Source organism: Mesorhizobium australicum WSM2073 (assembly GCF_000230995.2).
Taxonomy (GTDB): domain Bacteria; phylum Pseudomonadota; class Alphaproteobacteria; order Rhizobiales; family Rhizobiaceae; genus Mesorhizobium; species Mesorhizobium australicum.
On sequence record NC_019973.1, the window covers coordinates 4,843,840 to 4,898,942 of the forward strand.

General features: G+C 63.4%; 58 protein-coding genes and 1 pseudogene (2 of these 59 only partly in view). 34 read left to right on the top strand and 25 right to left on the bottom strand.

The genetic code is table 11. The features are described from left to right. Window positions 1–104 (bottom strand): annotated as a pseudogene (locus MESAU_RS31975) (type II toxin-antitoxin system RelE family toxin) (its annotated part extends 19 nt beyond the left edge of the window); the annotation flags it as partial. Window positions 105–126: 22 nt separating this feature from the next. Beyond that, the gene (gene fabD, locus MESAU_RS23440) at window positions 127–1,077 is read right to left on the bottom strand and encodes an ACP S-malonyltransferase (protein WP_015318506.1); all 951 of its coding nucleotides are present in this window, start codon (window positions 1,075–1,077) and stop codon (window positions 127–129) included. A 243-nt stretch (window positions 1,078–1,320) separates the two neighbouring features. Here fabD and MESAU_RS23445 point away from each other — a divergent pair, with 243 nt between their 5' ends. After that, complete coding sequence (locus MESAU_RS23445; protein ID WP_015318507.1) at window positions 1,321–3,282, top strand: LTA synthase family protein; 1,962 nt, start codon at window positions 1,321–1,323, stop codon at window positions 3,280–3,282. 52 nt (window positions 3,283–3,334) lie between these two features. Here the strand turns inward: MESAU_RS23445 and MESAU_RS31560 are convergent, their stop codons facing one another. After that, entirely contained in the window at window positions 3,335–3,580 is a 246-nt protein-coding gene (locus MESAU_RS31560) for a hypothetical protein (RefSeq protein ID WP_041163484.1), read from the bottom strand. Window positions 3,581–3,855: 275 nt separating this feature from the next. Between MESAU_RS31560 and rpsF the strand changes: the two genes are divergently transcribed. The 13 genes from rpsF to MESAU_RS23515 all read left to right on the top strand — a co-directional run bounded on the left by rpsF (window position 3,856) and on the right by MESAU_RS23515 (window position 15,699). Continuing rightward, window positions 3,856–4,344, top strand: a complete 489-nt coding sequence (rpsF, locus tag MESAU_RS23455; RefSeq protein ID WP_015318508.1) for a 30S ribosomal protein S6 — start codon at window positions 3,856–3,858, stop codon at window positions 4,342–4,344. Further along, window positions 4,344–4,592 (top strand): 30S ribosomal protein S18, encoded by a 249-nt coding sequence (gene rpsR, locus MESAU_RS23460; RefSeq protein WP_006203718.1) that lies wholly within the window; start codon window positions 4,344–4,346, stop codon window positions 4,590–4,592. Before rpsF ends, rpsR begins: the two co-directional genes overlap by 1 nt. Before the next feature lie 213 nt (window positions 4,593–4,805). Next, the gene (rplI, locus tag MESAU_RS23465; protein WP_015318509.1) at window positions 4,806–5,390 is read left to right on the top strand and encodes a 50S ribosomal protein L9; all 585 of its coding nucleotides are present in this window, start codon (window positions 4,806–4,808) and stop codon (window positions 5,388–5,390) included. Window positions 5,391–5,567: 177 nt separating this feature from the next. Then, window positions 5,568–6,860, top strand: a complete 1,293-nt coding sequence (locus MESAU_RS23470) for a cyclopropane fatty acid synthase (RefSeq protein WP_015318510.1) — start codon at window positions 5,568–5,570, stop codon at window positions 6,858–6,860. 90 nt (window positions 6,861–6,950) lie between these two features. Next, window positions 6,951–7,274 (top strand): YnfA family protein, encoded by a 324-nt coding sequence (locus MESAU_RS23475; protein WP_015318511.1) that lies wholly within the window; start codon window positions 6,951–6,953, stop codon window positions 7,272–7,274. Between the two features lie 3 nt (window positions 7,275–7,277). Then, the gene (locus MESAU_RS23480) at window positions 7,278–8,243 is read left to right on the top strand and encodes a small ribosomal subunit Rsm22 family protein (RefSeq protein WP_015318512.1); all 966 of its coding nucleotides are present in this window, start codon (window positions 7,278–7,280) and stop codon (window positions 8,241–8,243) included. A 245-nt stretch (window positions 8,244–8,488) separates the two neighbouring features. Further along, window positions 8,489–9,979, top strand: a complete 1,491-nt coding sequence (locus tag MESAU_RS23485) for a replicative DNA helicase (protein WP_015318513.1) — start codon at window positions 8,489–8,491, stop codon at window positions 9,977–9,979. A 139-nt stretch (window positions 9,980–10,118) separates the two neighbouring features. Then, window positions 10,119–11,522, top strand: a complete 1,404-nt coding sequence (gene radA, locus MESAU_RS23490) for a DNA repair protein RadA (protein WP_015318514.1) — start codon at window positions 10,119–10,121, stop codon at window positions 11,520–11,522. Window positions 11,523–11,569: 47 nt separating this feature from the next. Next, a complete protein-coding gene (locus MESAU_RS23495) occupies window positions 11,570–12,229 on the top strand; it encodes a CvpA family protein (protein WP_015318515.1) in 660 nt (219 codons plus the stop codon). A gap of 104 nt (window positions 12,230–12,333) precedes the next feature. Continuing rightward, window positions 12,334–13,803: an amidophosphoribosyltransferase gene (gene purF, locus MESAU_RS23500; protein ID WP_015318516.1), complete on the top strand. Its 1,470-nt coding sequence runs from the start codon at window positions 12,334–12,336 to the stop codon at window positions 13,801–13,803. A 48-nt stretch (window positions 13,804–13,851) separates the two neighbouring features. Continuing rightward, the gene (locus MESAU_RS23505; RefSeq protein ID WP_015318517.1) at window positions 13,852–14,592 is read left to right on the top strand and encodes an SDR family NAD(P)-dependent oxidoreductase; all 741 of its coding nucleotides are present in this window, start codon (window positions 13,852–13,854) and stop codon (window positions 14,590–14,592) included. 77 nt (window positions 14,593–14,669) lie between these two features. Further along, on the top strand, window positions 14,670–15,311 hold the full coding sequence (locus tag MESAU_RS23510) for a hypothetical protein (RefSeq protein ID WP_015318518.1): 642 nt from the start codon (window positions 14,670–14,672) through the stop codon (window positions 15,309–15,311). A gap of 169 nt (window positions 15,312–15,480) precedes the next feature. Continuing rightward, complete coding sequence (locus MESAU_RS23515) at window positions 15,481–15,699, top strand: hypothetical protein (RefSeq protein ID WP_015318519.1); 219 nt, start codon at window positions 15,481–15,483, stop codon at window positions 15,697–15,699. Window positions 15,700–15,749: 50 nt separating this feature from the next. Here MESAU_RS23515 and MESAU_RS23520 read toward each other — a convergent pair whose 3' ends face one another. Next, a complete protein-coding gene (locus tag MESAU_RS23520; RefSeq protein WP_015318520.1) occupies window positions 15,750–16,253 on the bottom strand; it encodes an OsmC family protein in 504 nt (167 codons plus the stop codon). Window positions 16,254–16,448: 195 nt separating this feature from the next. On the opposite strand from MESAU_RS23520, the gene MESAU_RS23525 reads away from it, so the two are divergent. The 3 genes from MESAU_RS23525 to MESAU_RS23535 all read left to right on the top strand — a co-directional run bounded on the left by MESAU_RS23525 (window position 16,449) and on the right by MESAU_RS23535 (window position 20,408). Continuing rightward, window positions 16,449–17,966, top strand: a complete 1,518-nt coding sequence (locus MESAU_RS23525; RefSeq protein ID WP_015318521.1) for a S10 family peptidase — start codon at window positions 16,449–16,451, stop codon at window positions 17,964–17,966. A gap of 162 nt (window positions 17,967–18,128) precedes the next feature. Continuing rightward, window positions 18,129–19,235, top strand: coding sequence for an agmatine deiminase (aguA, locus tag MESAU_RS23530; protein WP_015318522.1), 1,107 nt, complete (start codon window positions 18,129–18,131; stop codon window positions 19,233–19,235). 69 nt (window positions 19,236–19,304) lie between these two features. Next, window positions 19,305–20,408 carry a polyamine ABC transporter substrate-binding protein gene (locus tag MESAU_RS23535; RefSeq protein ID WP_015318523.1) on the top strand — a complete coding sequence of 368 codons (1,104 nt, stop codon included), beginning with the start codon at window positions 19,305–19,307 and terminating at the stop codon, window positions 20,406–20,408. 13 nt (window positions 20,409–20,421) lie between these two features. On the opposite strand, the gene MESAU_RS23540 is transcribed toward MESAU_RS23535, so the two are convergent. The 3 genes from MESAU_RS23540 to MESAU_RS23550 all read right to left on the bottom strand — a co-directional run bounded on the left by MESAU_RS23540 (window position 20,422) and on the right by MESAU_RS23550 (window position 22,737). Next, complete coding sequence (locus MESAU_RS23540) at window positions 20,422–21,129, bottom strand: response regulator transcription factor (protein WP_015318524.1); 708 nt, start codon at window positions 21,127–21,129, stop codon at window positions 20,422–20,424. Between the two features lie 166 nt (window positions 21,130–21,295). Next, complete coding sequence (locus MESAU_RS23545) at window positions 21,296–22,129, bottom strand: glutathione S-transferase family protein (protein WP_015318525.1); 834 nt, start codon at window positions 22,127–22,129, stop codon at window positions 21,296–21,298. A gap of 26 nt (window positions 22,130–22,155) precedes the next feature. Then, entirely contained in the window at window positions 22,156–22,737 is a 582-nt protein-coding gene (locus MESAU_RS23550) for a VOC family protein (protein WP_015318526.1), read from the bottom strand. Window positions 22,738–23,075: 338 nt separating this feature from the next. Between MESAU_RS23550 and MESAU_RS23555 the strand changes: the two genes are divergently transcribed. After that, window positions 23,076–23,963, top strand: coding sequence for a DMT family transporter (locus MESAU_RS23555; RefSeq protein ID WP_015318527.1), 888 nt, complete (start codon window positions 23,076–23,078; stop codon window positions 23,961–23,963). 60 nt (window positions 23,964–24,023) lie between these two features. Further along, a complete protein-coding gene (locus MESAU_RS23560; protein ID WP_015318528.1) occupies window positions 24,024–24,929 on the top strand; it encodes a DMT family transporter in 906 nt (301 codons plus the stop codon). Window positions 24,930–25,145: 216 nt separating this feature from the next. On the opposite strand, the gene MESAU_RS23565 is transcribed toward MESAU_RS23560, so the two are convergent. Beyond that, entirely contained in the window at window positions 25,146–26,009 is an 864-nt protein-coding gene (locus MESAU_RS23565; protein WP_015318529.1) for a LysR substrate-binding domain-containing protein, read from the bottom strand. Window positions 26,010–26,118: 109 nt separating this feature from the next. Here MESAU_RS23565 and MESAU_RS23570 point away from each other — a divergent pair, with 109 nt between their 5' ends. Beyond that, entirely contained in the window at window positions 26,119–26,526 is a 408-nt protein-coding gene (locus MESAU_RS23570) for a tautomerase family protein (protein ID WP_015318530.1), read from the top strand. Window positions 26,527–26,629: 103 nt separating this feature from the next. Further along, window positions 26,630–28,852, top strand: a complete 2,223-nt coding sequence (locus MESAU_RS23575; protein ID WP_015318531.1) for an AMP-binding protein — start codon at window positions 26,630–26,632, stop codon at window positions 28,850–28,852. A gap of 27 nt (window positions 28,853–28,879) precedes the next feature. On the opposite strand, the gene MESAU_RS23580 is transcribed toward MESAU_RS23575, so the two are convergent. Beyond that, window positions 28,880–29,698 carry a CDP-alcohol phosphatidyltransferase family protein gene (locus tag MESAU_RS23580; RefSeq protein ID WP_015318532.1) on the bottom strand — a complete coding sequence of 273 codons (819 nt, stop codon included), beginning with the start codon at window positions 29,696–29,698 and terminating at the stop codon, window positions 28,880–28,882. A gap of 2 nt (window positions 29,699–29,700) precedes the next feature. Further along, a complete protein-coding gene (locus MESAU_RS23585; protein WP_015318533.1) occupies window positions 29,701–30,399 on the bottom strand; it encodes a phosphatidylserine decarboxylase in 699 nt (232 codons plus the stop codon). Between the two features lie 405 nt (window positions 30,400–30,804). Between MESAU_RS23585 and MESAU_RS23590 the strand changes: the two genes are divergently transcribed. Further along, complete coding sequence (locus MESAU_RS23590; protein WP_015318534.1) at window positions 30,805–31,671, top strand: SMP-30/gluconolactonase/LRE family protein; 867 nt, start codon at window positions 30,805–30,807, stop codon at window positions 31,669–31,671. Here MESAU_RS23590 and MESAU_RS23595 read toward each other — a convergent pair. The 4 genes from MESAU_RS23595 to MESAU_RS23610 all read right to left on the bottom strand — a co-directional run bounded on the left by MESAU_RS23595 (window position 31,668) and on the right by MESAU_RS23610 (window position 35,927). After that, the gene (locus tag MESAU_RS23595) at window positions 31,668–32,015 is read right to left on the bottom strand and encodes an antibiotic biosynthesis monooxygenase (protein WP_041163878.1); all 348 of its coding nucleotides are present in this window, start codon (window positions 32,013–32,015) and stop codon (window positions 31,668–31,670) included. The two genes, MESAU_RS23590 and MESAU_RS23595, sit on opposite strands and share 4 nt — an antisense overlap. 94 nt (window positions 32,016–32,109) lie before the next feature. After that, on the bottom strand, window positions 32,110–33,993 hold the full coding sequence (locus MESAU_RS23600) for an ABCB family ABC transporter ATP-binding protein/permease (protein WP_015318536.1): 1,884 nt from the start codon (window positions 33,991–33,993) through the stop codon (window positions 32,110–32,112). Window positions 33,994–34,018: 25 nt separating this feature from the next. After that, window positions 34,019–34,366: an ArsR/SmtB family transcription factor gene (locus MESAU_RS23605; RefSeq protein ID WP_015318537.1), complete on the bottom strand. Its 348-nt coding sequence runs from the start codon at window positions 34,364–34,366 to the stop codon at window positions 34,019–34,021. A gap of 79 nt (window positions 34,367–34,445) precedes the next feature. Beyond that, window positions 34,446–35,927, bottom strand: coding sequence for a LysM peptidoglycan-binding domain-containing protein (locus MESAU_RS23610; protein WP_015318538.1), 1,482 nt, complete (start codon window positions 35,925–35,927; stop codon window positions 34,446–34,448). A gap of 127 nt (window positions 35,928–36,054) precedes the next feature. Here MESAU_RS23610 and MESAU_RS23615 point away from each other — a divergent pair, with 127 nt between their 5' ends. The 4 genes from MESAU_RS23615 (at window position 36,055) to MESAU_RS23630 (ending at window position 38,966) form a co-directional block, all read left to right on the top strand. After that, complete coding sequence (locus tag MESAU_RS23615) at window positions 36,055–36,666, top strand: LOG family protein (RefSeq protein ID WP_015318539.1); 612 nt, start codon at window positions 36,055–36,057, stop codon at window positions 36,664–36,666. 83 nt (window positions 36,667–36,749) lie between these two features. Further along, window positions 36,750–36,917: a hypothetical protein gene (locus MESAU_RS23620; RefSeq protein WP_167331104.1), complete on the top strand. Its 168-nt coding sequence runs from the start codon at window positions 36,750–36,752 to the stop codon at window positions 36,915–36,917. 159 nt (window positions 36,918–37,076) lie between these two features. Then, entirely contained in the window at window positions 37,077–37,859 is a 783-nt protein-coding gene (locus MESAU_RS23625) for a glucose 1-dehydrogenase (RefSeq protein WP_015318541.1), read from the top strand. A 108-nt stretch (window positions 37,860–37,967) separates the two neighbouring features. Next, complete coding sequence (locus tag MESAU_RS23630) at window positions 37,968–38,966, top strand: transporter (protein WP_015318542.1); 999 nt, start codon at window positions 37,968–37,970, stop codon at window positions 38,964–38,966. On the opposite strand, the gene rarD is transcribed toward MESAU_RS23630, so the two are convergent. The 8 genes from rarD to cysS form a co-directional block, all read right to left on the bottom strand. Continuing rightward, window positions 38,944–39,870 carry an EamA family transporter RarD gene (rarD, locus tag MESAU_RS23635; RefSeq protein WP_015318543.1) on the bottom strand — a complete coding sequence of 309 codons (927 nt, stop codon included), beginning with the start codon at window positions 39,868–39,870 and terminating at the stop codon, window positions 38,944–38,946. The two genes, MESAU_RS23630 and rarD, sit on opposite strands and share 23 nt — an antisense overlap. Before the next feature lie 83 nt (window positions 39,871–39,953). Next, complete coding sequence (gene cimA / locus MESAU_RS23640) at window positions 39,954–41,576, bottom strand: citramalate synthase (protein ID WP_015318544.1); 1,623 nt, start codon at window positions 41,574–41,576, stop codon at window positions 39,954–39,956. Next, on the bottom strand, window positions 41,573–42,523 hold the full coding sequence (gene pip / locus MESAU_RS23645; protein ID WP_015318545.1) for a prolyl aminopeptidase: 951 nt from the start codon (window positions 42,521–42,523) through the stop codon (window positions 41,573–41,575). Before pip ends, cimA begins: the two co-directional genes overlap by 4 nt. Further along, complete coding sequence (locus MESAU_RS23650; protein ID WP_015318546.1) at window positions 42,520–42,996, bottom strand: GFA family protein; 477 nt, start codon at window positions 42,994–42,996, stop codon at window positions 42,520–42,522. The genes pip and MESAU_RS23650 overlap by 4 nt, the downstream gene beginning before the upstream one ends. Continuing rightward, complete coding sequence (locus MESAU_RS23655) at window positions 42,993–43,484, bottom strand: GFA family protein (RefSeq protein WP_015318547.1); 492 nt, start codon at window positions 43,482–43,484, stop codon at window positions 42,993–42,995. Before MESAU_RS23655 ends, MESAU_RS23650 begins: the two co-directional genes overlap by 4 nt. A gap of 6 nt (window positions 43,485–43,490) precedes the next feature. Next, on the bottom strand, window positions 43,491–43,877 hold the full coding sequence (locus MESAU_RS23660; RefSeq protein ID WP_015318548.1) for a VOC family protein: 387 nt from the start codon (window positions 43,875–43,877) through the stop codon (window positions 43,491–43,493). Beyond that, window positions 43,874–44,278 carry an endonuclease domain-containing protein gene (locus tag MESAU_RS23665; protein WP_015318549.1) on the bottom strand — a complete coding sequence of 135 codons (405 nt, stop codon included), beginning with the start codon at window positions 44,276–44,278 and terminating at the stop codon, window positions 43,874–43,876. Before MESAU_RS23665 ends, MESAU_RS23660 begins: the two co-directional genes overlap by 4 nt. Window positions 44,279–44,558: 280 nt before the next feature. Then, a complete protein-coding gene (gene cysS, locus MESAU_RS23670; RefSeq protein WP_015318550.1) occupies window positions 44,559–46,010 on the bottom strand; it encodes a cysteine--tRNA ligase in 1,452 nt (483 codons plus the stop codon). A 414-nt stretch (window positions 46,011–46,424) separates the two neighbouring features. Between cysS and MESAU_RS30460 the strand changes: the two genes are divergently transcribed. Beyond that, window positions 46,425–46,580 (top strand): hypothetical protein, encoded by a 156-nt coding sequence (locus tag MESAU_RS30460; RefSeq protein WP_015318552.1) that lies wholly within the window; start codon window positions 46,425–46,427, stop codon window positions 46,578–46,580. A 75-nt stretch (window positions 46,581–46,655) separates the two neighbouring features. On the opposite strand, the gene MESAU_RS23675 is transcribed toward MESAU_RS30460, so the two are convergent. After that, window positions 46,656–47,417 (bottom strand): SOS response-associated peptidase, encoded by a 762-nt coding sequence (locus MESAU_RS23675; protein ID WP_015318553.1) that lies wholly within the window; start codon window positions 47,415–47,417, stop codon window positions 46,656–46,658. Between the two features lie 128 nt (window positions 47,418–47,545). On the opposite strand from MESAU_RS23675, the gene MESAU_RS23680 reads away from it, so the two are divergent. The 4 genes from MESAU_RS23680 (at window position 47,546) to MESAU_RS23695 (ending at window position 49,937) form a co-directional block, all read left to right on the top strand. Further along, the gene (locus MESAU_RS23680; protein ID WP_015318554.1) at window positions 47,546–47,968 is read left to right on the top strand and encodes an NUDIX hydrolase; all 423 of its coding nucleotides are present in this window, start codon (window positions 47,546–47,548) and stop codon (window positions 47,966–47,968) included. A gap of 129 nt (window positions 47,969–48,097) precedes the next feature. After that, window positions 48,098–48,472, top strand: a complete 375-nt coding sequence (locus MESAU_RS23685) for a TIGR02301 family protein (protein ID WP_015318555.1) — start codon at window positions 48,098–48,100, stop codon at window positions 48,470–48,472. A gap of 351 nt (window positions 48,473–48,823) precedes the next feature. After that, window positions 48,824–49,081, top strand: a complete 258-nt coding sequence (locus MESAU_RS23690) for a hypothetical protein (protein WP_015318556.1) — start codon at window positions 48,824–48,826, stop codon at window positions 49,079–49,081. Between the two features lie 70 nt (window positions 49,082–49,151). Beyond that, window positions 49,152–49,937, top strand: coding sequence for a hypothetical protein (locus MESAU_RS23695; protein ID WP_015318557.1), 786 nt, complete (start codon window positions 49,152–49,154; stop codon window positions 49,935–49,937). A 214-nt stretch (window positions 49,938–50,151) separates the two neighbouring features. On the opposite strand, the gene MESAU_RS23700 is transcribed toward MESAU_RS23695, so the two are convergent. Together MESAU_RS23700 and MESAU_RS23705 are read right to left on the bottom strand one after the other, a co-directional pair. Continuing rightward, window positions 50,152–50,346: a hypothetical protein gene (locus tag MESAU_RS23700; RefSeq protein WP_015318558.1), complete on the bottom strand. Its 195-nt coding sequence runs from the start codon at window positions 50,344–50,346 to the stop codon at window positions 50,152–50,154. 83 nt (window positions 50,347–50,429) lie between these two features. Then, window positions 50,430–51,755 carry a dihydroorotase gene (locus MESAU_RS23705; RefSeq protein WP_015318559.1) on the bottom strand — a complete coding sequence of 442 codons (1,326 nt, stop codon included), beginning with the start codon at window positions 51,753–51,755 and terminating at the stop codon, window positions 50,430–50,432. 82 nt (window positions 51,756–51,837) lie between these two features. Here MESAU_RS23705 and ygfZ point away from each other — a divergent pair, with 82 nt between their 5' ends. The 3 genes from ygfZ to MESAU_RS23720 form a co-directional block, all read left to right on the top strand. Next, complete coding sequence (gene ygfZ / locus MESAU_RS23710; RefSeq protein ID WP_015318560.1) at window positions 51,838–52,698, top strand: CAF17-like 4Fe-4S cluster assembly/insertion protein YgfZ; 861 nt, start codon at window positions 51,838–51,840, stop codon at window positions 52,696–52,698. Beyond that, entirely contained in the window at window positions 52,698–53,333 is a 636-nt protein-coding gene (locus tag MESAU_RS23715) for an HD domain-containing protein (protein WP_015318561.1), read from the top strand. The genes ygfZ and MESAU_RS23715 overlap by 1 nt, the downstream gene beginning before the upstream one ends. 65 nt (window positions 53,334–53,398) lie before the next feature. Continuing rightward, window positions 53,399–55,103, top strand: partial view of a putative bifunctional diguanylate cyclase/phosphodiesterase gene (locus MESAU_RS23720; RefSeq protein WP_015318562.1) — the 5' portion only. 437 nt of this gene lie beyond the right edge of the window; only the first 1,705 of its 2,142 coding nucleotides appear in the window; the start codon lies at window positions 53,399–53,401; its stop codon lies beyond the right edge, outside the window.

Here is a 55,103-nt window from a genome sequence, read left to right on the forward strand (position 1 = left end):
CGATGGCCAATCGTTACCACCAGAATGACCAGACGCTTGTCCTTTACATCGCAGATTACGCGGCAATCCCCAATCCGATATCTCCAAAAACTCGTCAAAGAAGATGTCGGCGGCGAAGAATTCAAGTCACAGCGCAGCCATAGCCGCCTCGACCTCGGCTGCGGAACCCACGGAGGCGGTGGCGATGTCGCGGTTGATGCGACGAGCCAGTCCTGAGAGCACCTTGCCGGCACCGATCTCGTAAAGCGTGGTGACGCCGTTGGCGCCGAACCACTCCACCGTTTCGCGCCAGCGGACGCGACCGGTCACCTGCTCGACCAGCCGCCCGGCGATCCCGTCGGGATCGGTCGACGGCTGCACCGATACGTTGGACACCACGGGAACGATTGGCGCGGTCTTTGTCACGCCGGCAAGTGCCTCGCGCATGACATTGGCGGCCGGCGTCATCAGCGCGGAATGGAAGGGCGCCGAAACCTGCAGCATCAGCGCCCGTTTGGCGCCTTTTTCGGTGCACAGTTTCGCTGCCAGTTCAACCGCCGCCTTCGCCCCTGATATGACCAGTTGGCCGCCGCCATTGTCGTTCGCCACCTGGCAGACGGCCCCCTTGCCGGCCCCAAGGGCGGCCTCAGCACAGGCGGCTTCGACATCGGCCTGCTCCAACCCGATGATCGCCGCCATGGCGCCCTCGCCGGCCGGCACCGCTGCCTGCATGGCGTTGCCGCGGATGCGCAGCAGGCGGGCGGCATCGGCAACGGAAACGAAGCCGGCGGCGGCGAGTGCCGAATATTCGCCCAGCGAATGGCCGGCGACATAAGCGACCTTGTCCTTCAGCGAGAAGCCGCGCGATTCCAGCGCCTTGACGGCGGCAAGCGACACCGCCATCAGCGCCGGCTGCGCGTTGGCCGTCAGCGTCAGCGTCTCTTCGGGACCTTCCCAGATCAGCTTCGACAGGTTTTCGCCGAGCGCGTCATCGACTTCCTGGAAAATCCTGCGTGCCTCGGGAAAGGCATCCGCAAGATCCTTGCCCATGCCGACAGCCTGGCTACCCTGTCCCGGAAAGGTGAATGCAACGGCCATGCGAGGGCTCCCCTGACTGGTTTTGCTTGCCTGATACTACGAATTTTCCCTGCCTGTGACGCAAGGCAGGCCGCCAAGTCAAGCCACTTCAGCCCACGCCAATGGGCCCATCCCCGCGCGAGTGCCTGTTCCGAAAGGCTTTTTGGCGATCACACCTGATGAAAACCGCTCACGAATCGTTCGCTGGCTCTTCTTATTTCCGCCACAGGCGCTAGCTTTGCGTGACAATTATATGACAATCGAATGACGTGGGTTGTCTTTGGGCGGGAAGTTGAAGTGGCAAAGAGTTTCAAACGTGCCGGCAACGCGGCGCCGCAGTTCCTGGAAGACGATCCGTCCACCGGCTATCTGCCGGACCGTAGATGGCCTGTCGTCCGCTACGGGCTGATCAGCCTGGCGATCTCGGCCGTCCTGGTGTTCGCCATCGAACTGATCGTGCGCGGTGATGTCGCCGGCACCGTTTTCTTCTTCCTGCAGCCGTTCAAGCCGGGCTGGACAACTATCGTCGTCTTCGCGCTGGTCCTGATCGGTCTCGACGCGGTGCTCGGCCGCAGCCATCAGAGCCTGATGATCGTCGCGCCGCTGACCTTGTCGCTGGCCTTTGTCGGCCACCAGAAGTCGCATTATCTCGGCGATCCGCTCTACCCGACGGATTTCCTCTACGCCCGCCAGATCTTCGCCCTGCTGCCGCTCTTGGTGCGCGAGCGGCCAATGACAGCGCTGGCCATGGTCGCGGGCATCGTCGCCGGCCTGTCCCTGCTCGTCTACGGCTGGCGGCTATGGCGCTGCAAGGTTCCGGCCCTCAGCCGCAAGGGCCGCCTTGCCCGGCTGACGCTGGCGGTGCCGCTGCTCGCCTTCTTCGTCTCGATCATGGATTACGCCACCTTCTCGTGGACCAGGGACCGGCTGCAGATCATCCCGATCATGTGGGACCAGAAGGAAAACTACGCCTCCAACGGCTTCGCGCTCGCCTTCGCGCTCAACGTGCCGATGGCGCATGTCTCGGCACCGCCGGGCTATTCCGACAAGGCGATCGCGGCGATCGAGCGGCCCGAGGTGACCGCCTCGGTGCCGGCCCAGAAGCCGGACATCATCATCGTCATGAGCGAATCCTTCTGGGATCCAACCAAGCTACCCGGAGTCACCATCACTCCCGATCCGATGCCCAATGTGCGGGCGCTCCGCTCGGGCTCGATGTTCTCGCCCGAATTCGGCGGCATGACCGCCAACATCGAATTCGAAGCGCTGACCGGCTTTTCCAATGCTTTCCTGCCGGCCGGCAGCATCCCCTACCAGCAATATGTCCGCACCCCGACGCCGTCGATGGCGACCTTCCTGAAGAGCCAAGGCTATAGGGCACGCGCCATCCATCCAGGCACGAACTGGTTCTGGAACCGCGGCGCGGTCTATGCCGATTTCGGTTTCAACGACTTCAAATCGGAAGAGACGCTGCCGCCCATGGAAAAGCGCGGACCGCTGGCATCCGACGCGGCGATGACCGACGAGATCATACGCGAAGCGGACGCCAGCGAGGACCCGGTGTTCTTCTTCGCCGTCAGTCTGCAGAACCACGGCCCCTATGAACCGAACCGTTATTCGAATCCGACCCATTCGGTGCAAGCGCCGATCAGCCAGTGGGCGCGCGATTCGCTGCTCTCCTACGCCGAAGGTTCAGCCGACGCGGACCGCGGCCTTGAACGGCTGATCGAATGGGCCAAGAGGCGCGAGCGGCCCACGATTGTCGCCTTTTTCGGTGACCACCTGCCGCCGCTCGGACCGGTCTATGTCGAGACCGGCTTCCTGAAGGACAACGTCGCGCCGCGCAAGGAACCGACGCCGGAAGCCGCCCTCGAACATCACGCGACACCGCTGATCATCTGGTCGAACCGCTCCGGCCCGGTCGAGAATCTGGGCACGGTCAGCCCCGCGTTCCTGCCCTATCACATCCTCACCGCCGCCGGCATCACCCACCCTTACTACACCGGCTTCCTGGGCGAGATGCGGGAGCGCTATCGTGTCGTCGACCGCAACCTGCTGCTCACGCCGGCCGGGGCGGCCACGCCAGACTGGTCGCGTCAGAAAGAGATTGACCCGGCGATCCGCGACTTCCGGCTGATCCAGTACGACATGATGTTCGGCAAGCGCCATGCAGCGCCCGACTTCTTCCCCGAAACGGTCGACAAGATCGTCGCCCATACGAGTTGAGCCGATCGGCGGGCGCTTAATTTCCCCTGCCGCCCGCCTTCGGAGCAGCCGCTCAGTTCGTCAATTGCAGCTTCGAAAATTTGTTGGCGATCTGCAGAAACACGTTCGGCAGCTTGGCCGGATCGTTGATGGCATAACGCTGGGATTCGAGGCGGAGGCGCTGTAATGGGTGCGGTTGGCGACCGTTGACGGCATGGCTCAACCCTGTGCGACCTGACATTGCGGTTAAGGGCCGGTTGCCGGGAAAATCGCCGGCCTTGCCGGGCGCTGCCACGTGGGTTCCTGCGGCCTGCGACATCAGGGATGCCGCTTGGCCTTGCTTTATCAGCGGATTGCTTTATAGACGCCGCCAATCTGCCGGTCCCAGCTGGGGGCTGAACGGAGGGCCGGAGGTTTTTTCGAGAACCTTCGTGTGAAGCCAGAAGCGTTTCCGCCTCCCGTGTCTCCGCTCTCGACCGTCTCGTCATGCTCCTTTCTTCCCCGCGCCTTTCGAGGCACATGCGGGTCAGAGAAGTTGCAGAGGCTTTTGCCGCCGGGAACCGGGAGAGAAACGAAGAAAGGCACCAAGACATAATGGCTCTTTACGAACATGTGTTTCTTGCCCGGCAGGACCTCTCGCAGCAGCAGGTCGATGCGCTTGTCGAACAGTACAAGGGCGTCATCTCAGCGAATGGCGGGTCTGTCGGCCGGGTCGAGAACTGGGGACTGAAGTCCCTCACCTACCGGGTCAACAAGAACCGGAAGGCATACTACACGCTGATGGACCTCACCTGCCCGCCGGCAGCGCTCAACGAGATGGAGCGCCAGATGGGTCTGTCCGAGGACGTGCTGCGCTTCCTGACCATCAAGGTCGAGGCGCATGAGGAAGGCCCTTCGGCCATGATGCAGAAGCGCGAAGAGCGCTCCGAGCGCGGTGGCTTCGGCGATCGCGACCGTGGCGATCGGCCGGCCCGCAGCTTCGGCGACCGCGGCGATCGTGGCCCGCGTTCGTTCGGCGATCGCGAAGGCGGCGACCGTGGTCCGCGCCGTCCGCGCGAAGGTTTTGAAGGGGGTGCAGAATAATGGTCGACATCAACCAGATCCCGACCCGGCGCCCTTTCCATCGCCGCCGCAAGACCTGCCCGTTCTCCGGCGCCAACGCCCCGAAGATCGACTACAAGGACGTGCGTCTTTTGCAGCGCTACATTTCCGAGCGCGGCAAGATCGTGCCGTCGCGCATCACCGCGGTCAGCCAGAAGAAGCAGCGCGAGCTCGCCAAGGCAATCAAGCGCGCCCGTTTCCTCGGCCTGCTGCCCTACGTGGTTCGCTAATTCTTCCGAACGGGCGGTTCGCCGCCCGTTCCTGTCACCGGCCATGACGGGCATGACCGGTTAGCGTCAAATCCCGAGTTGAGGTCAAAACCTCTAACTGCCGCGACAGGCAGGACAGCGACACCGGCGGCAACGCCCTTTTGCTTCCTGACCTGTTCCAAAGAATTCGGCGTCGGCCTTGTGGACGGACGCCCAACCAAAAGGAACATAATCATGGACGTCATCCTTCTCGAACGCGTCTCCCGCCTCGGCCAGATGGGCGATACCGTCAAGGTCAAGGACGGTTTCGCCCGCAACTTCCTGCTGCCGCAGGGCAAGGCGTTGCGCGCCAACGAAGCCAACAAGAAGAAGTTCGAAGGCCAGCGCGCCCAGCTCGAAGCCCGCAACCTTGAGCGCAAGTCGGAAGCCGCAGAGGTTGCCGAAAAGCTGGACGGCAAGAGCTTCATCGCCGTTCGCTCGGCCGGTGAGACCGGTCAGCTCTACGGTTCGGTGTCGACGCGCGACATCGCCGACCTGCTGACCGCGGAAGGCTTCACGGTCAACCGCAACCAGATCCAGCTCAACCAGCCAATCAAGACCATCGGCGTCACCAATGTGGCGATCGCGCTGCATCCGGAAGTCGAAGTCACCATAACGCTCAACATCGCCCGCACGGCTGACGAAGCCGAGCGCCAGGCCAAGGGCGAGACGCTGACCACCGCCGAAGCCATTTATGGCGACGACATCAACGACAATGCGCGGCCGGAAAACTTCTTCGATCCGAATGCCGAGTTCGAAGGCGGCGAAGAAAACGCCTGATCACATACGCTCCGAGCGCCGGACCGGCGCTCCGATCGTGCTGTCGATTTCCAGTCATTTCTGGACCAATGCCCGGGCCTCTCGCCCGGGCATTTTTGTGCCAAAAGGAACTTTTCGAAACCCTATATATTGATGCAGAGTAGGACAGCCTGTCTGACCGTGAGGGGACACCGGACCATGAATATTCTGTTGAAGCGCGTTCTCGACCGCCTGGTGCGCACGGGCAGCCTCAAGGTAACCGGGCCGAAGGGCACGACGTTCATCTTCGGCGACGGCAGCGGCGAGCCGGTGCACATGCACATCAAGACCAGGCATGCCGAGCGCGCCATCACCTTCGATCCGATGCTGGCGGTGCCTGAATCCTATATGGACGGCGAGCTGGACATTCTCGAAGGCGGCGTGCTCGGACTGATGCGCATTGCCTTCCAGAACATGGGCAGCGGCGGCATCGACGCGACATGGTCGAAAGCCATTGAGGGCCTGCGCCACGCCTTCCGCCGCCTGCAGCAGATCAACACCGCCGCTCGCTCGCGCCGCAACGTGCAGCGCCACTACGATCTGTCGGGCGAGCTTTACCGGCTCTTCCTCGATGAGGACATGCAGTATTCCTGTGCCTATTTCGAGCAGCCGGACATGACGCTCGACGAGGCGCAGGCCGCCAAGAAACGTCATATCGCCGCCAAGCTCAGGCTGAAGGCTGGCCAGACGGTGCTCGACATCGGCTCCGGCTGGGGCGGGCTCGGCCTCTATCTGGCCAAGGCCTTCGATGTCGACGTGCAGGGCGTGACGCTGTCGACGGAACAGCATGGCGTCGCCACCGACCGGGCCCATGCGCAAGGGCTGGAAAACCACGTCCATTTCGAACTGAAGGATTATCGCGAGCTCAACGAACGCTTCGACCGCATTGTCTCGGTCGGCATGTTCGAGCATGTCGGGGTCAACCATTACCGCACTTTCTTCGACAAGGCGGCAACATTGCTGAAGCCTGATGGCGTCATGCTTTTGCACACGATCGGCCGCTCCGGCGTGCCGTGGGCGACCAGCGCCTTCATCCGCAAGTATATTTTCCCGGGCGGCTACATCCCGGCGATGTCCGAGGTGCTGCCGGCGATCGAGAAGTCCGGCCTCGTGGTCACCGACGTCGAGATCCTGCGGCTCCATTATGCCGACACGCTGAAGCATTGGGGCCAGCGCTTCGCCGCCAACCGCGACAAGGCAAAGGCGATCTATGACGAACGCTTCTGCCGCATGTGGGAGTTCTATCTGGCCGCCTCGGAAGCTGCCTTCCGTTGGCAGGACTTGGTGATTTTCCAGTTCCAGATCACCAAGAAGAACGACACGCTGCCGATGACGCGCGACTATATGGCCAAATGCGAGAAGGCGCTGGAGTTGCGCGACATGGGCCGCCGCGAGGCGGCTCCTGTCGAGAAGTCCGCCAAGCCCGCCCGCCGACGCAAGGTGGCGGAATAGGGACAGCGCTGACGGGACGCATTATTGGCGCTTGCCATTGCAGGCTCCTGCCCCGAAAAAGGCCTCGTGATCGTCGCGAGGCCTTTTTTCATGACCTATCTCCTCTACACAGCCGCGGCGCTTGCCGAGATCGCCGGCTGCTTTTCGGTGTGGGCGTGGTGGCGGCTGGAGAAATCGCCGCTCTGGCTGCTGCCTGGCTTTGCCTCTCTGATTGTGTTCGCCTGGCTTCTGGCGTTGGTCGACACCAATGCAGCCGGCCGCGCCTATGCCGCGTATGGCGGTATCTACATCGCTGCCTCGCTCGCCTGGTTGTGGCTGGCCGATGGCGTGCGGCCCGATCGCTGGGACCTTGCCGGCGCGGCGCTCTGCATGGCCGGCGCCTCGATTATCCTGCTTGCACCCAGGGGGGCATAGGCCATGGAGCTGCCGGGCGCTCTTCGACAGGGTGTCGATCGCCTTTTGGAAAAGGTGGCGCTGCCGGACCTGAAGCAGGCGGCGAAAACCCTGTCCGACCGCTACCGCGCCGAATTGCGCGACGGTCGCCTGCATATGGCGCAGGACATGGCGGTCAAGGCCTATCTGGCGACGCGCATGCCGGCGACCTACGCCGCGGTCCGCGCCAGCCTCGATGCGCTCGCCGAAGCCCGGCCGGATTTCACACCCGCGACCTTGCTCGACGTCGGCGCCGGCCCCGGCACCGTGCTTTGGGCCACCAGCGATCTCTGGCCTGACCTGGAACTGGCCACGCTGCTTGAGGCGAGTGCCGCGGTGCGCAAGGTCGGTGAGACGCTTGCCGCCAATGCGATCACGGCCCAGACCGTCTGGCGGGCCGGCGATGTCACGACCGACATTGCCGACCTCCAGTCCGCCGACCTCGTCACATGTGCCTATGTGCTGGACGAGATCGCGCCGACGTCCCTGCCCAAAATGGTCGACCGGCTATGGCAACTCACCAAGGACACGCTGTTGATCGTCGAGCCGGGCACGCCGGCGGGCTGGCTGCGCATTCTAGCTGTACGCGCACAATTGATCGCGGCCGGCGCGCATGTGCTGGCGCCCTGTCCGCACGAGGCGCCCTGCCCGCTCAACCCGCCGGACTGGTGCCACTTTTCCCGCCGCGTCGCCCGCTCGCGCCTGCACCGCCTGGCCAAAGAGGCGGAAGTACCGTGGGAAGATGAGAAATTCATCTATGTAGCCGCTTCGCGCCAGCCGGCTGCCTTCCGCGCCGCGCGGGTCGTCGCGCCGCCGAAATCCGGTTCCGGCAAGGTCGTGCTCAAGCTTTGCGAGGCAAATGGCAGCGCCGGCGAAAGGCTCTTCACCAAGCGCGACGGTGACGCGTTCAAGGTGGCGCGGCGGGCGGATTGGGGCGATGCACTGGCATGAGGATGAAAGAGACACGACAGCCCCGCAATCCGGTGTCGCCAGCGCTCACTTTCCTGTTTTGTTCTCCTGCGAAAAACGCTAAGTTGCCAACTCTCGATTCGAGTCAATTGCGATTCTTTCCACGGAAAAATTTTGGCTGTGAATCGCGAGTACCAAAGCCGCTTCTTCACGGGCTGTTGCAGATAAGTCAGCACTGACTTGTCCAGTTCTGATATCGACAGACGGGGATCGAAATCGGGGACATCATGGCAGAGGCAGCACGAAAATTCGGCGTGGCGGAGCAACCGCTCTATCGCGAATCGCCCAACAACATCGAGGCCGAGCAGGCGCTGCTTGGCGCTATACTTGTCAATAACGATGCCTTCTACCGGGTGTCCGACTTCCTGAAGTCCGGCCATTTCTACGAACCCCTGCACCGCAAGATCTTCGATGTCGCGGCCGAGCTGATCCGCATGGGTAAGGCGGCGACGCCGATCACGCTGAAGACCTTCCTGCCCGCCGACGAAAAGGTCGGCGACATGACGGTGGCGCAGTATGTGGTGCGGCTGGCGGTGGAAGCCGTCACCGTCGTAAACGCCACCGACTACGGCCGCGCCATTTATGATCTGGCGACGCGCCGGGCGTTGATCACCGTCGGCGAGGACATGGTCAACATCGCTTATGACGCCCCTGTCGACATGTCGCCTTCCGAACAGATCGAGGACGCGGAGCGCCGCCTGTTCGAGCTGGCCGAGACCGGGCGCTATGACGGCGGCTTCGAGAGCTTCACCGACGCGGTCAAGACCGCGGTCGACATGGCCAACGCCGCCTATATGCGTGACGGCGGTCTGTCGGGCCTCGCCACCGGCATGCGCGATCTCGACCGCCGCATGGGCGGCCTGCAGTCGTCCGATCTGATCATCATCGCCGGCCGTCCAGGCATGGGCAAGACATCACTCGCCACCAACATCGCCTTCAACATTGCCGAGATGTATGAGCCGGCGCAGCAGGCCGATGGCTCATTCAAGGCGGCCAATGGCGGCGTGGTCGGTTTTTTCTCGCTCGAAATGTCGTCCGAACAGCTCGCAACCCGCATCATTTCCGAACAGACGGAAATTTCGTCCTCCAAGATCCGCCGTGGCGAAATCAGCGAAATGGACTTCGAAAAGCTGGTCGCCTGTTCGCAGACCATGCAGAAAATCCCGCTGTTCATCGACCAGACAGGCGGTATTTCCATTGCCCAGTTGTCTGCCCGCGCGCGTCGTCTGAAGCGCCAGCGCGGCCTGGACCTGATCGTCATCGACTATATTCAGCTGATGCAGGGCTCATCCGCCAAGTCTTCGCAGAACCGCGTGCAGGAAATCACCGAGATCACCACGGGCCTGAAGGCGCTGGCCAAGGAGCTGGCCGTGCCGATCATCGCGCTGTCGCAGCTGTCGCGTCAGGTCGAAAGCCGCGACGACAAGCGTCCGCAGCTCTCCGACCTGCGCGAATCCGGTTCGATCGAGCAGGACGCCGACGTCGTCATCTTCGTCTATCGCGAGGAATATTACCTCAAGAACCGCGAGCCGAAGCTCGGCACCGAGGAATACGTCAAGTGGGAAAACGAGATGAACGAGATGCGCGGCAAGGCCGAGGTGATCGTGGCCAAGCAGCGCCATGGGCCTACGGGCTCTGTCACGCTCGCCTTCCACGGCGAATTCACCCGCTTCTCCGATCTCGCGGAAGAGCACCACATCGCGGAAAGGTTTGAGTAGCCTCTTGCCAGCGATCTCACCAATAGCAACGGGTCTCGGCGCCCTACGGCGCCCCCCTCTGTCCTGCCGGACATCTCCCCCGCACGGGGGGAGATTGGCTGTCGCGTGCGGCGCCCGCCAGAGGGCGGGAAGGTAAAGCGTGGTCAAATCCCGCGTCCAGTTCATCTGCCAGAATTGCGGCTCGGTGCATCAGCGCTGGGCCGGCAAATGCGATGCCTGCGGCGAGTGGAACACGCTGGTCGAGGAAGGCACATCTGGCGGCATCGGCTCGGGTCCTGCCAACACGCGCAACGCCCGCAAGGGCCGCGCGGTGGTGCTGACCACACTTTCAGGCGATATCGAGGACGCGCCGCGCATCATCTCAGGTATCGGCGAACTCGACCGCGCCACTGGTGGCGGTTTTGTTCGGGGCTCTGCACTTCTGGTCGGCGGCGATCCCGGTATCGGCAAATCGACGCTGCTCACCCAGGCCGCGGCCGCACTTGCCTCCAAGGGCCATCGCATCGTCTATGTCTCGGGCGAAGAGGCAGTTGCCCAGATAAGGCTGCGTGCGCAGAGGCTCGGCGTCGCCTCGGCGCCGGTGGAACTCGCGGCCGAAACCAATGTCGAGGATATCCTTGCCACGATCGCCGACGGCAAGCGGCCCGATCTGGTCATCCTCGATTCGATCCAGACGCTGTGGACCGACCTTGCCGATTCGGCGCCGGGCACCGTCACACAAGTGCGCGCCGCCGCGCAGGCGATGATCCGCTACGCGAAATCCACGGGTGCCGCGATCGTGCTGGTCGGCCATGTCACCAAAGAAGGCCAGATCGCGGGTCCGCGCGTGGTCGAGCACATGGTCGATGGCGTGCTCTATTTCGAGGGCGAAGGCGGCCACCACTTCCGTATCCTGCGCACGGTGAAGAACCGCTTCGGACCGACCGACGAGATCGGGGTCTTCGAAATGTCGGACAAAGGTCTGCGCGAGGTCTCCAATCCATCCGAGCTTTTCCTTGGCGAACGGCACGCGAAATCACCGGGAGCAGCGGTTTTCGCCGGCATGGAAGGCACCAGGCCGGTTCTGGTCGAAATCCAGGCGCTGGTCGCGGCCTCCTCGCTCGGCACGCCGCGCCGGGCGGTGGTCGGCTGGGACGGCGCGCGGCTGTCGATGATCCTGGCAGTGCTGGAGGCACATTGCGGTGTGCGTTTCGGACAGCATGACGTCTACCTCAACGTCGCGGGCGGCTACCGCATCAGCGAGCCGGCGGCCGATCTCGCGGTCGCCGCCGCACTGGTTTCCTCGCTCACTGGTCTTGCCCTCTCCGCCGATTGCGTCTATTTCGGCGAAATCAGCCTTTCGGGCGCGGTGAGGCCGGTTGCGCATGCGCAGCAGCGTCTCAAGGAAGCCGAAAAGCTGGGTTTTGGTAGCGCGGTTCTGCCCGTGGGCAGCGAGGAACTTGCTGGGGGGATTGGGGCCGGCGCTTTCCAGCCCACCGAGCTTGCCGACCTCGTGGCGCGCATAGCCGGCTCACGGCGCGGCCGTGCCGACGATGAAGAATGACGCGGCTCGTCGAGTCGTGAACAAGAGATCGGAGTGGGGCCAAAAACATGCCGATTACGCTGCTTGACGGAATTCTCGTCGGCTTCACCCTGGTCTCGGCGATGCTCGCCATGGTTCGCGGCTTTTCGCGCGAGGTGCTTTCGGTCGTCTCCTGGGCGGCAGCGGCGGCGGCGGCCTTCTTCTTCTACAAACCGGTCCTGCCCTACCTGAAGCCCTATATCGACAATGAGAAGATCGCCATGGCGGCGGCCGCAGGCGTGGTCTTCATCATCGCGCTGATCGTCGTCTCGGTCATCACCATGAAGCTTGCCGACTGGATCATCGATTCGCGCATCGGCGCCCTCGACCGCACGCTCGGCTTCCTTTACGGCGCCGCGCGCGGCGTCCTGGTCGTCGCTGTCGCGCTGCTGTTCTTCAACTGGCTGGCCGGCGCCAAGGCCCCGGCCTGGGTCACGGAAGCCAAGTCGCGGCCGCTGCTGGAACAGATCGGCGCCAAGCTCGAGAGCCTGCTGCCAGAGGACCCGGAAAACGCCATCCTCAAGAAGCTCAATCCGAATCAGCCGGCCGCCGAGACCCCCGTCGCGCCCGACGCACCGGCGGCGGATGCACCAGCCGGCGGCGACGACGCCAATGCGCCGGCGCCCGACGACAACGACGCCGGTCCTGCCGACAACACCGCCAAGCCGGCGCCAGCGCCGGCGAATTGAGGTCCGAACGAGGCGTCTGGCGATCGATCCATGTAGACGACCGCACGCGGTGCGTTGCTTTCGACGCGCGACCGCCTTATATGGCGATTTTAGCGGAGCTTAAGATGGCAGACGCAGACGACGTGCTTTCCGCCGAGGCTGACGATCATTTTCATGACGAGTGCGGTGTGTTCGGCATCTTTGGCCGGCAGGACGCGGCGGCCATCGTCACACTCGGTCTGCATGCGCTGCAGCATCGAGGTCAGGAAGCGGCCGGCATCGTCTCCTATGACGGCACCCAGTTCCATGTCGAACGCCATGTCGGCCTGATCGGCGACACCTTCACCAAGCAGCGCGTCATCGACAGCCTGCAAGGCAACCGCGCCATCGGCCACACGCGCTACGCGACCACCGGCGGCGCCGGCATGCGCAACATCCAGCCCTTCTTCGCCGAATTGGCCGATGGCGGCTTTGCCGTCGCCCATAACGGCAACCTCACCAACGCCATGACGGTGCAGCGCGCGCTGCAGAAGCAAGGCGCGATCTTCTCCTCCACCTCCGACACAGAGACGCTTTTGCATCTGGTCGCGACCAGCAAGGAGCGCGACCTCAATTCGCGCTTCATCGACGCGGTGCGCCAGGTCGAGGGCGCCTTCTCGCTGGTGGCGATGACGGCCAAGAAGATGATCGGCTGCCGCGATCCGCTCGGCATCCGCCCGCTGGTGCTGGGCGATCTCGACGGCGCCTGGATCCTGGCCTCCGAAACCTGTGCGCTCGACATCATCGGCGCGCGTTTCGTGCGCGACCTGAAGCCCGGCGAGATGGTCGTCGTCACCTCCAAGGGCATTGAGAGCCTGTTCCCGTTCGAACCGCAGAAGACCCGCTTCTGCATCTTCGAATATGTCTATTTCGCCCGACCCGACTCCTCGGTCGAGGGCCGCAATGTCTATGAGGTGCGCAAGCGCATCGGCGCGGAACTGGCTCAGGAAAATCCAGTCGACGCCGATATCGTCGTACCGGTGCCGGATTCCGGCACGCCGGCGGCAATCGGCTTCAGCCAGGCGGCGGGCATTCCCTTCGAACTCGGCATCATCCGCAACCACTATGTCGGCCGCACCTTCATCCAGCCCGGCGATTCGATCCGCCATATGGGCGTCAAGCTCAAGCACAACGCCAATCGCCGCATGATCGAGGGCAAGCGCGTGGTGCTGGTCGACGACAGCATCGTGCGCGGCACCACCAGCCAGAAGATCGTGCAGATGGTGCGCGACGCCGGCGCCAAGGAAGTGCACATGCGCATCGCCTCGCCGCCGACCAGCGCATCGTGCTTCTATGGGGTCGACACGCCGGAGAAGTCGAAGCTGCTGGCTTCGCGCATGTCGGTGGAAGAGATGGCCGAGTTCATCCGGGTCGATTCGCTCGGTTTCCTCAGTATCAACGGTCTCTACCGCGCCGTCGGCGAGGCCAGCCGCGACGACGAGCAGCCGCAGTTCTGCGATGCATGCTTCACCGGCCAGTACCCGACCCGCCTGCTCGACTTCGAAGGCCACGACAATGTGCGCACGCTGTCGCTGCTGGCGACAAGCGGCTCGTAGAATTGCCGGACCGTCATCAGCCTTAGCCAGAGTTCCGGAAGCCATCGCATGACCCTCGACCTTACGGGCCGCGTCGCGGTCGTCACCGGCGCCTCGCGCGGCATCGGCTATTTCATCGCCAGGGAATTGGCTGCGGCCGGCGCGCATGTCATCGCGGTTGCCCGCACCGTCGGCGGGCTGGAAGAACTCGACGACCAGATCAAGGCGGCCGGCGGCCAGGCGACATTGGTGCCGCTCGATCTCGCCGACATGGCCGGTATCGACCGGCTGGGCGGCGCCATCCACGAGCGCTGGGGCAAGCTCGACATCCTCGTCGCCAATGCCGGCGTGCTTGGCGTCATCTCGCCGATCGGCCATGTCGAGGCCAAGACCTTCGAAAAGGTGATGACCATCAACGTCACCTCGACCTGGCGGCTGATCCGCTCGGTCGACCCGCTGCTGCGGCTTTCGGATGCCGGCCGGGCGATTATCCTGTCGTCCAACGCGGCGCATTCGGCGCGCGCCTTCTGGGCGCCTTACGCGGCATCAAAGGCGGCGGTGGAGACCATGATGCGCTCCTGGGCGCATGAGACGCAAAGTCTGCCGCTGCGCGTCAATGCAGCCGACCCCGGCGCCACCCGCACCGCGATGCGCGCACAAGCCGTGCCCGGTGAGGATCCCGAGACATTGCCGCACCCCTCCGAGATCGCCAAACGCATCGTGCCGCTGGCCAGCCCGGATCTCAAAGAGACCGGCCTGATCTTCCAGGCCAAGCACAACCGCTTCGTCGCCTACCGACAACCGGAATAAAAGCCGGTTCGAAATGGATTAAAACAGCCTTCGGCTACGTTCTTCTGACGTAGGACATTCGAAACCGGAGGACCGACATGCCAAGACTAGCCATCGTTGCCGCCACCGCCCTTGCCGCCGCTCTTGGAGCTACGGTGGGCGTGGCCGTTTCCCAAGATACCAAGATGAGTTTCTTCGTCACCAGCGTCGGCTCCGGCAAGGGCGGCGATCTCAGCGGCCTGAAGGGCGCGGACACCCATTGCGCGTCGCTGGCGGAAGCCGCCGGCGTCACCGGCAAGACCTGGCACGCCTATCTCTCGACCAGCACGGAGGATGCGCGCGATCGCATCGGCAAGGGGCCCTGGTTCAACGCCAAGGGCGCCAAGATCGCCGATGATGTCGCCTCGCTGCACAGCGACGCCAACGGCATCACCAAGCAGACCGCGCTGAACGAGAAGGGTGAGACGGTCAACGGCCGCGGCGATACGCCCAACCGGCACGACATGCTGACCGGCTCCAAGCCCGACGGCACCAGGATCGCCGACCAGACCTGCGGCGACTGGACGATGAGCGGCTCCGAAGGGGCGGCGATGATGGGCCATCACGACCGCACCGGTCTCGACGATTCGGCGGCGGCGAAGTCGTGGAATTCTTCGCATGCCTCGCGTGGCGGCTGCAGCCAGGAGGCGCTGAAAGGCACAGGCGGCGACGGCCTGTTCTATTGCTTTGCGACCGACTGAACCACGGCGGAGGGCAATACCGCAGCTAGGAACCCGACGGATCATCACGCGGCTGTGATCTGAGGGGAGAAGCCGCTGGGCGGTCATGCTTTCGTCATTTCCGAGGAGTTGTTAGGATCGAGCGAATCCCGCAACGAGAGCCCGATCTGGGCAGAACAAGGAAAACTCCATGGCTACGACCGCAGCATTGGTCTGGTATCTGGTAATCGCCGGCCCGCAGGGCGGCATGGTCGTGCTGCCCAGCACCTTCGACAAGCGCGAACAGTGCACCGCCGCCATCACCGAGTATCAGAAGCAGCCGACACCCGCCGGCTGGTCCGTGCAGTGCGTGCCGAGCGCCTCGCCCTTCACCGACGAAGGCGACGCCGAAGAGCCGGCAGCTCAGTAAGCATCAGATATCACAAGGCCCGCGACCGCTGCCGCGGTCCTTGTGATTCATCACCGCGCGCTCACCGTCAGTTCCGGCTTCTGGTTGATGGTCTGGAACACCACGCAATAGCGCTCGGTCAGCTTCAGCAGCGAATCAATGCGCTCCGGAGGCTCCGCCGTGTCGAGATTGAAATTGAGCCGAATGGCGCGAAAGCCGACCGGCGCATCCTTGGCGACACCAAGCGTGCCGCGAAAATCAAGGTCGCCTTCGGCTTCAACGGTAGCGGCGCCGAGCTTGAATTCGAGCGCCGTCGCGACCGCCTTCAGCGTCACCCCGGCGCACGCCACCAGCGCCTCGAGCAGCATGTCGCCGGAGCACAGTTCGAGCCCCGAGCCGCCTGTTGCCGGATGAAGGCCGGCGATTGCCAACGCCCTGCCCGTCTCCACCTTGCAGGCCACCGACTGTTCGTCGATCGAGCCCTTTGCCCTTAGCGTGATCAGTGCTTGCGTGGCGTCGTCGCGGTAGGCCTGCTTCAGCGGCGCCTGCATGGCCTTCAGCTCGGTTGCGTCCATTTTCGTTCCTCCGACAGGCTTTCTGCCTTGATAGCATGGTCCTGCGAGACGTGTGAGGCAATCCAAACATGACGACCCAAGCTGTCAGGAACTGGTTTCGGCGGAAACAACAGCAGTGGGCGCGCCATCGTCTGATCCCTTTGACTTCATCCGCCTCGGCCATAGCTATGCGGGAGTCTTTTCCGCGGAGGTCTCATGCGTTCCAAGCTGAAACTCGTCTCCCTTGTCCTCTTCATGCTTGCCGGTTTCGCGCAGCCTCTCCTGGCCGAAACGGCGGAGCGGCCGGCACCCGCGGGCGGCGTGCTTTCACTGCTGCCGTCACCTGAGATCACCGACCATTCGATCACCATTGGCGGACGCAGCCTGCGGTATCAGGCAAAGGCCGGCACGCTTCCGCTGCTCTCCGGCAAGGGCGAGATCACGGCGGAGATCTTCTATGTTGCCTATACGCTGAAGCCGCGGGAGAGCGTGGCGACGGAAGCACTGCGGCCAATCACCTTCGTGTTCAACGGCGGCCCGGGCGCCGCTTCAGCCTATCTGCATCTCGGCGCGCTCGGACCGCGCGTCGTGGCGACCGGAGCCGGCGGGGAATTCCTCCCCTCGCCGCAAAAGCTCATCGACAATCCCGACAGTTGGCTCGACATGACCGACCTCGTCTTCGTCGACCCGGTGGGAACCGGCTACAGCCGCGAGGCGCCCGGCCAGGATACGCACGACTTCTGGGGCGTCAGCCAGGATGCCAGTTCGATCGGCGCCTTCATTAGGCTCTATCTCGCCCAAAACAGCCGCATGGGATCTCCGCTGTTCCTCGCCGGTGAGAGCTATGGCGGGTTCCGCGCGGCACTGCTTGCCAGGACGCTGCAGGAAGATATCGGCATCAGCCCGAGCGGCATCGTGCTGATCTCGCCGGCGCTGGAATTCACCCTGGTGCAGCCCGACGAATTCGAGCCGCTGCATTGGGCTCTCGAACTACCCTCCCTCGCCGCGGTTCGCCTGCGCAGTGAAGGTGTCAGCGGCGACACTTTGCGGAAAAAGCTCGCCGAGGTCGAGCATTATGCACTTGGCGAGTACCTCAGTGCGCTCACCAGTGGGCTGGAGCAAGGCGGACGGCTGGCGGGTGATCGCGTGGCCGAGATCACCGGCCTGCCTCTCGACCTCGTTCACCGCAACTTCGCCCGCGTCCCGACCTCGCTCTTCGCAAGGGAGTTTGGCCGTGCCGCGGGCAAGGTGCTCAGCCCCTATGACGGCATGATCGCGACGGCGGACATCGCTCCCCAGAGTGCCCGTATCGCTGGCCCCGATCCGGTGCTGGACCGTAGTGTGCCGGCGCTGACCTCGGCCTTTGTCGCTTACGCGCGCGACGAGCTGAACTTTCGCACCGATGTCAGCTACCGCTTGCTGAACGGCGATATCAGCCACAACTGGAACTACGGGACGAGCGCCTCGCGCCAGGGCTATGCCGGTGTGATGGATGATCTGCAACGGGCGCGGTCCTTGAATCCCGCGCTGGGCGTCGTCATCGTCAATGGCTACACCGATCTCGTCACTCCCTATCTGGCGTCGCGTTATCTGGTCAGCCAGATCCCGTCGCTCGCCGGCGCCAGGCCGATCCGCCTCGACGTCGTTGAAGGTGGGCACATGATGTATCTCGAACCGGACGGACGGCGCGCGCTGAAGCAGGCCGCTTCGGAGCTTTACCAGGCAACCCAGTAGCCAACGGGACATCGAGTCTCCGGGCAACCAAGGCCCGGCGCCGATGCAGGACCGGTGGCCGGTGCAGTGATCAAGCTGTCCCAAATGGGACATTGACGGACAAGGTCCCAAAACCGTCTGATCGGGCGAGGTTTCGTCATTCCATTTCCCGGTGGTCCCACAATGTCACATACGCTCTCGACCACACCGAGGCAGGATGGGTTTCGCGCCCCTGGCGAATTCGAGCCCAAATCGGGCTGTTGGCTGATCTGGCCAGAACGGCCGGACACCTGGCGGCTGGGCGCCAAGCCCGCGCAGAGGCTGTTCGCCAATGTCGCTGCGGCGATCGCACAAAGCGAGCCGATGACGGTGGCGGCGTCCAGCCGCCAGTGGCAGAACGCAAGAGCGCGATTGCCCAGCCATGTGCGCGTCGTGGAAATGTCGACCAATGATTCCTGGCTCCGCGACAGTGGCCCCAATTTCGTCGTCAATGATCGAGGCGAAGTGCGCGGCGTCGATTGGATCTTCAACGCTTATGGCGGTTTCGACGGCGGCCTCTACTCGCCTTGGGATCTCGACGACCTCGTGGCGCAAAAGGTCCTCGATATCGAGAGGATGGACCGTTATCGCGCACCGCTGATCGCCGAGGGCGGCGGACTGCAATGCGACGGCCAAGGCACGCTCATCACGACCGAGCAGTGCCTGCTCAATCGCAACCGTAATGCCCATCTCGGAAAGGCGAAGGTGGAACAACAGCTTGGCGACTATCTCGGCGTCGACAAAATCATCTGGCTGCCGCGCGGTTTTGCTTTCGACGAGACGGATGGCCATGTCGACGACCTCTGCTGCTTCGTTCGTCCGGGCGTTGTGGCGCTGAGCTGGACCGACGAGCGGGACGATCCGCAATATGAGATCGTACGCGAAGCCGAAGAGGTGCTGCGCTCGGCCCGCGACGCGCGTGGCCGTCGCCTGGAGGTTCATCGGCTGCACCATCCCCTGCCGATCGAGATGACGATGGAAGAAAGCGAGAGCGTGGACCGGGTCGATTCGACCTGGGCACGGCCGACCGGCAACCGGATCGCGGCGAGTTACATCAACTATTATCCGGGCAACAGCGTCGTGGTCGTGCCGGAATTCGGCTGCAATCTCGACGGGAAGGCAAAGCAACAGCTGGCCACGCTGTTTCCCGATCACAAGCTCGTCGGCATCGAGAACTCCCGCGAAATTCTGCTCGGAGGCGGCAATGTCGCCTGTATCACGTTACCCGTTTATGCGCCCCACCGGCGTTGAGCGGCAAGCGTGCCGAAGTGAAATCAGAACGGTGCGCCGCGTCGGCCCGCCAGGCAAAAGGAGATACCCATGCGCGCTCTGCTCTTCCCAATCCTGACCGCCGCGCTTGCCTGCGGCATCAGTTTCGGCGTCGCCCGGGCGGACGATGAGAAGGTGGTCAACGTCTACAACTGGTCCGACTACATCGCCCCGGACACGGCTGAGAAATTCGAGAAGGAGACGGGCATCAAGGTCCGCTACGATGTCTATGACGGCAACGAGGTCCTTGAGACGAAACTGCTCACCGGCGGCTCGGGATATGACGTGGTCTATCCCTCGGCCTTTCCGTTCCTGAAGAACCAGTTGAAGGCAGGCGCTTTCCTGCGGCTCGACAGATCGAAGCTTTCAAACCACTCGAAAATCGATCCGCAAGCCTTGTCGCTGATCGCGGGCGCGGATCCGCAGAACCTGTACGCCGTGCCTTACATGGCCGTCACAGACGGGATCGGCTACAATGTCGCTGCCGTCAAGCAACGGATGCCGGATGCGCCGACAGGTTCCTTCGCCATGGTCTTCGACGCCGACGTCGTCAAGAAATTCTCCGATTGCGGCGTCGCCATGATCGATGCTCCGGCGGAGATCATTCCTATGGCTATGAACTATCTCCACATCGATCCCAGGTCGACCAATCCGGACGACCTCGCCAAGGTCGAAGAGCTGATGGGCAAGGTGCGGCCCTATATCCGTTACTTCCACTCGTCGAAATACATCAACGACCTGGCGAATGGCGACATCTGTGTCGTGCTGGGCTGGTCGGGCGACATATTGCAGGCCAAGACCCGTGCGGCGGAATCCGCGAAGAAGCTGGAGATTGCATATTCCATTCCAAGGGAAGGCACGCTGATAAACTTCGATACGATGGCCGTGCCGAAGGATGCGCCGCATCCGGAGAATGCCCAGGCCTGGATCGATTTCAACTTGCGGCCCGATATCGCAGCGGCCAATTCCAGTTATGTTTCCTATGCCAATGCGATCCCGGAATCCCTGCCGCTGATGGATCAGGCCGTCGCAAAGGATCCCGGCGTTTTCCCATCCGACGATGTAAAGGCCAAGCTGTTCGTGGTCGAAAACAACGACGCAAAGCTGCTGCGACTGCAAAACCGCATGTGGACACGCGTCGTGACGGGACAGTGAAGCTGGCGAACCATCAGTTGGGCGAGGCCTTCCAGCCTATGGCCAACAACTCGATCTGGGAGTGCACACCGAGCTTGCGGTAGACCTGCTTGATGTGGTTGCGCACGGTGCCGGGTGAAATTGACAGGTTTCGCGAAATCGTCTTGGCGCTGCCACCCTCGACCAGGAGCCGCGCGATCTGCCTTTCCCGGGCGCTGAGTTGCGACCCCGCGGCTTCGATTGCGGAACCCTTGTCGCGAAGACGGCACAAATGAAGCAGCCTTTGCAGAATGAGCTTTGTCGCGCTGCTCGCCGCGCCGGCCACAGCCAGATCACGCTCGCCAAAACGCGGTGCGCCTTCCCGGCGAAGAAAGGTTACATAGCCGGCGGTCAGTCCGTCGAGGTTGAACACGCCGGTTATTTCATCGAAGCTGCCGGAGGGCCCGTAGAATTCGCGGTAATACGGCGTGCGCTGGAAATCGCCTTGGCTGAGAGCCGACAACGGCAGCAGGAAATCCTGTCTGGTGCTGGCGAACCTCTGGAAGAACGGATCCTGGCGATAGACGCGCGCATCATAGTCGCGGTTCCAGCGATCGGGTCCGGCATCGTCGATGGTCAGGGATGTTATGTCGCGACGATAGAAGCCAACATAGACACGATCCGAGCCAAGCAGCACCCTTGCCGCCGCGCTGAAGCGGGCCGACAAGTCTTCGGGCGTTGCCGCCAAGGCCGCGGCGGCCACGCCACCACTCCAGCGTTCAAGCCGGTCGAGAGAAAAAATCGACTGCATCCGCGCCCAGACTAAAGCAAGCCCCGCCAACTTCAAGCTGGCGGGGAACCGCGAGGGAGCCGGTAAGATCAGTCCCGCGGCCGCTTCCGCAGCTCATCGCCCCATCGACTGGTTGGACTCACGCCTTGGCCTGCGACCTCACATGGGCAATGTAGCCGCGAACGTCGCTGGCCGGACCAGCATAGGCCTTGCCGAGCTTCTTCTCCATCGCAGCCATGTATTCCTTCGCCCATTTGGGCAGGGCGTAGTCGATGACGGCGAGGAATTCGAGCGTCGCCGCAAGACGGATGTCGGCGATCGACGGGTTCTTGCCGCCGATGAACGGCTTGCCGTCGCGGAAGAAGGAGTGGAAGACCTCGAGAGGCTCGGCAATGGCGGCGACCGCGGCCTTCTGCGCCTCCGATTTCCTATCCGGGTGGGCGTCGCTGTGACCGACTTCGCCGGCATATTGCGGGAAGCCGAGCGCCGGATAAGTGGCGCGCGCGACATAGGGATAAAGCGTGCCGATCAGATAGAACATGGCGCTGTCTATCATCGCCCGCTTGGCTGGCGCCTTGGGGTAGAATTTCTCCAGCCCATGCTTGTTGGAAAGATATTGCATGATGGCGCAGCTCTCCCACAGCACGCCGCGCGGCAGGCCCTTGTCCTCGATCATCGGCGTCAGGTGGGCCGGATTACGCGCCATGTATTCGGGCGAGCGCGTCTGCCCCCACGCATCGGTCTCCGCATGGTCGAGCCCGGCGGCGCGGGCAAAGACGCGAACGGTCATGTTGTTGACGCTCGGCTTCAGCATGCTGATGGTCAGCGCCGATTTCCTTGCCGGTTTCGCCTTGGCCTTGGCCGCCGTCTTGCCGGCGGCCTTTGGCGCCGTCTTGGTCGCAGCTTTTGCTGCCGCTTTTGCCGCTGGTTTGGCGGCCGGTTTCCCTGCGCTTTTCGCCACTGCTTTTGCCACGTGTTCCTCCCTTGCCTGTTCAGCCTTCAGTATGGATTTTTGGGCGCCCGGTCCGCCGACAATGTCGCGCGCGCGCGTTCCACCAGCGCCTGGATCGCATCAGCCAGATGCACCTCGGCGATGTTGTAGTCGCCACGCGTGACGCGAAGCTTATGCGCCTCCATCAGCACATCGGCATGGGTGAAGCCTGCAGGCGGCTCGAAACGATAAGAGGCAAGCTCGATCAGAAGGCCGAGCGGATCCTCGAAATAGATTGAATCCATGAAGCCGCGATCCTTGACGCCACTGTGTTTGATGGCGCGCTCGTCGAGCCGGGCGACCGCCTGCAGGAAAGTGACGCGGGACACCGAAAAGGCGATGTGATGCACGCAGCCCGGGTCGGTCGGGGTGCGGCGCTGCACGGCCGTGCGGGTCTCGTCGGTGAAGATGGTGATCAGCCGGCCGTCGCCCGGATCGAAATAAAGATGGCTTTCGCTCGGCTTGTCGAGGTTGGGCTGTTCGAAGATGAAAGGCATGCCCAGCACACCTTCCCAGAAATCGATCGAGGTCTGGCGACCGGCACCGACCAGCGTGATGTGATGGACGCCTTGCGACTGCAGTTTCTGCATCGGCCTTCTCCCCGCAATATCCGCTCTGGCAGAGGCGGCCCGTCACGCCGCGCCCGCACATGCTACATCTGGCATGAGCTGAGCGCCAATTCGATGTCCGTCCCTCGGCGTTCTGCGCGCCTGCCTTCGTCTCCGGCTTTATAAGATGATGCTAAACCAATCGACCCTGCCGCGCCAGAAGCCGCATCCGGGACAAGCTTGCATTTCGCGCCATTGCCGCCTGCCCCAAAAGCAAGCGCGGTGCTGGAGCAGCGCCGTGCGGGATTTCGCCCGTATAGCTGGCAGGTGCGGAGCCGCCGGGGGCTGGGGCCGCCTTCACTCAAGCAGGCGCACGCCTTATGGCCGATATCGCCATTCTCGATACACGCGAAAGGGTCTTCGCCGGAATCCTGCTGACGGGCGCCGCCTATTTGCTGTTTTCGACGCAGGACGCCTCGATCAAACTGCTGGTCACCGGCATGACCGTCTGGCAGATCATGTTCTTCCGCAGCATCACCATTCTTGGCGCCTGCGCGGTGATCGGCGGGCGGCCGCTGTTCGCCGATACGGTGCGCTCGCCGATCGTGCGGCCGATGCTGGTGCGCAGCGCCTTCACGCTCGCCGCCTGGCTCTGTTACTACAATGCCGCCCGCAGCCTGCAACTCGCCGAACTGACCACCGTCTATTACGCGGCTCCGATCATCGTCACCGTGCTATCGGTGGTCCTGCTCGGCGAAAAGGTGCCTGTTGTGCGCTGGCTGGCGGTTCTGATCGGCTTTGCCGGCGTCTTTGTCGCCTGCGATCCCGCCCATCTTGGCCTGTCCGTGCCCGTGTTGCTGGTACTGGCGGCGGCTTGCCTTTGGGGCATCGCCATCGTGCTTCTGCGCAAGACGGCGCTTGCCGAGCGCTCGACGATCCAGCTCCTCCTCAACAATTTCTATTTCCTGGTTTTTTCAGCGGTGCCGGCGCTGTCGTGGTGGCATACGCCGGACCCGGCACAATTGCTGCTTCTTGCCAGCGTCGGTGCGCTCGGCGGCCTGGCGCAATACCTTCTCTTCGAAGGCATGAAGCGCACGCGGGCATCGATCCTGGCGCCGCTCGAGTACACCTCGCTGTTGTGGGCGTTCGCGCTCGGCTTCGCGATCTGGGGCGACGTGCCGCGCCGCGAAGTGTTCCTGGGTGCCGCCCTTATCGTCGCCGCCGGCCTGCTGATCGTCGGCGGCGAACATTTCCGCAAGCGGCTTTGACTTGGATGGTCACTACTCCCGACGCGACGATGTCAGGACGAGGCAAGGTAGGCTGCCGGCATGAATGAGATCACGGCCACCGCGGAAACCACCGAACGCACGCTGGGTATCCTGCTGGTATCATCCTCGGCGGCGGTATTCGGGCTGACCGGCGTGTTGACCAAGTCGATCCATGCCGATCCGCTGACGATCACCTGCTGGCGCGGCTTTGTCGGCGCGATCCTGATCAGCCTCTACGTATTGTGGCGCCGCCGCCGTGCCGGCAACCGTGAACCGCTGCGGCTTGGCTGGCGCGGCTGGCTGCTAGCCGTCGAAGGCGCACTGGCCAGCATCGCCTTCATTTCCGCTTTCAAGTTCACTTTCGTCGCCAATGTCGCGGTCATCTACGCGACGTCGCCCTTCATTGCCGCCGTACTGGCCTGGATGCTGGTGCGCGAACCTTTCCGGCTGCAGACGATGGTGGCGGCGGCGGTGTCGCTGTGCGGGGTCGCCATCATGGTGTGGTCGGGTTTTGCCACCGGCAATTTGTTCGGCGACGGGCTGGCGCTGCTGATGACGGCCGGCAGCGCGCTGTACATGATCATGGTTCGCGCGTTCCGTGACACGCCCGTGGTGTGGGCCGGCGCGGTTTCGGCCTTCCTGCTGTTCATACTCGGATGGTTCGTCACGGATCCCCTGGCGGTCTCATCAAGGGACGCCATCCTGCTTGCCACCTTCGGCGCGTCCTTCGCGCTGGCTTCCATTCTGTGGACGGAAGGCTCGCGGCTGATCCCGGCGCCTGAATCGGGCCTGCTCGGTTCGGCGGAAGTGCCGTTCGCGATCCTGTTCGCATTTCTGTTCCTGGCCGAAATCCCGCCGCTGGCCAGCATGGTCGGCGGGGCCATCGTGCTCGGCGCCGTCTTTGCCCATGCCGGCCGCGATTGGCTGAAGGCACGCTCCCGGCAAGCGTCTTCAAATATTTCGTAAAAAATTTTCCAAGTCACGGAACCATCACCGTGCCCGGACATTATTAGTGCGACGGGCCACCCCCCAAGTCCCCCCAAACCCCTCGGCCCGTCCTACTCCAAGCCGACCGCAAGGTCGGCTTTTTCTTTGCGACAGCTTTTGCTTGCAACAGACGGGTCGACCGCAAGTCGGCTTTCCAGCCAATAGACCGGCGACGGAACTTCGCGCCTAGTCAAATCAACCAAGCGGTCCGGACAAGGCGAGGCTACCGCCGAGCAGCGTCGCCAGATCGCCCGCGGGCGCATCGGCACCGGCGCGCAGGCGGATCGCGAACTCAGCCATCGGAGCCGGCGGCAAGCCAAGTTCGCGGGGCGCTTCGACGATGCCGGAATGGGCAAAGCGCGGGGTTCGCAAGGTCAGCGCAACACCGGCATTTACCGCAGTGCGCAGCCCGGCCAGGCTGGCGCTGCCGGCAGCGATGCGATAGCGGCGGCCGGCGGCGTCGAGCGCGGCGAGTGCCGCTTCGCGAAACCCGCAATAGGGGTCGAGCAGCGCCAGCGGCAATTCTTCCTGCCGCGAGGCCAGTCCCTTGTTCGAACACAGCCATATCATCGGCTCGCGCAGCACGCCGACCTCGTCCGGCACGGCAGCCTGGCGCATGACGATCGCCAGATCGAGGCTGCCAGCTTGTAACGCCTGCGCCAGTTCGGCGGAGCGGCCGACACGCAGTTCGATCCTGACGCGGGGATGGCTGGAGGCGAAGGCACGCAGCAGGTCCGGCAGGCCGCTATCGGCGAAATCCTGCGTCGTGCCGATGGCGACGCGCCCGGCAGCGCGTGCGCCCTTCAGCGCCAGCCAGGCCTCGCGATGCACAGCAAGAATACGCCTGGCGTGCCCGACAAGATCCTCGCCTGCCGGCGTCAGGCCGCGCCGCCTGCCCTGCGGCGCCAGAACCGGCTCACCAACGATCTCTTCCAAGCGCTGCATCTGCGCCGTCACCGCCGAGGGTGAGCGGCCGACATTGGCCGCCGCCTGCGCCAGCGAACCGCTGTCGACGAAAGCAAGGAAGGTTCTGAGCAGGTCGGGATCAAGCGTTTCCATAATTCGATATTATCGAATCGTCATTTGAAAACAATTCAGTTATTTCGATCAAAAGATGATGGCATGGTCTTCAACGGCGCCCACGCCGCTAAAAACCAAGGAGAGAAGAATGCCCATCATCAATGTCAGCGTCACCGGCAAGCCCGACGCCACCCTGTCGGCCAGCATCGCCAGGGAAATAACCGAGATCACCGCCACGCATCTGCGCAAGGATCCGACGATCACCGCAGTTGCCGTGTCCTATCTCGATCCGCAGCACTGGTTCGCCGGCGGCAAGTCGCTCGCCGAGCACGGCACCAACACATTCTGGCTCGACATCAAGGTGGTCGACGGCACCAACACAAAGCTCGAACTGGAGGCCTATCTCAAGGCGATCTTCGATGCCCTTGGCCGCCTGCTAGGCGGCGTGCACCAGGAGAGCTATGCTTTCGTGCATGAGGTTCCGGCAGCGGCCTATGGCTACGGCGGCAAGACGCAGGAGTTCCGTTTCATCAGCGGGCGGCTGAACGCGGCGTGAGGGCGCCCCTTCCGCATTGACCTTGCCTCGACTTCCGCTAGGCTCTGCCCCCGAAGCGGCCGCACAAGAGCCGCAATGACAAAATCGTTGGGAGAGACGCGGCATGATCCTGACACTGGCGCTGCTTGCGGGTCTGGTTGTGGCCTGGTTGCTGATCGGCGTGGTGGAAAAATTCCGCCTCGGCCTGCGCTTCACCCAAGCGCTGCTCTACGCACCGTTCAAGCTCGCCTACCGGATCAGCGACAATCGCATCAAGATCGCTCGCAAGGCGCAGGTGCCGGTCATCTATGTCATCTCGCACCAGTCGCGCTTCGAGCCGGCGCTGATGCTGTCGCTGCTGCCCGACGACACGCTGCATATACTCGACGAGGTCTCGGCGCGTTCGCCTTGGCTCGAACCGTGGCGCGAACTCGGCCGCACCATTGCCTTCAACGCCGAGCATGTCTTCGTCAGCCGCCGGCTGGTGCGCGTGCTGAAGGGCAAGGGCCGGCTGGCCGTCTATCTGCCGGACGCGGTCGAGCCCGACGTCAAGACGTTTCGGCTGTTCCGCGCCGTCACCCGCATCGCCATGCAGGCCGACGCCCGCATCGTGCCGATCTTCGTCGCCGGCGCCCGCAACCTGCCGGTGTCGCTGACGTCGGCGGACAAGGCACCGCGTCACTGGTTTCCACGGCTGTCGATCAGTGTCCTGGAGCCGATGACGATCGCCGAACTGGTGGCGCGCAATCCGGACCAGGCTTCCAACACCAATGCGCTGTTCGACCGCGTCGCGGAGGCCCGGCTTTTTGGCACCGACCTCGACCGCGGCCTGTTCCTTGCCATGCGCGACGCCGCAACCAGGATCGGCGCTTCGCGTCCGATCATCGAGGACGTCATTTCCGGGGCGCTGAGCTACCGCAAGATGTTCATCGGCGCGCGGGTGCTGGGCAGGCGCTTCGAGGCGGTGACGGCGCCGGGCGAAGCTGTGGGGGTAATGCTGCCCAACGCCAACGGCGTCGTGCTGTCGCTCGTCGGCCTGCTCTCGGCGGGCCGTGTGGCGGCGATGATCAACTACACGGCCGGGCCGGCAAGCGTCACCGCGGCTGTCCGCACCGCCGTCATCCGCACCGTTGTCTCTTCGCGTGCCTTCGTCGAGAAGGCCGATCTCGCCGATATCGTCGCCGCGGTCGAGAAGGGCGGCGCCAGGCTGCTGTGGCTGGAAGATGTACGCGAAAGCGTCACCACGCTGGACAAGCTTGCAGCCGCCTTGCTGTGGCGCCTGCCGCTGCAGCGACAGGACGCGGCAAAGCCCGGCGTGATCCTGTTCACCTCGGGCTCCGAAGGCACGCCGAAGGCCGTTGTTCTGTCGCAAAAGAATCTCCTCGCCAATGCCATGCAGGCCGAGGCGCGGATCACCATTTCGCCGGCGGACATCCTGCTCAACGTGTTGCCGGTGTTCCATTCGTTCGGCCTGACGGGCGGCACCATCCTGCCACTGGTCACCGGGGTAAAGCTGTTCCTCTATCCCTCGCCTCTCCACTACAAGCTCATCCCCGAGATCGCGCGCAAGGTGAAACCGACCATCATGTTCGGCACCGACACTTTCCTCGCCAACTATGCGCGCACCGCCAAGGACGGGGATTTTTCCAGTCTGCGCTTCGTCGTCGCCGGCGCCGAGGCGGTGAAGCCGGATACCCGCCGCGTCTATCGCGAACGCTTCCAGGCCGAGATCATCGAAGGCTTCGGTCTCACCGAGGCGGCGCCCGTGGTTGCCGTCAACACCGCGATCCACGGCCGCGACGGCACGGTCGGCCGGCTTCTGCCGGCCATTCGCATGAAACTGGAGCCGGTCGAAGGCATCAACGATGCCGGCCAGTTGTGGCTCGACGGGCCGAACATGATGATGGGCTACATGACCGCGGACCGCCCCGGCGAGCTCCAGCCCCTGACCGGCTGGCACGACACGGGCGATATCGTCGCCGTCGACCGCGAAGGCTTCATCAGCATTCGCGGCCGCGCCAAGCGCTTCGCCAAGATCGCTGGCGAGATGGTGTCGCTGGGTGCGGTCGAGATGCTGGTGCAGTCGCTTTGGCCGGAAGAACGCCATGCGGCGGTGGCGGTGCCGGACAAGAGGCGGGGCGAGCGCATCGTGCTGGTCACCACCGCCGACGATGCCAGCGCCGAGGAGTTGCGTCAGTTCGGCAAAAAGACCGGAGCGGCCGAACTGATGGTGCCGAACGACATCGTCAAGGTCGAGGAGATCCCGGTGCTCGGTTCCGGCAAGACCGACTATGTGTCGACGAGAAAGCTGGCGATCGACCGGCTCGGACTTGGCGTGGCGGCCTGAGTCGGACCAAGGACTTCGGCCGACTTTCTAACCTATGTCCGAAGGCGGCACCTTCTCGCCTTCCAGCTTGGCTCGCTTGGAATAGGCGCGCACGCTGAATGGGAGAAAGATCAGGTAGCCCGCGACCGATGCCGTCAGCGTGTACCAGGGATAGGTCATCAGCAAGAGAATGTAGAGGACGACGGCGAGGATGACCGGCAGCACCCTGTCGCCGGGGATCTTGATGCTCTTGCCTGAATAGACTGGCAAGCGGCTGACCAGCAGGAAGGCCACCAGGATGGTGAAGCCGGTGGCGACGAAGGCGGCCGGCCGGCTGGGCTCCACCCCAAGCCGCAGGAAATAGAGATAGAGCGGCAGCATCACCAGAACGGCGCCTGCCGGCGCCGGCACACCGACGAAATATTCGGTCTGCCATATCGGGCGGTCGGCCTTCTCGTCGTCGAGCACGTTGAAACGCGCCAGCCGCAGCCCGCAAGCGATCGCAAACAGCAGTGCCGCGATCCAGCCTGGCGAGCCGGCGCGGTCGAGCAGGAAGGCATAGAGCACCAGTGCCGGCGCAACGCCGAAATTGACGATGTCGGCCAGGGAATCCATCTGCGCGCCGAATTTGGAGGTCGCCTTCAGCATCCGCGCCAGGCGGCCGTCAATGCCGTCGAGAAAAGCGGCCAGCAGCACCATTACCACCGCCGGCTCGAAACGCCCCTCGAAGCCGAAGCGGATCCCGGACAGGCCGGCGCAGATGGCAAGCACGGTGACCAGATTGGGCAGCACCATGCGCATGGGGATCTCGCGGATGCGCGGACCGCCGCTGGCATGGGCCTCGAATTTTTTATATTGCGTGCCCACCGTCAGGAAATCCGCACCAGGGGCGTGCCGGCGACACCGCCGAATTCGGCGAGCACGGTTTCGCCGCCGACCGCCGTCTGGCCAACGGCGACGCGCGGCGTGGCGGTCAAGGGCAGGAACACGTCGACGCGCGAGCCGAAGCGGATTAGGCCGAAACGCTCGCCGGTGCCGATCGAAGCGCCGGCCTCGGTCCAGCAGACAATGCGGCGCGCCACCAGGCCGGCGATCTGGACTGCCGCCACCGTGCCGTTGGGGCTCTCGATGACGAGGCCGTTGCGCTCGTTTTCCGTGCTCGCCTTGTCCAACTCGGCATTGAGGAATTTTCCCGGCCGATGTTCGATCCTGGCGATGCGGCCGCGCACCGGAGAGCGGTTCACGTGACAGGAAAAGACGTTCATGAACACGGAGATGCGGGTCATCTCGACATTGCCGAGGCCAAGCTCGCGCGGTGGCACGGCCGGCCCGACCGCCGAGACGATGCCATCGGCGGGGCTTACCACCAGGCGATCGTCAACAGGCGTGACGCGCTCGGGGTCACGGAAGAAATAGACGCACCAGGCGGTCAGGATCAGGCCGATCCAGAACAGGATCGAGGAGAAATAGCCGAGGAACAGCGTCGCCGCGCCAAACGCCGCGATGAAGGGATAGCCTTCGCGATGGATCGGTACGAACGCGTTCTTGACCGTGTCGACAAGGCTCATGGGCTGGGGGCGGTCCCTGTTTCAGGTCCGGCCTCAATAGCCGAAACACCCCCTGCCCGCAACGCGACAATCGCCGGCGCGGATGAACGGGCAAGGGCGGGCCTGTGACCGCGGATAGCCGGGCGCTCCGTGTGTCGTGAAATGGATACCGGGTCGCATGCCTGTCCTGCCGTCAAAAGCCATCCCTTGACTGCGCCAAGGCAGCCAGAATGGCCGAAAAACCTATCTGCGCCGACGCCGCCCTTGCGCAGACCGGCACCTGTGGCGTCAACGTCACACCGATGCGGCGTTCTTCCTGCGCGAAAATACAGCGGTCCGCTGTCGGGAGACTCTCATCTCGCCCGTCCTTGGTGGGAAGCGCTTCATCGCAAGGGCCGATGACGCGCGCAACGGAGGCTCCTGATCATGCGAATATCGTCCGGCGACAAACCGTACATCGTCATGGAAGGTCTCGCCTTCGGGGAATCGCCACGCTGGCATGACGGACGCCTGTGGGTCTGCAATTGGGGCACCGGCGAGATCATCGCCGTCGATGCCGGCGGCAGCCGCAAGATCATGCTCACGATTCCGGCTGTCCTGCCGTACTCAATCGACTGGCTGCCGGATGGTCGTCTGCTGGTTGTCTCAGGCCGCGAGGGCCTGCTGTTGCGGCAGGAAGCCGATGGCTCGCTCGTCATCCACGCCGACCTGCGCGGCCTGTCGAAAAGCCCGTGGAATGAGATCGTCGTCGACGGGCGCGGCAACATCTACGTCAATGGCGGCGGGCCGGCGCCGGCGACCGGCCAGCATTTCGGTCCCGGCACCATCGTGCTGGTCACACCGGATGGCGCGGTCAGGCAAGTGGCGGACACTATCGCCTTTGCGAACGGCATGGCGGTGACCCCGGACAACAAGACGCTGATCATTGCCGAATCCCATGCCAACCGGCTGACCGCGTTTGACATTGCCGCCGACGGTTCCTTGTCCAACAGACGCACCTGGGCCGATCTCGACGGATATCCCGACGGCATCTGCCTCGATGCGGACGGGGCGGTCTGGTATGCCGACGTTCCCAACAAGCATTGCGTGCGGGTGCGCGAAGGCGGTGACGTCTTGCAGACCGTCACCGCCGATCGCGGCTGCTTTGCCTGCATGCTGGGCGCTGCGGACCGGAAAACGCTGTTCATCACCGCCGCCGAGTGGCGCGGCTTCGAGCATATGACAAGCGAGGCCCGCACCGGCCAGGTGCTCGGCATTGAAGCGCCGGCACCGAGTGTGGGGTGGCCTGGCTAGAGTCCCGGCACGCGCTGATAATTGGCGATATCAGCTCGCACTCCGAGCCGGGCGATCGTCTCCTGCGGGTTGAAGGCTATGCGCTCGTGCGCAGCCTTGACGATCGGCACCACGTTGTCGACCGCAGCCTGGCTTTCCCATTCGACGATGGTGACGAGGTTGAATTCGCCCGGTCCTGAGAATTGCTCGAGCAGAAAGTCCTGGACGAAGCCTTGCTGCAGACGCAGCAACTCGTGCGTCATCTTCACCTTTGCGAGGATTTCATCGCGGGCATTGGCGGGCACGACGAACTTGTCGACCCTGAACACGCTGCCGCCGTTAACATCCTGATTCGTAAAGCTCATATCCATTTGATTCCGTCCTCGACGATGCTGTTTTGCGGCTCTCGGGCGACGGTCTACAATCTCAACCTAAGTTGAGGTCAAGAGCTTTTTTGAGCTACGACATCTCCGATGTGCGCCGGCGTACGACGACACCCAGTTCGTCGCTTTCGCGGGCAATGCGCAGCCGCTCCTCGGCTTCGGTCGCCTCGCGCTGGCGGTCCCACATCGAGGCATAGAGGCCGTGCTTTCGCATCAGCTCGACATGAGTGCCGCGCTCGGCGATCTGACCGTCCTTCAGCACGATGATCTCATCGGCGGCGATCACCGTCGACAGGCGGTGGGCGATGACGATGGTGGTGCGGCCCTTGCTGACGAGGTCGAGCGCGGCCTGGATCTCCTGCTCGGTGTGGCTGTCCAGTGCGGAGGTCGCTTCGTCGAGCATCAGGATCGGCGGTGCCTTCAGGATGGTGCGGGCGATCGCCACGCGCTGCTTCTCGCCGCCGGAAAGTTTCAGCCCGCGCTCGCCGACCATCGACTTGTAGCCGTCGGGCAGCTTCTCGATGAACGGCCCGATCTGGGCGAGTTCGGCGGCCTTGCGCACCTCCTCCTCGCCGGCGCCGACACGGCCGTAGCGGATGTTGTAGGCGATGGTGTCGTTGAACAGCACCGTGTCCTGCGGCACCATGCCGAGCACCGCGCGCAGGCTGTCCTGCGTCACGTCCCTCACGTCCTGGCCGTCGATCAGAACCTGGCCACCCTGCACGTCGTAGAACCGGAACAGCAACCGCGAGATGGTCGACTTGCCCGCACCCGACGGCCCGACGATGGCAACGGTCTTGCCGGCCGGCACCTCGAAGGAGACGCCCTTCAGGATCTTGCGGTTCGGATCATAGGAAAAGTGGACGTCACGGAACTCGACCTTGCCGGCGCTGACGGCCAACGGCTTGGCGTTGGGCTTGTCGACGATCTCCTGCGGCACGTCGAGGAGGTCGAACATGTGCTCGATGTCGGTGAGGCCCTGGCGGATTTCGCGATAGATGAAGCCGATAAAGTTGAGCGGCACGGAGAGCTGTACCAGCATGGCATTGATGAAAACGAAATCGCCGACGCTCTGGGTGCCGGCCTGCACCTCCAGCGCCGACATGCACATGACGACGACCGTGCCGACGCCGAAGATGAAGCCCTGGCCGAAGTTTAGCCAGCCGAGCGAGGTCCATGTCTTGGTTGCGGCGATCTCGTAACGCGCCATCGAGCGGTCGAAGCGCTCGGCCTCCATGCGCTCATTGGTGAAATACTTGACCGTCTCGAAGTTAAGCAGCGAGTCGATCGCCTTGGTGTTGGCGTCGGTGTCGCTGTCGTTCATGTCGCGGCGGATCGAGATGCGCCAGTCGCTGGCCTTGACCGTGAACCAGACGTAGAGGCAGACGGTGACCGCCACCACGGCCACATATTTCCAGCCATAGGTGAAACCGAATATGCCCGCGGTCAGCGCGAATTCGAGGATCGTCGGCGCGGTGTTGAGCATGATGAAGCGGACGATCGTTTCGATGCCCTTGGTGCCGCGCTCGATGATGCGCGACAGGCCGCCGGTGCGGCGCTCCAGGTGGAAGCGCAGCGACAGCTGATGCATGTGCACGAAGGTGCGGAAGGCAAGCTGGCGAACCGCATGCTGGCCGACCCGGGCAAACAGCGCATCGCGCAGCTGGTTGAAGCCGAGCTGGACGAGCCTCAGCACATTGTAGGCAATGACCAGCATCACCGGGGCAAGCATGAACGATGGCAGCGGCGGTGGCGTTTTGAAGCCGCCCGCCAGCGCATCGGTCGCCCATTTGAAGAAATAGGGACCGGCGACCAGCGTCACCTTGGCGACGACCAGCAGCAGCGTCGCCCAGGTCACCCGCGCCCTGAGATCGGCGCGGTCGGCCGGCCACATATAGGGCCAGAGATTGCGCAGTGTCGTGAGTGTCGAGGTGTCGGAGGAGACGGTTTTTTCGGCCACTTTTCTTGCCTTTTGGGTGAGAGGGTCAGCGGCCGGAGCAGCAGGAATTGATGAGCGCGCCCAGCGATGCCGATACGTCGGCAAGTGCCGCGCGATCGACCGCATAGCGCGATCGCTGACGGTCGGGCTCAAACCGGACGAGGCCCGCCTCGACCAATATTTTCAGATGCTGGGAGATCGTCGACTGGGCCAGAGCGAAACGGTCGACGACCTCACGGCAGCAGCAGGAATTGCTGGCCGACAGATGCCTCAGTATCTCGATCCGCGCCGGATGCGAAAGTGCTGCGAACCGCGCCGCGACAGCGCGGCTGTCCGGCATGCAGCCAGGCAGTGCCGAGGCGGCATGGTCTGGTAAGGGAACGCATTCTGTCATCGTTCATCGGCGATAGACGATGAACGATGACAGGGCAAGCTAGGCCGATGGGTAGATCGCCGGAATTGCCGGTCTATCCCTATTCCGTCTTCATCGGTGCGGTCGTCGCCTGCTCGCCCATTGCCTTGAGGTCGGCGGCTTCGCCTTCCTTCGACTTTTCCGGAACCTTGAACACCTGCCCCGGCCAGATGCGGTTCGGATTCCTGATCTGGTCCTGGTTGGCGAGGTATATGGTGGAGTAGCGCACGCCGTGACCATAGACGCGCCGTGAGATCCGCCACAGTGTGTCGTTGCGCCGAATGATGACCGCGCTGTCGGCATGTTCGAGCTTGGGCGACACGATTTCAGGCACGTCGCTTGGCGGCGTGGCCGCTGCGACGTTAGCCGGAGCCTCGGTGGCTGGCGCGGCGGGAGCCGGCGCGGTCTCGCCCGGAGCAGCGGCGGCAACAGCGGGCGCCGCGGGCTTGGCCTCGGCGGGCTTGGTCTCGGTGGGCTTGGTCTCGGCGGGGGCAACGGCGGCGACCGCCTCGCCCGGTTCGCGCTCGAAGGGCACCGCGGCGCGGGCCACCACCTTCACGCCATCGGCATCGAGGCCGTCGACATGGATGGTATAGCTGCCGACCGGAATATCGCGCGTCGCCTCGACCAGGAAATGGCCGTCCGACGAGGTCTGCGCGTCGCCGAGCAGGATGTCGTTGGCGTAGGCGCGCACCTTGCGGCCCGGATCGGCGAGGCCGGCGACAAAGATCTTGTTGCCGTCGATCTCGACTGCCTCGACCACGATCTTTGGTTCGGCCACGGCCGCCGCGGGCGCGGCCGGTGCCGCCGGAGTGGGTTTTGCTTCAACCACGGCTGGCGTGGCCGTCGCCGGCGCGGCGGGCGCTTCAGCAGCAGGAGCGGCAGCCTGGTCGCCGGTTGCCGGCGCCGGCTTTGGCTCAGATGCCGGAACGGTCAGCAGTTCGGCCGGCTTGCCCGGCTCCTCGACCATGGCCAGCACCTGGCCAGCTGCATTCGCGGGCACCGAGACGACTGCGGTCTGCGCCGAGGCGGTCACGACCGCGCCAACCGTCGAACGCAGGGCGATCGTATAGTCGCCGGGCTTCAGCGGATCTTCGAGCACGATGACAAAGGCACCATCGGGACCAGCAACCGTGGAGCCGATCACCGTCGCGCCGTTGAGAATTTCGACCTTCGAGTTGGGCGCCGCGTTGCCGGCAACGACGATCGAGCCGTTGCTCTCGACCCGTACGACATCGAAAGTCGGCGCGACCGGACCCGCCGTCGCGGGCGCCGCAGGCGCCGCAGCGTCGGTTGCAGGTGCTGCCGGGGCCGTCGCCTGAGGTGCCGCGCCCGGCGTGGCCGGCATCGTCGGAGCCGGCAGGCGCCCTTCCGTGCCAGGATCGGCCGGCTTCGGCGCCGCGGACGGCGTCAACGCCGCGACTTCCGCCGGCGGTGTGCGATGAAGATACGGGTCGAGTGCGCCCGATACATAGGCGGTTCCCGCGGCCGCTACGGTCCCACCCGCCGCGAACAAGAACGCCTTCAATGGATTGATTGCCATGTATTTCCCTGCCCCTTAGCCACCTAACGCCGGTCTAGCGTGTTTTGCCATGACCGACAAGAAAAAGCCCGGCCTTCTCAACCCTAGGGCTTGACCGCGCTTTCAGACCCAATCACCAATCATCGGCATGAACACGATTCGATCCGTTTGCGTCTATTGCGGCTCATCTCCGGGCCGCGATGAAATCTATGTCAAGGCCGGCCACCTGCTTGGACGCTCAATTGCAAAGGCAGGCCTGCGGCTGGTCTATGGCGGCGGCACCAAAGGCATTATGGGCGCCGTCGCCGAAGGCGCGCTCAAGGCCGGCGGCAAGGTGACGGGCATCATTCCGCGCTTCCTGATCAACAAGGAAGCAACCGAAACCGCGCTTGACCGGCTCGACGAGTTGTCGATCACCGACAACATGCACGAGCGCAAACACAAGATGTTCGAGAAATCCGACGCCTTTGTGGCGCTGCCTGGTGGCATCGGCACAGTCGAGGAGATCGTCGAGATCATGACCTGGGCGCAACTTGGCCATCACCGCAAACCGATCGTCTTCGGCAATGTCAACGGATTCTGGGATCCGATGACGGCGTTGCTTGATCACATGGCGGCGGAAGGCTTCATTCATACCGCGCAGCGTGTGAAGCCGCTGGTCGTCAACGATCCCGAGGCGATCGTCGCCGCCATCATGGTCGCCGGCTCCTCGGTCGACGCGCCGACCGAGGGCGTCCAGTCGGTGATCGACAAGATGTAAGGTTACGGGAGTAGAGCAGTAGGTTTGCAGTGTCGGAGCGTACACTTCCCCCTACTGCCTGCTCCCTACTCCCTCCGAGCAGCTTGCCCCAGATCGGCGACATTCCCGGCAGCGGCATGATGTTCGCAGTCGGCAGCGATGCCGATGTGCGCGGCCATCTCGCAACCTTGCCACTGGTCAAGGCTGGCATGATGGACATTGCCGCGATCGTGCCACTCAATCCCTATCGGGGATTTGGGCCGAAGCGCTGAGGCCGACGGCCGCGACAATCGAGGTCGTCAGCAGGACCGCCAGGCCGACAAGCGCCTTGCATCTCATCAAGCCACGCGGCACGCTGGCGCTGCCGCTTGCCAAGGGCCGAACGAGCCTTCGACTGACGGGCGATAAATCGCAATCGATGAAGGTGCAAATTGCATTCGACCGACTATCTCGGCCAACTGTTCGGCCTCGAAGGCAAGCATGCCTTCATAACCGGCGCCAGCCGTGGCCTGGGCCTCGCCTTCGCGGAGGCGCTTGCGAGCGCCGGCGCGCGCGTCACGATCGGCGGCCGCAAGGCCGACGATCTCAAAGCGGCCGCGGACAAGTTGCGCACCGCGGGCCATTCGATCACGGAAGCGGTGATCGACGTAACCGACACCCAGTCGGTCGACCAGGCAATCGCGGCGGCGGAAACCGGCACCGCACCGATAGACATCCTGGTCAACAATGCCGGCATCCAGCGACGGGCGCCGTTGGAGACCTTCAGCGACGCCGACTGGGACGCGCTGATGGCCACCAACCTGGACGGCGTGTTCAAGGTGAGCCGGGCCGTCGTAAAGGGCATGATCGCGCGCCAAAGGGGGTCGATCATCAATGTCTCCTCAGTGCAGAGCGTGCTCGCCCGCCCCTCGATCGCGCCCTACGCGGCGAGCAAGGGCGCCATCACCATGCTGACCAAGTCGATGGCCGGCGAATGGGGCCAGCACGGCGTGCGTATCAACGCCATCGCGCCGGGCTATTTCAAGACCGAGCTCAACGCCGCGCTGGTCGCCGACGAGACATTCTCCGCCTGGCTGACCGGCCGCACGCCGATGCGGCGCTGGGGCGAAGTGAGGGAACTCGCGGGCGCTGCCGTGTTCCTGGCGTCCGACGCCGCCAGTTTCGTGAACGGACAGACGCTGCTGGTGGATGGCGGGATCACCAGCGTCCTGTAAGGGGGCACGCCGTCACGGAACAGTCACACTAAATCGGGGATGCCGTGCTAGAAATCGCGCTTGGCCGCCCCCGCGACCCCGACCGCATCAGAGACCGGCGAAGCCGCCATGAACATCGCCATCCCCTCCGAGGGCACTGACCTGTCGCCTTACCTGCCCGATGAGCACGGTCTGTTCTTCATCTACCACTTTACCACCGAGGGGGTGCGGACCAGGGATACCGCCGCAGCGCATTGGACATGGCGCAGCTACCAGCTTTCCGACATGCGCGCCCGCCACGAGATCGGCGCCGATCAGGCCTTGCCGGCACCGGTGCGCGAAGCCTTCCTGACCGCCAGTCATGGCTGCCACATCGACCTCGAGGATGACTGGCTCTATGGCGATCTGCCGGACCTGCGCCATGATTATTCGGCGGAAGCCGGCGGGCTTGGTCATTTCCGCTTCGCCCTCAACGACACGATGCTGGTCGGCGCCCGCAAGCAGCCGCTGCAATCGGTCGACAACATCCGCAAGGCGATCGAGAACGGATCGCGCAAGTTCCGGTCTCCGGCCGAGCTGATCGAGGCTGTCGTCGGCCAGTCGTTCGACGGGATGGCGACGGAACTCGCGGCACTCAGCGACAGTCTCGACGGCATTGAGGACCGCATCGTCTGCGACGCATGGCACAATGAGCGGCAGGCGCTGGTCGATGCACGCCGGCATCTGGTGGTCATCCACCGGCAGATGGCGACGCTGACCAACCTGTTTCGCCATCTCGACCATTCGCACCGCAACGACCTGCCGGATTCGATCAACGACATGGCGGCGCGGCTTTCGCACCGCGCACAGACACTGCACTATGACGGCGAGCAGTTGCAGGCGCGCACGCGGCTGCTGCAGGACGAGCTGATGGCCAAGCTGACGACGCAGTCGAACCGGCTGCTTTACGTGCTCTCGGTGATGACGGCGGTGCTGTTGCCGATGACCATCATCTCAGGCCTGTTCGGCATGAATGTCGGCGGTTTGCCGCTGGTCAACACCCCGTTGGGTTTTTGGGTGATCACGGGCGCGTCGCTGCTGATCGCGGGCGTGACCTATCTTTTCGTCAGGCGGCTCGGACAGCTGTAGCCCGGCGCGCCGTCGCCAGCATGGACCAGGAATAGACCGCAAGGGCCGCCCAGATCAGGGCAAAGGCGATGGCTTGCGTGGTGCCGAACGGCTCGTCGAAGATCAGCACGGCAATCAGAAACACCATGGTCGGCGCTATGTACTGCATGATGCCGATGGTCGAGAGGCGCAGCAGCTTGGCGCCAAAGGCGAACAGCAGCAGCGGCACGGCCGTCACCGGCCCGCAGCCGATGAGCAGCGCGGTGTCGGTGCCATTGCTGGAGACGAAATGGTCCTGTCCGGTGGCGATAAGGAAGACGATGTAGCCCAGCGCCGGCACCGACAGCAAAAGCACTTCGAGCAGGAAGCCCTGGCTGGGACCGATCGGCAGCGTCTTGCGGAAGAAGCCGTAGGCGGCGAAGGAAAACGCCAATGCCAGCGACACCCAGGGCAGTTTGCCGCCGTCGATTGTCAGCACGGCGACGGCGACCGCCGCAAGCACCACCGCCGCGATCTGCAACCGGTCGAGCCGCTCGCCGAGCAGCAGTGCGCCGACCACGACGTTCACCAGTGGGTTGATGTAATAGCCCAATGCCGTCTCGACGGTGCGGTCGACCGCGATCGCCCAGACATAGATGCCCCAGTTGACCGAGATCAGCGCCGCCGTCAGCCCCGCCATGGCGATGGTGCGAGGCGAGCGGATCGCCACCTTGAAGTCGGCCGTGCGGCCGGCCCAGACCAGGACCGCCGCGGCAATCGGCACCGACCAGACGATGCGGTGTGCAATCACCTCGGCAAGCGGCAGATGCGCCACCGCCTTCATGTAGAAGGGCAGCAACCCCCACAAGAGATAGGCACCCAGCGCCAGCAAGAAGCCGCGGCGGGCTTTCGATTCTGCATCGGGAGTAATTGCTTCAGCGGCCATGGCCCAACGCTATGGCCCAGTAATCTTGGCAAGACCATCGCAAAGTTCTGATGGATCAATGGACTTTCGCTGATGGTTCAAACTTACTCCGCCGCCACCAGCCCCGCCATCTCGCGATTCTTCATCAGCTTGTAGACGATCGAATCCATTAGCGCCTGAAACGACGCGTCGATGATGTTTTCCGAGACCCCGACCGTCCACCAGCGCGCGCCGGTACCGTCATGCGATTCGATGAGCACGCGGGTGATGGCCTCGGTGCCGCCATTGAGGATCCGCACCTTGAAGTCGGCAAGCTCGAGATCCGCGATCTCGTTCTGGTATCTGCCGAGATCCTTGCGCAGCGCAATGTCGAGCGCGTTGACGGGGCCATGGCCCTCGGCCACCGACATCTTCTCCTCGCCCTCGACCAGCACCTTGACCACTGCTTCCGACACCGTCTTCAACTGGCCATTGGCATCGAAGCGGCGTTCAATCATGCAGCGGAACGAGGTGACGTGGAAGAATTCGGGCAGGCCATGCAGCATCTTGCGCGCCAGGAGTTCGAAGGAGGCGTCGGCGCCCTCATAGGCGTAGCCCGAGGCCTCACGCTCCTTGACCACCGATATCAGGGCGTCGAGCCGATGGTCGTCCTTCGGCACATCGATGCCGCGCCGCTTCAACTCGGCGAGGAAATTGGCCTTGCCGCCCTGGTCGGAGACCATGACGCGGCGGCGGTTGCCCACGGCCTGCGGCTCCACATGCTCATAGGTCGCCGACTCCTTGGCCAGCGCCGAAGCGTGGATACCCGCCTTGGTGGCAAAGGCGGAGGAGCCGACATAGGGCGCCTGCGCTTCCGGAGCGCGGTTCAACAATTCGTCGAAGGCGCGCGACAGGCGCGAAATGCCGGTAAGCGCTTCGGCTGAGATTCCCGTCTCGAAGCGGTCGGCGAAAGCCGGCTTCAGCGCCAGTGTCGGCAGGATCGAGATCAGATTGGCGTTGCCGCAACGTTCGCCGATGCCATTCAGCGTGCCCTGGATCTGGCGCACGCCGGCCTCGACGGCGGCAAGGGAATTGGCCACCGCCTGGCCGGTGTCGTCATGGGCATGGATGCCGAGATGCTCGCCCGGAATGCCCGCGGCGATAACCTTCTCGACGATTGCCCGCACTTCCGAGGGCTGCGTGCCGCCATTCGTGTCGCAAAGCACCACCCAGCGCGCACCGGCGTCGTAGGCCGTTTTCGCACAAGCGAGCGCATAGTCCGGATTGGCCTTGAAGCCGTCGAAGAAATGCTCGCAATCGACCATTGCTTCCTTGTCCGAAGCGACCGATGCCTCGACGGACGCTTTTATGGAGTCGAGGTTCTCCTCGTTGGTGCAACCGAGCGCCACGCGAACATGGTAGTCCCAGCTCTTGGCGACGAAGCAGATGGCGTCCGATTTCGATTGGACAAGCGCCGCCAGCCCCGGATCGTTAGAGGCTGAGACCCCAGCCCGCTTGGTCATTCCGAACGCAACGAATTTTGCGCGTGCCGTGCGCTTCTGCTGGAAGAATGCAGTGTCGGTCGGATTGGCGCCGGGATAACCACCTTCGACATAGTCGAAGCCGAACTCGTCGAGCAGTTTGGCAATCGCGATCTTGTCCTCGACCGAAAAGTCGATGCCCGGCGTCTGCTGGCCGTCGCGGAGCGTGGTGTCGAAGAGATAGAGGCGCTCGCGGCTCATCGTCATTTGCCCGCAAACTTGTCCGTCGCGCGGATCAGCCGGTCGAGGATGCCGGGCTCCGAATAGGCATGGCCGGCGCCTTCGATCAGATGAAAGTCCGCCTTCGGCCAGGCCTTGTGCAGCGCCCAGGCGTAGCGCGCCGGGCACGGCATGTCGTAGCGGCCGTGGACGATGGTTCCGGGGATGTCCTTGAGCTTCCCGGCATCGCGGAGCAACTGCCCCTCCTCGAGCCAGCCGGCATGGACGAAATAGTGATTTTCGATGCGGGCGAAGGCGACGGCATAGTCGTCCTCGCCGAACGGACCGCTGGTTTCGGGTTCAGGAAGCAGCGTGATCGTCTCGCCTTCCCACAGGCTCCAGGCGCGGGCGGCCTCGATCTGCGCCTTTCGGTCGGACCCGACCAGCCGCTTGCGGTAGGCGGCCATCATGTCGCCGCGCTCGGCCTGCGGGATCGGCGCCAGGAAACGCTCCCATTTGTCGGGGAACATCTCCGAGACGCCGAATTGATAGTACCATTCGAGCTCGGCGCGGGTCAGCGTGTAGATGCCGCGCACCACCAGTTCGCTGACGCGATCAGGGTGTGTCTCGGCATAGGCGAGCGCCAGCGTCGAGCCCCAGGAACCGCCGAACACCAGCCAATTGTCGAAGCCGGCCATTTCGCGCAGTCGCTCGATGTCGGCAACGAGATGCCATGTCGTGTTGGCCTCCAGCGAGGCGTTCGGCGTCGACTTTCCGCAGCCGCGCTGATCGAACAGGATGACGTCGTAGAGCTTGGGGTCGAACAGCCGCCGGTGTTTTGGCGAAATGGTGCCGCCCGGCCCACCATGCAGGAACACGGCCGGCTTGGCGCCCTTAGTGCCCGACCGCTCCCAATAGACCATATGGCCGTCGCCGACATCGAGCATCCCCGAGTCGAACGGTTCGATTTCCGGGTAGAGGGTGCGCAAGCTCATATTTTCAGGCCCTGTTGCGGCCAGTTGGCCGTTTCGTAATCGGGGTGTTGGAAGGAGATGATCTGCTCCTGCCGCGCGTAATAATCGGGATCCTGGTGGACAGGCTGGTCGAAGATCGTCTCGACCCAAGGCAGCCGTGCCGCATAGTTGACCTGGATCCGCGGCGCCAGATCCGAGCGGTCGTCGAAGGCGCCGATGGCGATCTCGAGCCCGCCGGGCTGCCGGTAGGTCAGCGGCGTGCCGCAACGGGCGCAGAAGCCGCGATCGATGTTGACCGAAGACTGGAAATAACTTGGTTCTTCATGGGTCCATTCGACGCCATCCTTGGGTACCGTCACCAGCGCGCCGAAGAAGGAGCCGAACTGTTTCTGGCACATGCGGCAATGGCAGATGGACGCACGTCCCAGCGCCCCCTTGATGCGGAAGCGCACGGCGCCGCATTGGCAGCCGCCGGTTCGGACAGTTTCGGTCATGGTCTTTCCTCCGGCGGCCATTGGTCGGTGTCGTGGTCGGGATGCTGATAGGAGACGAGCTCGGCGAGATAAGGAGCCGAGCCGATATCCGCCATCGTGTCCTCGCCCGGCAATCGCGGAATGGAATCCACATAGGGCAGTTTTGCTTCCGTGCCCCACTGGATGGTCGGCGCGATACCAGCCGGATCGTCGAAGGCGGCGATCGCCAGAGCCATGCCGTCGGGCGCCTCGAAGGTCAGCGGCGTGCCGCATTCGGCGCAGAAACCGCGCCATACGACATTGGAGGAACGGAACCGCTTGGGTTCGCCGCGCGTCCAGTCGACCTTGGCGCCGCGCACCGAGACCAGCGGCAGGTAGAAATTGCCGCTGGCCTTCTGGCACATGCGGCAGTGGCAGACCGAGGCGTCGCCGAGCGCGCCTTCGACGCGGAAGCGCACCGCACCGCACTGGCAGCCGCCTGTGTAGACTGGCCGGTTGTCGAGGCTCATCGGTTTTCACTCCGGATCATGGCAGACCGCCTCGACATTGTTGCCGTCGGGATCGAGGACGAAGGCGCCGTAATAGTTGGGGTGATAGTGCGGACGCAGGCCCGGTCCGCCATTGTCCTTGCCGCCGGCTGCAAGGGCGGCGGCGTGGAAGGCGTCGACCTCGGCGCGGCTGCGCGCGGTGAAGGCGACGTGCTGATGATCTCGGGGCTTTTCCCTGGCCGCGCTCAACCAGAACACCGGCCGGTCGCGGCCATAGCCGCCGACCTTGGCGCCACCAGTGTATTCCTGCGGCACCATATAAAGCAGCGAGCCACCCAGCGGCGCCATCGCCTTGTCGTAGAAAGCCTTGGAGGCATCGAAATCGGAAACGGTGATGCCGAGATGGTCGATCATGAAACGAGCTCCTCCGTTGCTGGTTCCGGCACGTTGGCGCCGGCCAGACCGGCCGCGATAACGATGTGCTGGCAGACATTGTCGATATCGCGGATCACGTCGTCATTCCAGAAGCGCAGGATGGTCCAACCGCTGGCGCTCAGATAAGCGCTTCTTGCCTGATCGCGTTTTGAATGTTCCGCGTCGGCATGCTGGCTGCCGTCAACTTCGACTATCAAGCGATGAGCCGAGCAAGCAAAGTCAACGATATAAGGCCCAATCAGCACCTGCCGCCGAAAGCTCATTCCCATCAGCCGGTGAGCACGCAACTCATTCCAAAGCTTCAGCTCGGCATCGGTCATGACGCGCCGCATGGATTTTGCGTTCTTGCGTTGACGGGACGGAACGAGATCGTGCCCCATCAAACACCCCTTCGCCAGCAATTAGCGAAATCGGCGACGAGAGCTGATCTCCCCCCTTGCGGGGGAGATGCCCGGCAGGGCAGAGGGGGGTGCTGTCCCGCCGATCTATCAGCTTGCGACCACTGCCTTCTCAATAAATGTTTGCGGCGAGGGTGAACAAACGGAAACGCCGGTGTTCCGTCACACCCCCCTCTGTCCTGCCGGACATCTCCCCCGCAAGGGGGGAGATCGGCTGTCACCGGCGCCCCCGCCAAAACCGCAAAGGCGCCTGGCGCCATCCTCACCGCTTCACCTCCCACGTCGTCACGCGCTCGCCGGTGACCGGATCCTTGCCATCCTTCAACTGCACGCCTTGCGCCAGGAGTTCATCGCGGATGCGGTCGGCCTCGGCCCAGTTCTTGGCAGCGATGAACTGCAGGCGCCTGGCGATGGTTTCCGCAATCGCGGCCTCGTCGACCTTGGCCGCGCCGACGTCGAAACCGAGGAACGCGAGCGAGGTTTTCAAGGAAGCCGCGGCGCCATTCTCGCCAGCGCCGCTGAAGTCGGTTGCCTCACCGGCAAGCTGGGTCAGTTGCTGGAAGGCCGCGTAGGTCGCAAGATCATCCGACAGCGCCTCCACGACTTCCGCCGGCACCTGGCTTCCCGCAGCCGGCGCCAGGTCCGACGCGCGTTTCCATTTGCGTAGCGTGTTCTCCGCCTCCTCAAGCTTGCGCACGGAAAAGTCGATCGGCTCGCGGTAGTGCGTCATCAGCATCGCCAGCCGCAGCACCTCGCCAGGCCATCTGCGGCCGCCGAAGGTCTCGGTCTCGAGCAATTCGTGGATCGAATAGAAATTGCCGAGGCTCTTCGACATTTTCTGGCCCTCGACCTGCAGGAAACCATTGTGCATCCACACATTGGCCATGACATTGGTGCCGTGGGCGCAGCGCGACTGGGCGATCTCGTTCTCATGATGCGGGAAGATCAGATCGAGGCCGCCGCCATGGATGTCGAAGACCTCGCCGAGATAGGCGGCCGACATGGCCGAGCATTCGATATGCCAGCCGGGCCGGCCCCTGCCCCATGGACTTTGCCAGCCGGGCTCTTCCGGCGATGACAGTTTCCACAGCACAAAATCGCCGGGGTTCTTCTTGTGGGCCTCGACGGCGATGCGGGCACCGGCCTGCTGCTCGTCGAGATTGCGCTTCGACAATTGACCATAGTCCGGCATCGAGGCCGTATCGAACAGAACTTCGCCTGCCGCGACATAGGCATGGCCGCGTTCGATCAGGCTTTTAATCAAGGTGATCATATCAGCCTTGCCGTCGGCGCGGGGTTCGACGAATTCGGTGGCGCGCGGTTCGACCGTCGGCTCCAGGCAACCAAGCGTGGCGACATCCCTGTGAAACTGGTCGGCCGTTTTTTCGGTCACCCGTCGGATCGCTTCGTTGAGCGAAAGGGTTCCCGAAGCGATCTCGCCGCCGAAATCGCGCAGCGCCCGCGCGTTGATCTTGTCGTCGACGTCGGTGATGTTGCGCACATAGGTCACGTGCGTCTCGCCGTAGAGGTGGCGCAATAAGCGGAACAGCACGTCGAACACGATCACCGGCCTGGCGTTGCCGATATGGGCGAAGTCGTAAACGGTCGGGCCGCAGACATACATGCGCACGTCAAGCGGATCGATCGGCACGAAGCCTTCTTTCGTGCGCGTCAGCGTGTTGTAGAGGCGCAGGCCCTTTGATGCGTCAGACATTCCATGCTTCCCGTTCAGAACTTCTTGTCTGGATGGAGCCAGCCCAGCGCCGAGGCGCAAATCAGGTTCCAGCCTGCTGGCCGGGGCGTTTGTCCACTCTGGGGAAGATGAGGCGAAAACGTCCGGACCAGCGCGAGGCTAGCCAATAATGCAAATGCCACAAATGGCGAAAGACGTTTTCATCGGCGGCTTTATCGCCCTGACCAGTGTTGCCGTCAAGTCGCGGATCCCGGGAAAAAGGTAGCGAGGGCTGGCAAACGCATCGCCCGGTCACGCGGAATCAGTCAGTGAAACATTTTATTAAACATGTCGGCACAGTCATGAAACATTCGCCGGCTAGATCACCACGCGTCACGATTTGGTCGGAATCAACCAGCAAACGCAGACACGGAAATGTTACCAGGGAAGAGAAACATGCCTCGAAGCAAGCAGGAAGCCAACCGCGCCAAGCAACCGGCGCTGGCCAACCACTATCGCGCAATCGGCCCGGCCGCCATCGTCGCTGCCCTTCTTCACACCGCCAAGAAGAAGAAGCCGGCGCAGAAGATCGTGTCGCCTCGCGCTGCCTGAGATGACGCGGCTGGCGCAATCGCCGACGATGAGGGCGAGAACAGGCGTCCTGAACTTAGACTTCGACCGGCTTCGCTAGAACAGCGTCATCTGACTGTCGTCCGCGCTAGGTTTCTGGCGCCTGACCTTCTCGGGTTCCGGCCCGATTTCGCCCCTCTCTTGAATCTCCGGTCCAGTGTTGGCAACCTTGTTGACGAGGTCGGAGACAGGGATCGCCTCGAAGAAATCGGACTGCGCCGGCCGCAGCAAATCGACGACATCGCGCGGTTCGAGCGTGCGGCAATCCAGCCAACGGGCAAAGTCAGAAATATCGACCACCACCGGCATTCGGTCATGGATATGGGCGATATCGGCGTTGGCGTTGACGGTCAGGATAGCGCCGGTGTCCATCTCCGAGCCACCGGGCTCGGCATAGGTTTCGATCAGACCTGCAAAGGCGATCAACCCGCCATGCCTGGGCCGGATCCAATAGGGTTGCCCCTTCTTGCCTCCGGCCTGCCGCCATTCGTAGAAACCGGATGCTGGCACCAGCGCGCGGCGATGGCGCATGGCGGCCTTGAACGAGGCCTTCTCGATCGCACCTTCGGAGCGCGCGTTGAACAGCAGCGGAAACTCCCTGGTGTCCTTCACCCAAGCTGGGATCAGGCCCCAGCGCACCAGCATCGGCTGCCGGTCCGGCAGATTGGAGCCTGGGGCTCGCGGCACGCCAGCGGTCACCATCAGGACCGGCTGTGTCGGTGCGATGTTGTAGCGGGCCGGGAAATCCTCCAGCTCCGCAAGGCCCAGCAAGGCAGCGGTCTGGTCCGGCGTGGCGGTCAAGGCAAAACGTCCGCACATGATCGATTGTGTCTTTCGAATAGTTCGGTGTTGAAAGTGGCGATCGAACCGGCGTTGCGCAACCGCTAAAGCTTGCCCATGCTGCCGGTCCACAAAAGAGCTGTCTCAAATGAGTTGATCAGGGATCGATGAACACAGCACGCAAGGTACTTCCGGCCGTCTCGGTAGCCGTCGTGCGCGGCGACACCGTACTCTTGGTCAAGCGGGCGCGTTCGCCCTCGCAAGGGCTCTACGCTTTTCCTGGCGGTAAGGTCGAAGCCGGCGAGACGCTGGAGGACGCGGCACGGCGTGAACTGATGGAAGAGACCGGCTTGCGCGCCGCCGGCTTTCGCCCGCTTCGGGAAATCCACATCGACGGCAGGTTAGACAGCCATCCGATCGATTATCTCCTCACGGTCTTCGGCGCCACCTATGCCGGTGGCGAGGCCGAGGCCAGCGACGACGCCGAGACAGCCGCCTTCTATACACTCAAGGAGATGACCCTGCTGCCGCTCGCGGGCTCGGTGTTCGCGGTCGCCGAGGAACTCCTCGGTCCCGTTCAAGCCCGCTGACGCAGCACTGAAAAACCGCCTTGCAGGCGACAAATTGTTTCGTCACAAGGCTTATGTTGTCTCGCCAGCCACGACGTCTCAGGCCATCAGGCAGACCACAAGGCCTAAGCCGTCAGGCAGAGAAGGTTTATGAACCGTCCGTCAGTGCTCCTTGCCATTTGCCTTGCCGTCAGCGCGGTCGTCCCGGCGCGGCCTGCCTTCAGTGCCGAGTCGCCGTTCGAGCCGGGGCTGATGCGATTGGCGGAAGTTCTCGGGTCGCTGCATTTCCTGCGCAATCTGTGCGGGGAGAAGGGCGACCAGTGGCGTGGCGAGATGGAAAAACTGCTCGATTCGGAAAACCCGGACCCGGAGCGCCGCGCCCGCTTCATCGCCAGCTTCAATCGCGGCTACCGTTCCTTCGGCACTTACACCCAGTGCACCGCTTCGGCCACTGAAGCCATCAGCCGTTACATGAAAGAAGGCGAGACGCTGTCGCGCGATATCGCCTCGCGGTATGGCAACTGAGCATTCATCAACAGATATCAGGCCCGCCGCCAGGGATCTCGATATATCCGGCTTGTCGCCGCCCACATCTTGGTGCAATTCTGATGTTGCACTTCTGCAACAGCGTTAATCAAACGTTATCACGCGAAGGCGCAATTAACTCAAACTGAAGGTTTTCGCCCCGCAGGCCAGGCTAATCGGCTAAGTTTGATCCGGGTTGAAACGCAGCTTCGCCAAACACAGTTGGCCCCTGTAAATGACGATCAAAAAAATGTCGTATTTACAGATACTTACTTGAAGCTGCCTATGAATGGAACAGATCAAGCCTGATCCACACTGATGGGTTGCCGCTTGGAAGGGTGGACATCGCTTATGGAACATGCTGCCAACGACATCGACGCGCTGGTCAGGGAAGAGAAGCGCCTGACGGCGGTTGAGAGCCACAGCGAAGCCTGGGCGGAAGGCCTCTCGGCCGGCATTGAGCCAGAAATCATCGCCGAGGCGGCCCTTGAGACGGCATTCGGTGAAATGTTGCGCGCCAACGGCGAAACCTCGGCCCTTGCCCTGCTCGACCGCATGCGCGAGAAGGTGATCGCAGGCGCCTTCGAACCTGAGCGGCTGCGGCACTGAACCGATATCAGGTTCTCTGACGATCGAATGCCGTTCGGGCGTCATGCCCGGAAGTAGGGAGATACGGGCAGTGAATTTTCCGATGTCAGGCAAGCCGAAGGGCTTGGGCCTCTACATCCGCCTCGCTGCTTGCTGTGCCGCGGTTACCTTCACGACTTGCCTGGCCAGCAGTCCGGCTCATGCGCTGAGCGAGATCAAACGCGAAGAGCTCCCCGCTCCAGCCACACCGTCGGACGACGATGTTTCGCCGCCCGGAAGCACGATTCCCATGCCTGACCCGGTGGGAACGCCGCCTTCGACAAGCCAGCCGGCCGCTCCCGACGCCGCTGAGCCGGACAGCCCATCGGATGGCGGCAGCAACAGGCCGCGTGTCGATCCCGAGGCACCTCTGCCGGAAGTCGTCTATGATCTCGGCAAGCTGCCCGAGCCCGTGCGGCGCATGCATGACTTGATCATCGAGGCCTGCAAGAGCGGTGACATCGAGAAGCTCAGGCCTTTGATCGGCAAGGGCGACAGCATGACCCAGCTGTCGCTGGCCGACATCGACGGCGACGCCATCACCTTCCTCAAGGGGCTGTCCGGCGACCCTGATGGCCAGGAGATCCTGGCCATTCTGGAGGAAGTGCTTTCCGCAGGCTACGTCCATGTCGATGCAGGCACGCCACAGGACCTCTATGTCTGGCCGTATTTCTTCGCGCTGCCGCTGGACAAGCTCGACGCCAAGCAACGGGTCGAGTTGTTCAAGATCGTCACCGCCGGCGATTTCGACGACATGAAGCAGTTCGGAGCCTACATCTTCTATCGCGTCGGCATTACGCCAGCCGGGCAATGGACCTTCTTCGTCGCCGGCGACTGAAGGCCCCCTGGTTGCGCCAGGATGCGAACAGCATCGTGGACGATGTTGCTATTTGAGCGGGCCGGCAGGTTTTGCACTGACGTCGGCATCCGGGCAAATGCGAATGCTTTCGTTTCGAAGAATCGAAATAGCACCGCTAGCGCACGCGACGTGTCCGGATTGATGTTGCAGATACGATGCAAAAAACAGCCCGGGAGGACAATTCAGCCGGCAGTCAGAAGGATACCTGACCGAATTCCCTGGCGAGATTCTGGATAAGCAATTTCTCGCGCGTCGTAAGCCGTGTCTGATCGACAAAGCGCCAATTGCGCTCGTACAACGCAAATGCTTCGTTGGCCGGGATCAGTCGCGCGACATCGCGATTCCACAGGAGCGCTTGCAGCTCTGGAAACTCGGCGGGGTCAATCATAGGCGCGACATGTGTCCGAATGATGCCTTGAACATAATGCGGAACGCTTAAAAATCAAAGACGTGACGCACAGCCACAGGTGGCTAACCCGGCAGCGCCTCGGAAAACTCCACCGCCGTGCCCTGGCCTGGCGTCACGATTTCGCCGTCCCACATAATGCGCTGACCGCGAATGACCGTGCCGACCGGCCATCCCGTGACCTGCTTGCCGTCATAGGGGGTCCAGCCGGCTTTCGTGCCGGCCTGCGCGTTGGTGATGGTCTCGCGCCGCTTCATGTCGACAATGGTGAAGTCGGCGTCATAGCCGGCGGCGATGCGGCCTTTTCTGGCCATGCCGAAGATGCGCTGCGGGCCATGGCTGGAGAGATCGACGAAGCGCTGCAGGCTCAGCCGGCCGGCGTTGACATGGTCGAGCATGATCGGCACCAGCGTCTGCACGCCGGTCATGCCCGACGGCGAGGCCGGATAGGGTTTTGCCTTCTCGGCCAGCGTGTGCGGCGCGTGGTCGGAGCCGAGCACGTCGACGATGCCTTGCGCTATGCCAAGCCAGACGCCGTCGCGATGGCGTTTGTCCCGCACCGGCGGGTTCATCTGGATCAGCGTGCCAAGCCGCGCATAGTCGTCGGCGCTCAGCGTCAGATGGTGCGGCGTGGCTTCACAGGTCGCAACATCCTTGTGCTGTTCGAGGAACAGGATCTCCTCGGCGGTCGAGATGTGCAGGACATGGATGCGGGCACGAACGGCGCGCGCGATGCGCACCAGCCGCTCGGTGCAGCGCAAGGCGGCGATCTCATCACGCCAGACCGGATGCGATGACGGATCGCCCTCGACGCGCTCGTCCAGGCGCTCGCGCAGCCGGAACTCGTCTTCCGAATGAAAAGCGGCGCGACGGCGGGTATTCCTCAGGATCGAGGCGACGCCTTCATCGTCCTCGACCAGCAGGTCACCGGTGGACGATCCCATGAAGACCTTTATTCCCGCAGCCCCCGGCAAACGTTCGAGCTCGCCGACGTCCCTGGTATTGTCGCGAGTACCGCCAACCCAGAAAGCAAAATCGCAATGCATGCGGCCGCTGCCGCGCCGGACCTTGTCGGCAAACGTTGCCTCGCTGGTGGTCAGCGGATTGGTGTTGGGCATTTCGAACACGGCGGTGACACCGCCCAGCACCGCGGCCCGCGAACCCGTTTCCAGGTCTTCCTTGTGTTCCAGTCCCGGCTCACGGAAATGCACCTGGCTGTCGACGACACCGGGCAGGATATGCAGGCCCCGGCAGTCGATCGTCTCGCCAGCCGATGCCTGGCGCAGATCGCCGATCGCGGCGATGCGCCCGCCCTTCACGCCGATGTCGCGTGGCCCCTCGCCGTCATGATTGACCACTATGCCGCCTGTCAGGATGAGGTCGTAGGTCATGGTGATGCTCTCTTGCGGGGGGAGTGTCAGCGGCTTACGTAATGGCCAACCGTTTTGCAAGATCAGGCTTTTAATCCGCCCCATGCCCTTTGCCCTGCTGAAAGACCGCGCGCTCATCACCGTCTCCGGCCCGGATGCCGAGCATTTTCTGCAGAACATCCTGACCACCGATCTCGATACGCTTGGCAATGGCGAGGCAAAGCCGGGCGCGCTTTTGACGCCGCAAGGCAAGATCCTGTTCGACTTCCTGATCTCACGGGCAGGCGAAAACGCCTTCCGCATCGAATGCCGTGCCGATATTTCAGACGATTTCATTCGCCGGCTGATGCTCTACAAGCTTCGCGCCAAGGTCGAGATTGCGAAGTCGGGACAGGCACTTGTCACTGTCGCCTGGGGAAAAGAGTCAATCGCCTCAGAAAGTGATTCAACCGCGCTTGCCGACAGGCGCTTTGGCGACGAAGGCGTCACGCGCTTCCATGCCGGCACCGCGGACGGTGGCGACATTGGCGCGTGGCAGGCCTTTCGCATTGCCCACGGCGTCGCCGAGAGCGGGGCCGACTATGCACTTGGCGATGCGTTCCCGCATGACGTGCTGCTCGACGAAATGGGCGGCGTCGGCTTCAAGAAGGGCTGCTATGTCGGCCAGGAGGTCGTCTCGCGCATGCAGCATCGAGGCACCGCCCGGCGGCGCGTGCTGATTGTCCAGGCTGGGCTTCCCCTGCCCTCTGCGGGTGCCGAGCTAACCGTCGGTGGGCGGCCGGTCGGCACGCTCGGCTCGAGTGCTACCGTGACAGGGCTCGCCATCGCCCGCATCGACAGGGTGAAGGCGGCGCTCGATGCCGGCCAGCCGATCCTGGCGGGTGACGTACCGGTGACGCTCATCATCCCCAGTTGGGCCAAATTCAGCTTTCCGCAGGAAATCGCCGGCGCGGAGGAAGCCTGATGGCGGCAGACCGCGCCGGTGCGCCGCCACGGGCATGGCAGCGTATGCTGTCCGGCCGCCGGCTCGACCTTCTCGACCCTTCGCCGCTCGACATCGAGATCTCGGACATCGCCCATGGGCTTGCCCGCGTCGCCCGCTGGAACGGCCAGACCAGCGGCGAGCACGCCTTTTCGGTTGCCCAGCATTCACTGCTGGTCGAGGCACTGTTCAACGAGCTGGTGCCCAAGGCTTCGGCCGACGACCAATTGGCGGCGCTGCTGCACGATGCGCCCGAATATGTCATCGGCGACATGATCTCGCCATTCAAGTCGGTGATGGGCGGCAGCTACAAGGACTGCGAAGTGCGCCTGCAGCGCGCCATCCATCTGCGCTTCTCGCTGCCGCCGGAACCGGGTGCGATCCTGCGCAAGGAGATCAAGCGCGCCGACCAGATCGCCGCCTATTTCGAGGCGACGCTGCTTGCCGGGTTTTCGACCGCCGAGGCGACCGAGTTCTTCGGCCGGCCGCGCGGTTTTTCCGCCGAGCGCTTCGACTTCGCGCCACGCTCGGTGACCTCAGCGCAGAATGCGTTCCTGAAGCGGTTTTCGGCGATCGAGAAGTCGCGGCATCACGTTCCGACGTCCGCGCTAGGATAGAAAACGCTAAATTAACCGGAAGCGTCAACAGTGTGGTGTTCGATCAAGCATCGCAGGGGCGCCTCATGCCCGTCGTGGATGTCAAGGGTGGTTCGGTCGTCCCGGAACGGGCGGCCGGAGGCATGGAACACCCGCGCCGCATGCAAGATGAGCTGCGCGAGCAGAACGAACGCTTTTCAGCTGCTGTCGAAAACATGTCGCATGGCCTGTGCATGTTCGACGCCGACGAGCGCATGATCATCTGCAACGGCAATTATATCAACATCTTCCGGCTCGACGCCAAAGTGATACGGCCAGGCATTCGCTTCGTCGACATCCTGCGGCACAGCGTCGATATCGGGGTTGCCTCGCAAAGCGCCGAAGAACTCTACGCCATCCGCAAGCCCTATATCGACCAGGCAAAACCCTCAACTTACGAGGAGACGCTGTCTGACGGCCGCATCATCAACATCTCGCACCGTCCGCTTGCCCTGGGTGGATGGGTTTCGATCTACGAGGACATCACCGAAAAGCGGCGCGCCGAGCAGGATCTCAAGGAGCAGCATCGCCGTTTCGACGCGGCACTCGCCAACATGTCGCAGGGCCTGCTGATGTACGACGCCGACGGCAAGATGATTGTGCGCAACAGGCGTTTTCTGGAGCTCTACAACGTCACTGCGGAGGACTTCCCGCTTGGAACGACGCACCGCAACGCGCTCGAACGATTGCTGGAACTCGGCATCTACATGAAGATCGACGTCGACAGCGAAGTCGCCAAAACCGAAGCCTGTCTGGCGGCGGCAAAGACGCATTCGGCCTACCGGCATCTGACCGACGGCAGGACGGTTCTGGTCACACGCCGGCCGATGAGCGGCGGCGGCTGGGTGGTGACTTTCGACGACGTGACCGAGCGCCGCCGGACCGAAGAGCGCATGACCCATCTTGCGCATCACGACACGCTGACCGGACTGCCCAACCGCTCGATGTTTCGCGAACGGCTGGATCTTGCGCTGGAGGACGCGGCAGCGAAGCCGTTGGCGATCTTCTCGCTCGATCTCGACCGCTTCAAGGCGGTCAACGACACCTGGGGACACCCCGCAGGCGACTGGCTGCTGAGAAGCGTAGCCGAGAGGTTGCGGCATTGCGTCCGCAACGAAACAGACATCGTCGCCCGCTTCGGCGGCGACGAGTTCGTCGTCATGCAGTTCCATTTCAAGGGCATTGGCGATGCCGAAAAACTGGCAAAGCGCATCGTCGAAGCAATCGCAAAACCATTTAGAGACAAGAGCCGGGACATGCATGTCGGCATAAGCATGGGCATTGCCGTTTTTCCCGACGACGGCAGGGACGCCGACACGCTGCTGAAAAACGCGGATACGGCGCTCTACCGGGCGAAGAGCGAAGGACGAAACCTGTATCGCTTCTTCGAGCCCGGAATGGATGCTGTCGTGCAGGCCCGCAGGGCGCTTGAAGTGGACCTCGAGGCAGCACTGCCGCGCCAGGAGTTCGATCTCCATTTCCAGCCCATCATGAACATCACGTCCGGCGAGATCACCGGCGCGGAAGCGTTGATGCGCTGGCATTCGCCAGGGCGTGGCACCGTCGCGCCGGACGACTTCATTCCGGTCGCCGAAGAGACCGGGCTGATCGTGCCACTCGGCGAGTGGGCGCTGAGGAAAGCCTGCGCAGAGGCCGCAAGCTGGCCACCCGGCCTACGCATTGCGGTCAATGTCTCGGCCGTGCAGCTCAAAAGCAACGGGTTTGCCCGCGGGGTGATCTCGGCGCTGGCTT

Excerpts from the sequence above, each read along its gene's own strand:
- MESAU_RS23495 (WP_015318515.1), top strand. The coding sequence starts at position 11,570 with ATGCCGATTACGCTGCTTGACGGAATTCTCGTCGGCTTCACCCTGGTC.
- MESAU_RS23565 (WP_015318529.1), bottom strand. The coding sequence starts at position 26,009 with ATGGAAACGCTTGATCCCGACCTGCTCAGAACCTTCCTTGCTTTCGTC.
- MESAU_RS23605 (WP_015318537.1), bottom strand. The coding sequence starts at position 34,366 with ATGACAGAATGCGTTCCCTTACCAGACCATGCCGCCTCGGCACTGCCT.
- MESAU_RS23480 (WP_015318512.1), top strand. The coding sequence starts at position 7,278 with ATGGAGCTGCCGGGCGCTCTTCGACAGGGTGTCGATCGCCTTTTGGAA.
- MESAU_RS23610 (WP_015318538.1), bottom strand. The coding sequence starts at position 35,927 with ATGGCAATCAATCCATTGAAGGCGTTCTTGTTCGCGGCGGGTGGGACC.
- MESAU_RS23470 (WP_015318510.1), top strand. The coding sequence starts at position 5,568 with ATGAATATTCTGTTGAAGCGCGTTCTCGACCGCCTGGTGCGCACGGGC.
- MESAU_RS23675 (WP_015318553.1), bottom strand. The coding sequence starts at position 47,417 with ATGTGCGGACGTTTTGCCTTGACCGCCACGCCGGACCAGACCGCTGCC.
- MESAU_RS23680 (WP_015318554.1), top strand. The coding sequence starts at position 47,546 with ATGAACACAGCACGCAAGGTACTTCCGGCCGTCTCGGTAGCCGTCGTG.
- MESAU_RS23630 (WP_015318542.1), top strand. The coding sequence starts at position 37,968 with ATGAACATCGCCATCCCCTCCGAGGGCACTGACCTGTCGCCTTACCTG.
- MESAU_RS23595 (WP_041163878.1), bottom strand. The coding sequence starts at position 32,015 with ATGAGCTTTACGAATCAGGATGTTAACGGCGGCAGCGTGTTCAGGGTC.
- MESAU_RS23690 (WP_015318556.1), top strand. The coding sequence starts at position 48,824 with ATGGAACATGCTGCCAACGACATCGACGCGCTGGTCAGGGAAGAGAAG.
- MESAU_RS23715 (WP_015318561.1), top strand. The coding sequence starts at position 52,698 with ATGGCGGCAGACCGCGCCGGTGCGCCGCCACGGGCATGGCAGCGTATG.
- MESAU_RS30460 (WP_015318552.1), top strand. The coding sequence starts at position 46,425 with ATGCCTCGAAGCAAGCAGGAAGCCAACCGCGCCAAGCAACCGGCGCTG.
- MESAU_RS23520 (WP_015318520.1), bottom strand. The coding sequence starts at position 16,253 with ATGGACGCAACCGAGCTGAAGGCCATGCAGGCGCCGCTGAAGCAGGCC.
- MESAU_RS23575 (WP_015318531.1), top strand. The coding sequence starts at position 26,630 with ATGATCCTGACACTGGCGCTGCTTGCGGGTCTGGTTGTGGCCTGGTTG.
- pip (WP_015318545.1), bottom strand. The coding sequence starts at position 42,523 with ATGAGCTTGCGCACCCTCTACCCGGAAATCGAACCGTTCGACTCGGGG.
- MESAU_RS23660 (WP_015318548.1), bottom strand. The coding sequence starts at position 43,877 with ATGATCGACCATCTCGGCATCACCGTTTCCGATTTCGATGCCTCCAAG.
- fabD (WP_015318506.1), bottom strand. The coding sequence starts at position 1,077 with ATGGCCGTTGCATTCACCTTTCCGGGACAGGGTAGCCAGGCTGTCGGC.
- rarD (WP_015318543.1), bottom strand. The coding sequence starts at position 39,870 with ATGGCCGCTGAAGCAATTACTCCCGATGCAGAATCGAAAGCCCGCCGC.
- MESAU_RS23650 (WP_015318546.1), bottom strand. The coding sequence starts at position 42,996 with ATGACCGAAACTGTCCGAACCGGCGGCTGCCAATGCGGCGCCGTGCGC.
- MESAU_RS23685 (WP_015318555.1), top strand. The coding sequence starts at position 48,098 with ATGAACCGTCCGTCAGTGCTCCTTGCCATTTGCCTTGCCGTCAGCGCG.
- MESAU_RS23515 (WP_015318519.1), top strand. The coding sequence starts at position 15,481 with ATGGCTACGACCGCAGCATTGGTCTGGTATCTGGTAATCGCCGGCCCG.
- MESAU_RS23665 (WP_015318549.1), bottom strand. The coding sequence starts at position 44,278 with ATGGGGCACGATCTCGTTCCGTCCCGTCAACGCAAGAACGCAAAATCC.
- MESAU_RS23555 (WP_015318527.1), top strand. The coding sequence starts at position 23,076 with ATGGCCGATATCGCCATTCTCGATACACGCGAAAGGGTCTTCGCCGGA.
- MESAU_RS23525 (WP_015318521.1), top strand. The coding sequence starts at position 16,449 with ATGCGTTCCAAGCTGAAACTCGTCTCCCTTGTCCTCTTCATGCTTGCC.
- purF (WP_015318516.1), top strand. The coding sequence starts at position 12,334 with ATGGCAGACGCAGACGACGTGCTTTCCGCCGAGGCTGACGATCATTTT.
- rpsR (WP_006203718.1), top strand. The coding sequence starts at position 4,344 with ATGGTCGACATCAACCAGATCCCGACCCGGCGCCCTTTCCATCGCCGC.
- MESAU_RS23485 (WP_015318513.1), top strand. The coding sequence starts at position 8,489 with ATGGCAGAGGCAGCACGAAAATTCGGCGTGGCGGAGCAACCGCTCTAT.
- MESAU_RS23535 (WP_015318523.1), top strand. The coding sequence starts at position 19,305 with ATGCGCGCTCTGCTCTTCCCAATCCTGACCGCCGCGCTTGCCTGCGGC.
- aguA (WP_015318522.1), top strand. The coding sequence starts at position 18,129 with ATGTCACATACGCTCTCGACCACACCGAGGCAGGATGGGTTTCGCGCC.
- MESAU_RS31560 (WP_041163484.1), bottom strand. The coding sequence starts at position 3,580 with ATGTCGCAGGCCGCAGGAACCCACGTGGCAGCGCCCGGCAAGGCCGGC.
- cysS (WP_015318550.1), bottom strand. The coding sequence starts at position 46,010 with ATGTCTGACGCATCAAAGGGCCTGCGCCTCTACAACACGCTGACGCGC.
- ygfZ (WP_015318560.1), top strand. The coding sequence starts at position 51,838 with ATGCCCTTTGCCCTGCTGAAAGACCGCGCGCTCATCACCGTCTCCGGC.
- MESAU_RS23590 (WP_015318534.1), top strand. The coding sequence starts at position 30,805 with ATGCGAATATCGTCCGGCGACAAACCGTACATCGTCATGGAAGGTCTC.
- MESAU_RS23510 (WP_015318518.1), top strand. The coding sequence starts at position 14,670 with ATGCCAAGACTAGCCATCGTTGCCGCCACCGCCCTTGCCGCCGCTCTT.
- MESAU_RS23585 (WP_015318533.1), bottom strand. The coding sequence starts at position 30,399 with ATGAGCCTTGTCGACACGGTCAAGAACGCGTTCGTACCGATCCATCGC.
- rplI (WP_015318509.1), top strand. The coding sequence starts at position 4,806 with ATGGACGTCATCCTTCTCGAACGCGTCTCCCGCCTCGGCCAGATGGGC.
- MESAU_RS23445 (WP_015318507.1), top strand. The coding sequence starts at position 1,321 with ATGACGTGGGTTGTCTTTGGGCGGGAAGTTGAAGTGGCAAAGAGTTTC.
- MESAU_RS23505 (WP_015318517.1), top strand. The coding sequence starts at position 13,852 with ATGACCCTCGACCTTACGGGCCGCGTCGCGGTCGTCACCGGCGCCTCG.
- MESAU_RS23705 (WP_015318559.1), bottom strand. The coding sequence starts at position 51,755 with ATGACCTACGACCTCATCCTGACAGGCGGCATAGTGGTCAATCATGAC.
- MESAU_RS23655 (WP_015318547.1), bottom strand. The coding sequence starts at position 43,484 with ATGAGCCTCGACAACCGGCCAGTCTACACAGGCGGCTGCCAGTGCGGT.
- MESAU_RS23615 (WP_015318539.1), top strand. The coding sequence starts at position 36,055 with ATGAACACGATTCGATCCGTTTGCGTCTATTGCGGCTCATCTCCGGGC.
- MESAU_RS23550 (WP_015318526.1), bottom strand. The coding sequence starts at position 22,737 with ATGCAGAAACTGCAGTCGCAAGGCGTCCATCACATCACGCTGGTCGGT.
- MESAU_RS23570 (WP_015318530.1), top strand. The coding sequence starts at position 26,119 with ATGCCCATCATCAATGTCAGCGTCACCGGCAAGCCCGACGCCACCCTG.
- MESAU_RS23475 (WP_015318511.1), top strand. The coding sequence starts at position 6,951 with ATGACCTATCTCCTCTACACAGCCGCGGCGCTTGCCGAGATCGCCGGC.
- cimA (WP_015318544.1), bottom strand. The coding sequence starts at position 41,576 with ATGACGATGAGCCGCGAGCGCCTCTATCTCTTCGACACCACGCTCCGC.
- rpsF (WP_015318508.1), top strand. The coding sequence starts at position 3,856 with ATGGCTCTTTACGAACATGTGTTTCTTGCCCGGCAGGACCTCTCGCAG.
- MESAU_RS23700 (WP_015318558.1), bottom strand. The coding sequence starts at position 50,346 with ATGATTGACCCCGCCGAGTTTCCAGAGCTGCAAGCGCTCCTGTGGAAT.
- MESAU_RS23560 (WP_015318528.1), top strand. The coding sequence starts at position 24,024 with ATGAATGAGATCACGGCCACCGCGGAAACCACCGAACGCACGCTGGGT.